Origin of the sequence: Mesorhizobium tamadayense (assembly GCF_003863365.1) — a bacterium.
Classification (GTDB): Bacteria; Pseudomonadota; Alphaproteobacteria; order Rhizobiales; family Rhizobiaceae; genus Mesorhizobium; species Mesorhizobium tamadayense.
The window spans coordinates 166,258-219,363 of record NZ_RQXT01000004.1 but is presented as its reverse complement, the minus strand read 5'-3'; the positions used below and the strand labels follow the sequence as shown (position 1 = coordinate 219,363).

The window sequence follows — 53,106 nt, the reverse complement described above, 5'->3', positions numbered from 1 at the left end:
GCGTAAGCCCAGCTTAAGGTCCAAACCCGGTGCGTCTGCTCAGTCAGGTCAACCTAAACTCGCTGAAAATTGTCGAAAGTGCCGCCAGGCACCGCAATTTCACGCGCGCCGGCGAGGAGCAGTTCATCACTGCATCCGCCGTCAGCCAGCGGGTGAAGAGCCTGGAGGACCAGCTGCGCTTCAAGATCTTCCAGCGCGGCGGCAATGCGGTGTCGTTGACGCCGGAAGGCGAAACCTATGTGGCGCGCGTGCGCGAGGCTCTGGAGCGGATCGTGGCGGCCAGCATGGAGGCCACCGGGCAATCCCAGGCGCATGTGCTCAAGATCTGCGTGCTGCCGACCTTCGCGGCGCGCTGGCTGTTTCCGCGCCTTGCCACTTTCCAGCGGCAGTATCGGGACATCGAGATGCGGGTCTCGACCTCCTATGCCACGCATGAATTCTCGGCCTCCGAATACGATCTCGAGATCCGCTATGGCGACGGCGACTTCCCCGGCCTCAATTGCGAGCTGTTGTTCAAGGAGGACCTGACGCCGGTGTGCAGCCGCAAGCTGTTCCACGAGGTGCTGGGCGACAAGCCGATGTCCAAGGTGACGCCCGAGGACCTCAAGCACTTCACCCTGCTCCACTCCGACACCTGCACCCAGAACTGGCAGTCGTGGCTGGGCTTTGCCGGCGCCAGCTTCGTGCTGGGCGAAACCAGGAGCATCTATCTCGATTCCTGCATGATGTCCTACGAGGCGGCCAACGCCGGCATGGGCTTTGCCGTCGCCAACCGCGCCTATATGGCGAGCGACATCCGCGCCGAGCGGCTGGTGGCGCCCTTCGCCGTGCACCACCCCAACACCGCCGGCTGGTATTTCGTCAGCCCCATCAAGGCGCTCGGCGCGCGCAAGGTGGAGTTGTTCAAGCAGTGGATCATGGCCGAGGCGGCGCTGACGCAACGCCAGTTGGACCTGGAGATCGAGGGCATACCGGTGAAGCGGGCGGCGATGGCCTAGCGCAATCCGTGAGCCTTTTCCGTGAAATCAGCGCAAGCGCGGGCTGAAGCCTCTCCAACTCGTCATCCTAGGGCGAAGCAGGAGCGAAGCTCCGTCGCGGAGACCCTGGGATCCTGTGACCTTGATCGAAGGGTGCAGCGGGGCGAATTCTGCATCGCAGAGACGCTCCGAAATCACGGCATGGATCCTTGGGTCTACGCGGTACGCTTCGCTTCCCGCTCCGCCCAAGGAACGATCGCGATGGGGTTTCGGCCAATCGCCAAGGCATGCGACCTGCCAACGCAAGCATAGCCGACCGGTCAAAATTTCTGTGCTAGGATCAATCAACCTCTTGAACAACAGTCTGTGGATGATCAAACGACTGTACTCATTCGAACAATGACGCAACGCAAAGACTCAGCTATCGTTTGTTGTGCGGCGGGCCTGATTTCCCGCTTGGCCGGCGCTTTCAGCTTCCTCCCAAGCAGCGCCGGCCTTCTTCTGTAGCGGCGCCGCTTCATTTCCCAATCCCGCCTGTTTCCGGGCCGAGCATCCTGCCCGCTTCGGCGCCGTCACTGCGCCGGCGGTGTGCCCTGCTGGTCGCCGCCGGTGGTCGATTTCGGCACCGGGTTCTTGTCGACCTGCGGGTTCTGGTCGGCAGGCGCCTTGGTGGGCGGCACGCTGTTGTCGCAGGCGGCGAGCGCGAGCCCTGCCGCGAGAGCCAGCAGCACAGGAAGCTTCTTCATGACGACCTCCTCTCGATTTCCCCTTCCATGGCGCCCCTTTCTTCGGGCAAACGAGGCGGCGGCGGTTTGGTTGCGTGGGCGGGCGGGAACCAACCGGCCTCTTGTCCGGTTGAAATCGATCGAACCGCACGAGGAGATGGTCATGATCCGTCTGCTGCTTGTCGGCCTGTTCGCCTACACGGCCTATCGCGTCACGATGAGGATCATCGAGGAAATACCCGGCGATGTCGCCCCGCTGGACATGCCCGGAGATGAAAGGCGCGCGCTCCGGCGCCAGTCGGCGGCGATGGGGGTGGAGCCGAAAAGGTAGCTACAGTCGATCTCCCCCTCGAAGGAGATGGCTGGCCAAGCCAGAGGGGGCGCTGTCCCGCCGGCGCTTCAACACCTGGTTCTCCGCCTCCGCCGGCGCTTCGTCCTCGGGCTGTGACCCCGAGGATCCTGTGTGACGCTTGCCGAAGAATGCGACAGATCAGGAGATCTGCACCGTTGCGGCGCTCGAAAGTAACGATATGGATCCTAGGTGTCTGCGCGCGTCGCTTCGCTCCTTGCTCCGCTCTAGGACGAAGGCGATCCTTCGCGCCCCTCTGCCCTGCTGGGCATCTCCCCACACGGGGAGATTGGCTGCGCCCCCGTTGCGAACAAAGCGGAAACGATGCTTGATGGGCGATGAACATCGCCGCTCGTGATTCGTCCTTCGAAGCTCCCGCCTATCTTGCCCGGCTAAATGACGAGCAGCGGCTGGCGGTGGTGCATGGCGACGGCAAGGTGGCAGCACCTCTGCTGGTGATCGCCGGCGCCGGCTCCGGCAAGACCAACACGCTGGCGCATCGCGTCGCGCACCTCATCGTCAAGGGCGCCGACCCGCGCCGCATCCTGCTGATGACCTTTTCGCGCCGCGCGGCGTCAGAAATGGCCAAGCGCGTCGAGCGCATCGCCGGCGAGGTGCTGGGCCGCGATGCCGCAATCATCGCCGACGCACTCGCCTGGGCCGGCACCTTCCACGGCATTGGCGCCAGACTCTTGCGCGACTATGCCGAGCAGATCGGCCTCGATCCCGCCTTCACCATCCATGACCGCGAGGATTCGGCCGACCTGATGAACCTCGCCCGCCACGAGCTCGGGTTTTCCAAGACCGAAAGCCGCTTTCCGACCAAAGGCACCTGCCTGCAGATCTATTCGCGGGCGGTGAATGCGCAGGCGCCGCTTGGCGAGGTGCTTGGCGCGGCATTTCCCTGGTGCTCAGGATGGGCAGAACAGCTCAAGGAGCTGTTCGCGGCTTACGTCGAGGCCAAGCAGGCACAGAACGTGCTCGATTACGACGACCTGCTGCTCTACTGGGCGCAGATGGCGGCCGAGCCGGAGATCGCCGCTCACCTCGGTTCCCGCTTCGACCATGTGCTGGTCGACGAATACCAGGACACCAACCGGCTGCAGGCCTCGATCCTCACCGCGCTGAAGCCGGACGGCGCCGGCCTTACCGTGGTCGGCGACGACGCGCAGTCGATCTATTCGTTCCGCGCCGCGGAAGTGCGCAACATCCTCGATTTCCCAAAACAGTTCGCGCAAGGCGCCGAGATCGTCATGCTGGAGCGCAACTACCGCTCGACCGAGACGATCCTTGCGGCCGCCAACCAGGTGATCGGCGAGGCAAGCGAGCGCTTCACCAAGAACCTGTGGACAGAGCGCAGGTCGTCGCACAAGCCGCAACTGGTCAGCGTGCGCGACGAGGGCGAGCAGGCCAATTATGTCTGCCAGGCGATCCTTGCCGAACGCGAGGCCGGCACGGCGCTGAAGGCGCAAGCCGTGCTCTTCCGCGCCTCGCACCACAGCGGGCCGCTGGAGGTGGAGCTCACGCGCCGCAACATCCCCTTCGTGAAATTCGGCGGGCTGAAATTCCTCGACGCCGCCCATGTCAAGGACCTGCTGGCGATGCTGCGCTTTGCCGAGAACCCGCGCGACCGCGTCGCCGGTTTTCGCGTGCTGCAGCTTATGCCGGGGATCGGGCCTTCGGCCGCCTCGCAAATCGTCGAGGCGATGGCGACGTCTCTGGACGAGACGCTGGGCCTAGCCCGCTTCCGGCCGCCGCAGCGTGCGGCTGAAGACTGGCCGGTCTTCCTCGACATCTACACCGGGCTGCGCACCGGCCCGAAATGGCCGGCCGACCTCGAACGGGTCAGGCTCTGGTACGAGCCGCATCTCGAACGCATCCATGAGGATGCGATCACGCGCCGGGCCGACCTTCTGCAACTCGAGCAGATCGCGTCGGGCTATCCGTCGCGCGAGCGTTTCCTGACTGAACTGACGCTCGATCCGCCCGACGCCACCAGCGACCAGGCCGGGCCGCCGCATCGCGACGAGGATTACCTCATCCTGTCGACCATCCATTCGGCCAAGGGCCAGGAATGGAAGAACGTCTTCGTGCTAAATACCGTCGACGGCTGCATCCCGGCCGACCTCGGCGTCGGCACCAAGGAGGACATCGAGGAGGAGCGCCGGCTGCTCTATGTGGCGATGACGCGGGCCAAAGACAGCCTGCATCTGGTGGTGCCGCAGCGCTTCTACCCGCACAACCAGCCGACGCGCGGCGACCGCCATGTCTATGCCTCGCGCACCCGCTTCATCCCGGCTTCGATGCTGTCGGCCTTTGAGCAGAAGTCGTGGGCAAGCGCGGCCATCAAGGACGACCCGCGCCAAAGGCCGGGCGTCAAGGTCGATCTCGGCGCGCGCATGCGCGGCATGTGGAAATAGGCCGCATCCGCGCTCGCGGCCGGGTCCGGAAATCGACGGCGGGGCGGGTCCGTCGGGCTTCGCCTGTGTGGCCGGTGGGAACTTTCTACCGCGAAACGGGTTTTCTTTAGCAAATCCTGATGAAAAGGAGGCGGAGATGAGAAATCTGATCCTCGCCGCTATGCTTGGTGTGTCCACTCTGACACCGATGGCGGTTCCGGCGCAGGCGGTAAGCCTGACGATCACCACCGATAACGGCCGGTACGACGACGACTACTACTGGCGCCGTCACCGGTATGACGATGATTACTCCTGGCGCCGTCATCACTATGGCATGCGCGACTACGGCGAGCATCGGCGCTATTGGCGTCATCACGATCGCGACCGCTGCTATGTCAGGGTGCACAGACGCTGGCACCATCACCACTGGGTCGTGAAGAGAGTCTGGAGCTGCGGCTGGCATAGAGGCTGGTGAGGCTGGCTGACGGCCCGCGCCGGCTCGGAACGGCCGCCTTCGGGCAGGCCGGCGCAATAAGGTTCCCGAACATGGAACCTCGCACCGCAAGGCGCGTTGTGAGGCGTCCTACCCCAGTCCTACCCCAAGACTGAAGGATGGCTGCTCCGCGATCCTTCACCCCAGCTCGAGAGGTCTAAATGCACGACAGGATGCTTTTCACCCCCGTCGCGGTCAGCGTCGGCGGCGGCCACAAGCGCATGATCGCCTCGTTGTCCGACATGCATGAGTTCCTGACCGAATTCCCGCCGTCGCGCCGACGGGTAAGCTACGGGGCGGCAGTGAAGGCCTGCGAGGCCGCGCGGGCCGGAGAAATCTCCGCCGAAGCAGCGCGCGACACGCTGATCGCCTTCGCGGTGACGGCTGGCATCGTATGGCCGCAGGATCAGCCGACCGTCTCGGTGAAACCGGTCGCGCGCGGCCAGAGCGGCTTCGCCGCCTGAGATCAGCCGGCCCCGGCGCGGTCGACAGAGGCCTGGACAAACCCGGCTGAGAGAGGTCTCGGGCGGGTTTTTTCGTACCACCTAGCCTTCCGACTGCCTGCCGCCGCCTCGGCCGGACTGCGCGAAACTTTCCCGGAGCTGCGTGAGACATCGCATAGAACAGGCCGCCGCGTGAAACGTCGCACAGAAACAGCCCGTTGCGTGAAACACCGCACAGAACACTCGCCTTCCCTATGCAGGTTTGCGGACAGGCAGCAGGGGGCCGATGTTTCTCGATCGCGACAAGTTCAAGCCGGCGGCGGAAATGAGGCTTGCCCGTGACAAGTCCTCGATCCGTGTCATGATAACCGACCAGAAGGTGTGCGAGCTCGGCGATGCCGTCTATGCCTGGATCACCGCCAATGGCAAGCCGGTCAGGATCGGCACCTGCGGCTCATCGGCGGGAAAGCACCTGCTCTCCTATCCCGGATACATCAACCGGAGCCTGGCCGGACGCGGCGGCGCGACGCCGAAATGGGAAGCGTTGAAGTGGCTGGGCCTGCTCACCGCGCATGGCACGCTGACGGCGGTTGTCCATCAGCCTGAGCCGACATTGACGGCGGCGGGCCCGATCAGGCCCTGTCTCGACGTCGAGCGCCAGCTGATCCGCCAGCATCGGCCGCTGCTCAACCGCAGCCACCGGTGAGAGCGTTCAGCCTTAATGGAACGTGTTGGCGGCCTCGCCGGATAGCGCGCTGCGCGGGCTTTCGAAGCTCACCTGGTCGCGTCCGTTCGACTTCGCCTTGTAGAGATGCCTGTCGGCGACCTGGAACATGTCGTGATAGGTGGTGGGTCCGTTGAAGGCGATGCCGCCGATGCTGACCGAGAGCGGGCATGGCTGTCCGCCCGGCGTGAACTCGGCCTCGCGGATGCGCAGCCGGATTGACTCGGCGACCAGGAAGGAGCGCGTCGCGTCGGCGCCCGGAAGGAAAACCGCGAATTCCTCGCCTCCGATGCGTCCGACGATGTCGGCGCGGTGGAGCTGGCCCTGGATCGTCCTGGCGATCAACTTCAGCGCCTGGTCGCCGCAATCGTGGCCGAGACGGTCGTTGATCGACTTGAAATGATCGGCATCGACGATCAGCAGCGCGCCGGCATCGGCGGCGGCGCGGCTGCGGGCCTGGTCGAGATAGGCCTCGACCAGCATCGAGAAGGCGCCCCGATTAAAGACTGCCGTCAGACTGTCGGTCGCGGCGACGATGCTGAGCTCCTTCTGGGCGACGGCCAGCTGGCGCATTTTCCACATCAGGAAGAGCAGGAAGGAGCCGCCAAGGACAAGCGGCAGGAACAGGTCCGTGAGCTTGGCCCAGAGCAACGCGTCAGGCGACAGCGAGGGAAAGTTGAAGGAATCGACGAAGAAGGCCGCGGCAATGAAGAATGCCGTGCCGGCGACGGTGACCAGCACGACCCTGCCCCAACTGGTGGGGGACAAATCAATGCGCATGGCACTGCTCCACTGCAACAGCCTTATTGTGCAGCGCGTGCGCAAACGAAGTCCTAATACATTAGCTTCAATGCAAGTTTGGTTAACCGGCAGCCAAGCGCCAGAAGATGCGGCACGGTTCAAGAAGCCCGTCGCCCGGGGGCGGCGGGCTTCTCGCCCCGGGCCGTCTGGCTCGGACTCATGCCAGAGCATTTCCGTTCAAGATCGCCGAATCTGCTCTAACTGTCTGTTTTTCGCGCGATTCCGGAAGGAAAGCCGCGCTTTCCTGAAATTGCTTTTTAGGGGACGGTCGTGCCGCCTGAGCCGCCCAAGGCGCCGCCACCGCTGAGGCCACCGGCCCCGCCGAACATGCCAGAACCAGTGGTGGTACCCATGGAGCCGCCAACCGAGCCGCCGGTGCCGGCGTTGAAGCCGCCAGAGCCGCCCACGGTGCCAGTGCCGCTGACGCCGCCCGTTGCGCCGAACGAGCTTCCGGTGCCGGTGGTTGTGCCTGTGGTGCCGCCGATCGAGATGCCCGTGCCGGTGTTCAAGCCACCAGAGCCGCCCACGTTGCCGGTGCCACCGACGCCGCCCGTTGCGCCGAACGAGGTGCCTGTGCCGGTGATTATGCCTGTGGCGCCGCCAATCAAGCCACCAGTGCCTGCGTTGAAGCCGCCCGTGCTACCCACGCCGACGCCGCCGTTATCGATGCCAAAGCCGATGTCGAGACCAGCAGCATTCGCCGGCACGGCGAGAATGGCGATGCCGCCGACCAATGCGCTGGCGATTTTTTCTGCGATACCATTCATGGCGTACTCCTTCGTTGCCACATTTTCCGCACCGCATTGCCGGAGCAATCTGTCCGTGCGCATGCTTGTGCGAGAGGGAACGAGGGGAATACGAACGGAGTCCGTCAGGGTTCCCATTTTTTCAGGGAAAAGTTCGTTGTTTCAAAATGATATACGAGTTTTTCTTAATGTTCGATCTTGATCAACACTGGAAAACCGTAGACCCATGCTGCGCCTCAGGCGTATGCGCGGCCTTCCTCGGAGCGCTGGAACAGCATCAGGTCGAGCGGCACCGAGGGCCTGCCGAGCACGGTGAGGCACATATGCGCCTGGCCGCGGTGGTGGGTCTGGTGGTTGAAAAGATGGCTGAGCGCCGGCGCCAGCCGCTGCGAGACGGTGCGCATGTCGGTCGTCATATAGGAAAAACGTCCGGTGAAAGCCTTGTCGGTCATGCCGCTCACCCAGTCGACGATCCTCCGGTCCTCCGCCTCGCGTGCCAAGCGCAAGCCTGGGAACGCGCGATAGAGGATCGTCGCAAGGTTTGAGGGCGCGTCGCCCTCGCCCGTGAATCGCTTCATCCAGACGCGGTCGGTGACGAGCAGATGATTGAGCGTGCCCAGCAGCGAGCCGAAGAAGGCGCCGACATCGCGGCCGAACTCTTCCTCGTCGAGACCGGCAGCGGCATCGTAGATGCGCGCGTTGGCCCATTGATTGTAGGCCGCAAACATCATGAAATGCTGTTTCATTCTTTCATCCGGCTCAGAGCGAATCCCGGCTCTTCGTAACCCGCAGGAACCTCAATGACCATTCTGTTCTATGATCTCGTCGGCCACGACACCCAACGTCCGTTCAGTCCGCATTGCTGGAAGACGAAGATGGCGCTGGCCCATAAGGGGCTCGACGCCACCAAGGTGCCGACCCGCTTCCTGGAAGTGCCCAAGGTGGAGGGCGGCGTGTCGAAGACGGTGCCGGTGATCCGCGACGGCGACCGCGTGGTGGCCGATTCCTTCGCCATCGCGCTCTATCTCGACGAGACCTATCCGGAGCGGCCGACGCTGTTTGCCGGCGAAGGCGGCAAGGCGACGGCCCGCTTCATCGAGCGCTGGTCGCAGCTCACCATCCATCCGTACCTCACGACGGTCCTGCTCGCCGACCTGCATGGCATGCAGGACGAGGCGAACCGCGCCTATTTCCGCCAGAGCCGCGAGCAGCGGCTCGGCAAGCGGCTGGAAGAGGTGGTGGCCGGCCGCGACGCGGGGCTCGCCGGCTTCCGCGCCTCGCTGGAACCGCTGCGCTCGATGCTCGGCTACCAGCCCTTCATCGGCGGGACATCGCCGCTGTTTGCCGACTACATCGTGTTCGGCGCGCTGCAATGGGCCCGCGTCGCCTCGCCCTACCGGTTGCTCGAGGCCGGCGACAGCGTCGCCCAGTGGTTCGAGCGCTGCCTCGACCTGCATGGCGGGACCGGCCGGCAGGTTGCAGCGGCGGCGTGACGGAATGACTTCGCGAGGCCGCCAGCGGCAGGATCGCCATGTTGCGCTATGAGATGCAGGCCGAGATCTGGGTCTATCCCGGCAAGGGCGGCTGGCATTTCGTGACGCTGCCGGCCGAATTCGCGGCGCGGATCAGCGCGGCGATGGCGGGGCTGACGCGGCCCTGGGGCTCGCTCGGCGTGACGGCTGTCATCGGCAGGACAAGATGGAGCACGTCGCTTTTCCCCGACAAGGCGTCCGGCAGCCTGCTTCTGCCGCTCAAGGCCTCGGTGCGGCAGCGCGAAGGGCTGAAGGCCGGCGACATGCCGGCATTGACCATAGAGGTCGAGCTATAACCCTATTTGGCTTCGCCCTTCTCGACCAGCCTGACGCAGATCGGATCGCCCTTCTCCATGCGGGCGCATTGCCATTCCGGGCCGAAGCCGAAATTCTGCTGCCCGCGCTGTGGAAAGAACAGCAGCACGAAGACGAGCACGGCAAGAACCACGGCCATCAAGATAATGCCGGCGAGATCGCCGCGTCTGAGGTAAGGCCAGTTCATCGCCTTAGGCTCCGCTGCGGCGACGCCCGAAGCGCGCTCGCAGCCGTCCAATTATCCCGCAAACAGCTGGCCTTGACCAGAAGCCGCCTCCCCTTGGCAAGCCGCCGGGCGGCTTGTATAGAGCCCGCCACTCCAATTTCCATTCCCAGAACAAGGACGACCCAATGGCGATCGAACGCACCTTCTCCATGATCAAGCCGGACGCGACCAGGCGCAATCTGACCGGCGCCATCACCAAGATGCTGGAAGACGCCGGCCTGCGCGTCATCGCGTCGCGCCGCGTGTGGATGAGCCGCCGCGAGGCCGAAGGGTTCTACGCCGTCCATAAGGATCGCCCGTTCTTCGGCGAGCTTGTCGAGTCCATGTCGTCGGGCCCGACAGTCGTGCAGGTGCTAGAGGGCGAGAACGCCATTGCCAATAACCGCGAAGTGATGGGCGCCACCAACCCGGCCAATGCCGCCGACGGCACTATTCGCAAGGTGCATGCGCTGTCGATCGGAGAGAATTCGGTGCACGGCTCCGACGCGCCGGAAACCGCCGAGCAGGAGATCCGCTACTGGTTCTCCGACACCGAGATCGTCGGCTGAGCCGGAATTTCGCCCAAGCAATGAAGGCGGCCTCGGTCGCCTTTTTTTGTCGCAGCGAGGTGGGCAGGCCGGCCGAATGCCCTAGATCGGCGTCAATACCAACAAATGACAAGGGTGTTTTGGCGGCTGTGAGCGACCCATCGCCCTTCCGCACGAAGACAGGGAGGGAAGCATGATCGACAACCATGTTTCCAAGAGTGGCGTTGCATATCCGGACGATCTCGTCCTGTTGAAGCGTATCTATGACCAGGTTTGCGAAGAGCGGGGCATCGTCCCCGGCAGCTCGGAGGCATCGGAGCTGGCGATCCAGGCCATGCAGCTGTTTTCGGCCGGCATTTTCGACGAAGACACGATAGGCCGCAGTCTTCGCCACCGCTGATCGAGCCGTCCAGGTTCAATCCTTGTCGCCGTAACGGATGACCTTGACCTTCTCCCTGGTGATCAGGCAGCTGTTGGTCAGCGCCTTGATCCGAGGGATCAGCGCGTCGATCTTTTCCGGCGCGTCGACGATCTCGACGACGATAGGCAGGTCCTGCGACAGCCGCAGAATCTTGGCGGTGTGGAGCACGCTCGATCGGCCGAAGCCGAGCGGTCCCCTGAGCACGGTCGCGCCCGCCATGCCGGTCTCGCGCGCCTTGATGACGATCGCCTCATGCAGCGGCATGCCGTCGGCAGCCCTGTCGTCTTCGCCGAAGAAGATCCTTAGCAGCACGCATTGGCTGGGAAGTTCCATGTTCTCCTCCCTGATTATCGACTGATCCTGATCGCCACTGCATAGCCAAGCCAGGCGGACGCCAGCGACAACACGACCACGCTGACAAGATAGGTCGTGGCCAGCCCGAGGTCGCCTCCTAAAAGCAGGATGAAGGTGTCGAGGCTCATGGCCGAGAAGGTGGTGAGGCCGCCGCAGAAGCCGCCGGTCACGAGCTGGCGGCCGGCCGGGCCGACCATGAGGCGTCCATCCGGCCGGGTCATCGTGGCGAAGAACATGATGACCCAGGAGCCGACGACATTGACGAAAGCCGTTGCAAGAAGCGCGCTCAAGCCCAGCAGCGAGACGATTACATAGCCGCACAGGAAGCGTGCCAGCGAGCCGACGGCCGCGCCGCAGCCGACCGCGAGATAGAGCCGCAAGGCCGTCTGTCTGTCGTTTGCGGACATCATCCCTACCCTGCCACCCGCACGACCGCCAAAAAGCCGAGCGCGACGGCAAGCACGCAGAGCGCAGCCGAGGCGACGATGTTGAAAGCGGCGAGCCGCCGTTCGCCATCGAGCGCAAGGTTCAGCGTCTGCAGGCAGAAGGACGACACCGTGGTGTAGCCGCCGAACAGGCCGACCACGATCAGGTCGCGCACCAGCTCGGCGGAAAAGACGCCACCGACCGACCGGGCCGCGCCGGCGAAGGCGCCGATGGCCAGCGCGCCGGAGACATTGACTGCCAGCGTGCCCCAGGGAAAAGTCTCGCCGACGCTGCGGCCGACAAGGCCCGAGAGGAAGAAGCGGGAAATGCCGCCGAGGAAGCCGCCGATCAGGACCAGGGCGCAAGCCGCAAAGGTCATCGCTTCATTGCCTCTCCAAATGCGACCCGTTGTGGGAATCGCGCCACCAAGACAGGCATGAAGCGAGCGGAAAAACAAATCCTGCCGCGCGAAAGCACGCCTGGCAGGAGTCATCAGCCCAGATACGAAAAAGCTTGGGCGGTTTCGGGGGAACCCATCCCCATTTTTGGCTGAGCCTAGGGGTTGGCGGCGGCGCGGTCAATCGAGGTGGTGGTGGTGGTGGTGGTGAATAAGTGAATGGTGAGCGCCGTGAAACCCGCCGCCCCCCGCGGCGGGCTTTACGTCACTTCGCTTGGCGCTCTTTCACATTCGCATGATCGTTCGCCGCTGCCGTGTCGGTCGCCGGCGTCTTGGTCTCCTCGCCGGTGAACGGACTGCCCTGCCCAGGCGCGAGGTCGCCGCTATGGCCGGCCTTGTTGGTCTGGAAAGGCTGGCTGTCGGGGCTGAGGCCATGCTGGGTGGCATTGAACAGATGGTCGTCCGCCCTGGCGAGGCCGGCGAAGGCAATCAACGATACGCCTACGGCGGCGATGATGAGCGCGTGTTTTTTCATATCTGGTCTCCTTTGAGTGGCCAGATCGATCCGCGCATTCGGTCCGGCGGTTTCAGTGAAGGGACTTCTCTCCCTTTTGCCTGCCCGCCATATGAAGGGTTAACGCTCCCGCCGGGTGGATTATTCCCGGTGTTTGCAGCTGAATCAGACGACCGAAAAGTCGTGATCCTGCCCACCCCCCTCTGGCCTGCCGGCCATCTCCCCCGCAAGGGGGGAGATCGGATGTCACAGCTGCTTTCGCCAATCTCTGACGTTGCAGGATAGAGCAGGCGACCGGGGTTATTCGCCCGACGTCTTCCAGCGGCCGGCCGCCTCGTCGTCGGCTTCCTTGGCTTCCACCCAGCCGCCTTCAGAACCGTCGGCGCGATGCTCCTTCTTCCAGAAGGGCGCGCGCGACTTCAGATAGTCCATGAGGAAATTCGCGGCCTCGAAGGCCGCCTGCCGGTGCGCGGAGGCCGCCACCACCAGCACGATGTTCTCGCCCGGCGTGATCTTGCCGTGGCGGTGGATGACGGTGAGCCCCTGCAGCGGCCAGCGCTCAGCGGCTTCAGTGGCGATGCGGCCGATCTCGGCCTCGGCCATGCCGGGATAGTGCTCGAGCTCGAGCGCCGCGAGCGCGCCCTCTTCGTCGCGGCAGAGGCCGGAGAAGGTGACTACGGCGCCGATGTCGGCGCGGCCCTTCGTCAGGGCGGCGATCTCGTGGGCGACGTCGAAGTCTTCGCGCTGGACGCGGATGGCCGGCACGACGGCGCTCGCCATCTCAGCCCCCGGTCATCGGCGGAAACAGCGCGATCTCGCGCGCGCCCGCGATCTTCTCGCGGTGGCCGACATGTTCCTGGTTGATGGCGACGCGGATGACATCCGGATATTGCAGCGCGTTTTCGTATTCCTCGCCGCGCGACTTCAGCCAGCGCAAAAGATCGGCGACGGTCTCGATGCCGGCCGGCAGCTCGATATCCTCTTCCGGCTTGCCGATCCGCTCGCGCACCCAGGCGAAATAAATGAGCTTCGTCGACATTTCACTCGTCCATAATGTGCTTGAGGCCGGCGCGGAAATAGTCGTAGCCGGTGTAGAGCGTGACAAGCGCCGCGATCCACAGCAGCACCAGGCCGATCTGGGTGGTCGGCGGGAAGATCTTGTCGCCGGCCGGGCCGACGAGCAGGAAGGCGATGGCGACCATCTGGATGGTGGTCTTCCATTTGGCGAGTTGCGTCACCGGCACCGACACTTTCAGCGCCGCCAGATATTCGCGCAGGCCCGAAACCAGGATCTCGCGGCACAGGATGATGATCGCCGCCCATAGCGACCAGCCGGCGATGCCGGCATGCCGGTCGGTGTCGGCGGCTAAAAGCAGCAGGCAGGTGGCGACCAAGAGCTTGTCGGCGATCGGGTCTAGCATCTTGCCGATGTTGGAGGTCTGCTGCCAGGCGCGCGCGAAGTAACCGTCGAAATAGTCGGTGACGGAAGCGAGCAGGAAGATGACCAGCGCCGACCAGCGGGCGAAGTCGGAGGACTTTAGATGGCCTTCGAGGAAAAAGCACAGCACCACCAACGGCACCGCGACGATGCGGGCGTAGGTGAGGATGTTAGGCAGGTTGAAAGCGCGCTGGGCCATGTCTGATCGGGAACTCTCGCCTCACCTACTCAAATCAGAAGCCAATGTGGGGGGTCAACAGGCGAGATTCGATTGGCCAGGTAAAAATAGCGCTGGGTGTGTCGAGATTGGGGTGATGCCGACGTTATCTGAAGTCCGAAATAACCCCTCGTTCCACTTAGCGGAGGCTTCCCGACCTCGTCATCCTTGGGCGGAGCAAGAGCGAAGCTCCGTCGCGAAGACCCGAGGATCCATACCGTGACCTTGCGCGAGGAGTGCGGCGGAGCAGAATTCTGGACCGTAGTGACGCTTCAAAGTCACGGCATGGTAACTGTGTTCATGCGAATGCGGTTTTATCCCTGATGATGGCATTGAGGACGACCAGGAGCTTCCTTGCGACAGCGATGATGGCCAGTTTCTTGGAGCCTGAGCGGGCTGCGAGTTCGGTGTAGAATTTTTTAAATCGGTCACAGGTTCGAATGGCACTGAGCGCCGCCATGTAGAGGGCGCGGCGCACGCGTGATCGCCCGCCCTGGATCTGGCTCCTGCGGTTGAGCTTGCCGCTCTTGTTATCGAATGGGGCAAGGCCGGCGAGCGCCGCGATCGACTTGGGCGAACGCTGGCCGAGCTCGGGCAGGTGCGCCAGCAGCGACAGCGCGCTGACCTTGGAGACACCAGGCACGGAGACCATCAGCGCGTGGTCGCGAGCGGTGTCCTCGGCTTGACGAATGACTTTGGCAATCAGGCTCTCGAGCGCTTTGATGCGGGTGTCGAAGCCGGCGATCGTGTCTTCCAGATCGGCAACGACAGCCTCGTCGAGGGCCTCACCGAGGAGCTTCTTCAGCGTTGCCCGCATATCGACCAGTTGGTCGCGGTGGCGGGCAAACGATTGAAGCCGCTCATTTTCTTCGCGCGGCGCCGGCTCGGCCGCAGGCTGATAGCGGCGGCCATAGTCGCTCAGCATCCTGGCGTCGAGACGATCGGTCTTGGCGCGCCGTCTTGTCGACTTCGCATAGTGGTGGGTGTGCGCGGGGTTGTGCCGCGAGAACGCAACCCCTGCCTTGGCCAGCGCGTGGCGCAGCAGCCGGTCATGGACCCCTGTCGCCTCCATGACGACGAAGTCCCGACCGGGTTGAAGGCCCGCCACATAGGCGGCGATCGCATCGGCCTGGTTGTCGATGCGCCGGTAATGGCCGCTTGCCTCATCAAAAAAATCGAGCCACTGCTTGGAGATGTCGCAGCCGACGTAATTCTGCACTATCATGTCCATGCCTCTTCCTGTGGTTCGGGGTCTGCTTGGAACAGCCCCGTGCAACTGTTCAGGTTGATGGGTCACCGGTGGGAAGGGACCGAGCCATGCCACGGCCTGTCCGAAAGGACGACCAGGATCCCCTCGGCCTCCTTCCCACTTCAACCATACACCGGAACCAACACACAGGATCCTATGGTCTGCGCCGCGTCGCTTCGCTCCTTGCTTCGCCCGTGGATGACGACGCGATGGGCCTCTCGGCAAATCTCCAAGTACAGCACCCCTCGACATGTGGCACCGACGTCAAAGGACCCGCCATCAACTCTCATGGAAATGGTTGTAGACCAGCTTCGCGACATGCTCGGAAATGCCGTCGACCTTGACCAGGTCCTCGACCGCGGCGCGGCTTACCGCCTTGGCGGTGCCGAAGTGGTGGAGCAGCGCCCGCTTGCGGCCGGGGCCGATGCCGACGATCTCGTCGAGCGGACTTTTCACCATCTCCTTCTTGCGGCGGGCGCGGTGCGAGCCGATGGCGAAGCGGTGCACCTCGTCGCGCAGGCGCTGGACGAAGTAGAGCACCGGGTCACGCACCGGCAGCATGAAGCTTTCCCTGCCCTTGACGAAGAAGCGCTCGCGCCCGGCGTCGCGGTCCTGGCCCTTGGCGATGCCGATGGCCACGACCCGATCCTCGATGCCGAGATCGGACAGGATCTTGCGCACCGCCGTCATCTGGCCCTGGCCGCCGTCGATCAGGATTACGTCCGGCCAGGCCGGGAAACTGCCGTTCCCCTCAACAAGGTCCTCGGCCGCATCGTCCTCGGCTGCCGCGCCCGCGCCACGCGAAGGCTGGGCGTCGCCGTGTTCCCGGAGCAGCCGCGAGAAACGCCGCTCCATCACCTCGCGCATCATGCCGAAATCGTCGCCGGGCGTGATCTCGGTCGAGCGGATGTTGAATTTCCGGTACTGGTTCTTCACAAAACCTTCCGGCCCGGCGACGACCATGGCGCCGACCGCATTGGTGCCCATGATGTGCGAGTTGTCGTAGACCTCGATGCGCACCGGCGGCTTTGCCAGGCCGAAGGTCTCGGCGAAACCCTGCAGCAGCCTCGCCTGGGTCGAGGTTTCGGCCAGTCTGCGGCCGAGCGCCTCACGGGCGTTCTGCAGCGCGTTGTCGGTCAGGTCCTTCTTCTCGCCGCGCTGCGGCACCGAGATCGCCACCTTGCGGCCGGCGCGGGTGGAAAGCGCCTCCGCCAGGAGATCCTGGTCCTCGACAGCGTGCGAGAGCAGGATGGCGCGGGGCGTCGGCTTGTCGTCATAGAACTGCGCCAGGAACGAGCCCAGCACTTCCGATCCTTCCAGCGTCGGATCGGCCTTGGGGAAATAGGCGCGGTTGCCCCAGTTCTGGCCGGTGCGGAAGAAGAACACCTGGATGCAGGTCTGGCCGCCTTCCTGGTGGATGGCGAAGACGTCGGCCTCCTCGACCGTCTGTGGGTTGATGCCCTGATGCGCCTGCACATGCGACAGCGCCGCGAGGCGGTCGCGATAAATCGCGGCGCGCTCGAAGTCGAGTTCCGCGGAAGCCTGCTGCATGGCGGCCGAAATCTCGGTCTTCACCTTCTGGCTGCGGCCCGAGAGAAAATCCTTCGCCTCGGCGACCAGGTGGGCATAGTCCTGGTGCGAGATCTCGCCGGTGCAAGGGCCGGCGCAGCGCTTGATCTGGTAGAGCAGGCAGGGCCGAGTGCGGTTCTCGTAGAAGGAGTCCGTGCAGCTTCGAAGAAGGAAGGCTCGCTGCAGCGAATTGATGGTGCGCCCGACCGCGCCGGCCGAGGCGAAGGGGCCGAAATAGTCGCCCTTGCGCGAGCGCGCGCCGCGATGCTTGTAGATGCCGGGCGAGACATGGTCGCCGGTGAGCAGAATGTAGGGGAACGACTTGTCATCCCGCATCAGCACGTTGAAGCGGGGCCTCAGCCGCTTGATGAGGTTCGCCTCAAGCAGCAGCGCCTCGATCTCGGTGCGGGTGACGACGAACTCCATCGTCGCGGTCTCGCGCACCATGCGGCCGATGCGGGCGGTGTGGAAGCGCCCTTGCGCATAGTTGGTGACGCGTTTCTTCAGGCTGCGCGCCTTGCCGACATAGAGCACGTCGCCGGCGGCGTTCATCATGCGGTAGACGCCCGGCTGATTGGGCAGCCGCTTGACCAAAGTCTGGATCACCTCGGCGCCGACCATGCCATCGGCGTCCCCGGCATGCGGCGTCCAGTCGATCGCGGTGAAGGCGACGTCCGGTCCGGCTGCGGCAATCGGCTCGACGATCTCTTCCACCGCCTCGTCCTCGAGGTCGATCTCGGGAGGCAGGTCGTCGGCGGCTATGCCGTTTCGTCTGTCTTTTTGGTCTGTGGGACTCATTCCACCATGCCTGTCACATCGGGCGTCTGCCATGCAAGATGCTGGCCGCCGTCGAGCGCGATCATCTGGCCGGTGACGGAGCGCGCTTCCCATAGGTAGCGGATGGTGGCGCCGAATTCCGGCAATTGCGGGCCGCGCTTCAGGATCAGGCCCTCGACCTGCTTGCCGAAATCATCGTCGTCCTGGCGCTTGTTCTTGAGCGTCGGGCCGGGGCCGATGGCGTTGACGCGAATGCGCGGCCCCAGCGCCTGCGCCAGCATCTGGGTCTGCGTCCACAGGGCCGATTTCGACAGCGCATAGGAGAAATAGCGCGGCGTCGGCCGCCAGACGCGCTGGTCGATGATGTTGACGATCAACCCTTCCTCGCCTTCCGGCAAGGCGCGAGCGAAGTTCTGCGCCAGGAGCGCAGGGGTCTTCACATGGATGGCGAAGTGGCGGTCCCAGGCCTGCCAGTCGAAATCCTCGATACGGTCGTCGACGAAGAGCGAAGCGTTGTTGACGAGCAGCGTGACCGGGCCGAGGGCGGCCTCGGAGCGGCCGACAAGATCGCCGACGGCGTCCATATCGGTAAGGTCGGCAACGACCACGGCAGCGCGGCCGCCCTTGTCCCTGATAGGGCCGGCCAAAGCCTCGGCCTCGGCTCCGGAACGGTTGGCATGGATGGCGACGGCAAAACCATGCGCGGCCAGGTCCTCCACGATCACCTTGCCGATCCTTCTCGCACCCCCCGTCACCAGCGCCACGCCAGCGGCTTGTCTCATGTTGTCAATCCTCAATCGGCTTCACGATTCCGGGAAGCCGGCACAATATGACAGGCCAAGCGTTAAATGCCATTTCCACCTGGGGCAGGAATGTGGCGAAGCGGCCCGTACGCGCCCTTGCCGGCCGGATTCGGGGGCGTTCTCATAGCGTAATATATGCCGCCGGACCCCTTGAACCAAGCGGTGTGCAGTGCAACATGATTAGCGTGCTGACATTCGCTGTTGCGAAGATGCAACGTCACCTTTCAGCCTCATTCGTGCCGGGGAATGACCCAAGTTCAGGTTCGCTTCAGCCGTATTTCAGCACGACATTTGGAACCGTTGAGCGCCAGGCCCGTTTATCCCCCCGGACGGGCCGGGGCATTCGTGAACATAAAAAGCCTAGTGTCTTGTGGCTTAAGGAGTAAACAACAATGCAAGCTAATCTCAAGTTTGCGCGGCCGTTGGCGGTTGCGCTCGGGCTCTTCGCCCTCGGCGGTAGCGCCTATGCCGCAGACGTCGTTTCGGAAGAGCCGCCGGCACCCGCCCCGGTCGCTGAGCTCCCCGTCGCCTCCTGGGCCGGCCCCTATGCCGGTATCAGCCTCGGCTACGGCTTCAGCGGCCATGCCGATGCCCGCGACGCTGGCGTCAATGTGAAGACCAAGGGCTTCATCGGCGGCGTCTTCGGCGGCTATCAGTGGCAGCAGGAGAACTTCGTCTACGGCGCTGAAGCCGATATCGGCTACAATGGCGTCAAAGGCGACAGCGCCGGCATCGAGGCCAAGGGCGGCCTCGAAGGCTCGCTGCGCGCCCGTCTCGGCTATTCCGTGACGCCTGAAATCCTGCTCTATGGTACCGGCGGTCTCGCCGCCAAGAACCAGAAGATCACGGATAGCTTCACCTCTACCGACGAAAGCAAGGCGATGCTCGGCTGGACGGCCGGTGTCGGCACCGACATCAAGATCACCGACAACGTGTTCGGCCGCGTCGAATACCGCTACACCGACTACGGCGACAAGGATTTTGGCGCTCTTGGCAACGTCAAGTCCAAGGACAACCGCGTCACCTTCGGCGTCGGTATGAAGTTCTAAGTCGTCCAAGCCACGACACGGAAAAGCCGGGCCTCGCGCCCGGCTTTTTTTGTGGCTGGCGTCTGGACGACTACTGTTGGCGACCAGCCGGAGCCTCTCAACAGAGGGTTAGTCCGCCGGATCCCGCTGGAAACCTTCATGGACCGGGATCGACTGCAACTGGTCGAGCCATTTCGCCCGGGAGCGCATGACGACCTGCGCGTGCGGCTGGTATTCGCCCGGGTCGGTCAACGTGGCCGCATGAACATGGACCTCGTCGAGCCATTTGTTCGAGCGGAAATAGAGCCGCGTGCCGCAGGACGGGCAGAATCCGCGAAACGTATTCGGGCTGCTTTCATAGTGCCTGATGTCGCCCGTCCATCCCAGTTGCTCAGGCCTCATGCCCAGGAAGGCCGTGAAGGGAGCGGATGTCGCCCGCTGACAGTCGGCGCAGTGACAGACCAGGTTGCGTGTGACATCGCCCGAATAGGTCCAGGTCACGGCCCCGCACATGCAATGTCCATCGAGCGCCATTGCTTCCTCCCCTATCCTTGCGTTCGCCAAAGCCAGCTCGACGAATACTGGCACATCACAGTCCAGAAGGTGGCGGGCCAGCGGCTTACGCGCGCTTCTTTGCGACCTTGGCGGATTTGACCTTCGGCGGCAGTGTTTCGACGAAGGCGAGCGCACGGTCGAGCCAGCCGGCGAGATCGGCTTCGCTCGCCGTGCCTTCCGGCGCGACGTGGAAATAGCCTTCCATTGAGCGCCCGCCCATTTCCATCGGCCGCGCATGGGGACGAGCGGCGGCGGCCGCATGCGCGTCCTTGCCGACACGCACCAGCAAGCCTCGCTTCGAGGTGCCGATCAGCATATTGCCATTGATCATGAAGCAGGTGCCCCCGAACATCTTCTGCTCGGTGAAGGCGCGCTGCCCAAGGGCGGCGCGCAGGCGCTCGACCATGGGATCTGGCGCGCCGGTGGCGACTGACTTTGCCATGCTCAGCCCTCCGCGATTTGCCCTCCCTTCTCCCCTTGTGGGAGAAGGTGGCCGAGCGAAGCTCGGTCGGATGAGGGGTGTTGGACGGATCGCTGCCTTGACGGGGTGGCGATCAAAACCCTTCCACCTTTTAACACGCCTCATTGCTTCCAGCACCACTCATCCGTCTCGGCGCTATCGCGCCGATCCACCTTCTCCCACAAGGGGAGAAGGAAAGAGGCGCCTCACCCCGGCACGCATCCCTTCAGCTCCGGAAACTTCTCGTCGAAGCGCGCGGCCCAGCGGACCAGCCGACTGCGGCCCTTTTCCCACTGGCCGCCGAAGCGCAACGCCAGATAGCCGAGGGTGGCGCGCAGCGCCATCTGGCCGGCGGTGATCTTCTTGGGCAGCTTCGGCGGGTTGGAGTTGATGAGGTCGAGCGCGGCGGTGATCTTCGTCCACTGCCGGTCGAGCCAGGGCTGATAGACCATCGCCTCAGGCCGCGTGCGCCGCTCATAGACCATCGACAGCGCGCAGTCGCAGATGCCGTCGGCCAGCGCCTCCAGCACTTCGGCCTCCAGCCGCTTGTCGGGATTGCGCGGGAACAGCGCGTTCTTCGACAGCCGGTTGAGATGCTGGGTGATCGCCCGGCTGTCATGGATCGCGCGGCCGTCCTCCAGCACCAGCACCGGGATCTTGCCCAGCGGATTGGCCGAGATCAACTCCGCCGGCTTGTCCTCCGTCCTGACCGGCACGAGGTCGACGGCGATGCCGGCATAGGCGGCCGCCATGCGGACCTTCGAGCTGTAGGGAGAGGTGGAGGCATAGAGCAGCTTCGGCATGATCGGGTTCCTGATTGTCCGCGCGCACTGTTGACCGAATGTTTTTGCCAGAGCAACGGCCAGGGGCCCGAAACCGCACAGCCAATGCCCCGGCAACAACGCGCTGGGGAGCCAGACATGAAAAGCCCTCGGAACTCTTGCCGCTGGCAAAGTTCCGAGGGCTTTAGGGGGAGCGTTTGCTCCAGCTTCGCTGGCCGCGAAGCCGAACTGGCGAGAGGGGCGCCTCCACGGCACCCGCCCTCACCTGTCTTGTTCCGGCAAGCGAAGCTACACGATTACTTCTTGCCGGCCGGCTTCTTTGCAGGCGCTGCCTTCTTCACCGCTGCCGTCGACTTGGCGGCAGCTGCTTTCATCGGAGCCTTGGCCGCGGGCTTGGCCGCTGCCTTCGCTGCCGGCTTCTTGGCGGCGGGCTTGGCTGCCGCCTTTGCGGCGGGCTTTGCTGCTGCCTTGACGGCGGGCTTGGCTACTGCCTTCGCTGCCGGCTTCTTGGCGGCGGGCTTCGCCGCTGCCTTGGCCGGAGCCTTGGCGGCAGCCTTCGGCGCTGCCTTCTTCACTGCTGCCTTCTTGACTGCTGCGGGTTTCGCGGCAGCCTTCGGTGCCGCTTTCTTTGCCGGCGCTTTCGCCGCCGGCGCCTTGGTTGTTGTCTTTGCCATGCGATGCCCCTTGCGTTTTGCCCAAGGTCGTGAGTGACCCGGCGTGCTCATGCATATCTGACTCGCGACTATCTAGCCAGCGAAGCAACACAATGATTTTCAGTTATTGAATTTTGGTTACACCAGACGCGCTGACAAGGGCATCGACGCAAAAATCGACATCGAATCTTTGCCTGTCGAAGTGAAATTGCCCCGTCGAGAGTTCCCGATGCTCTCTATCGCAAGTTCATCCAGACATCTTGGCGCCGCGTAGAGCGTAGAATGTGAGCACATTGCTCATAATAGGAAATACACACCAAACCGCCCGCTTCATCTTGTCCAGTGGAAAGATCTACAGGTCAAGGCGGAGCAGAGCCGAACCGGAGAAAGCAGCGACAGCTTGCCTTCTCAAAAGCGAGCTTTTCGCTCGCATTCAACCACTTGAGGCACCAAGCAGCTCAGGCTAGCGCTGCAGGCGGCGCGAAGGTTCCGCCCGGTGCAGATGAACGGCATAGGTGTCCCAGGGCGGCGCGACCGCGATCCCGGCCAGCATGCGGCCGATCTCGCCGCGGTGATAGCTGCCGTGCAGGACGACATGGGTCAGCATCTCCTGCCTGGTCATGCAGCCCTTGTCGCCATCGGTGAAGGTGAAGGCCACCGGCTCCGAAAGCTGTCGCTCCAAAACGGTTTCGAGATAGTCGAGATACCAGCGGTCGCCCTCCACCATGGCGGCGCGCAGTTCCGCGGGCTCCGGCGTCTCCTCGGTGTTGTCGCTGGCATAGCCGTGTGCAACGCCGGTGAGATGCGCGGCAAAGATCCGCGACACGACATGGATGTGGTTCATCAATCTGAGCGCGGCATGGCGTTCCTTCGCGTTGCGGCGCGGGTCGAGACAGCCGAGCTTTTCCAGCAGTTCGTCATTGGCCCAGGCCTGGTAGGCAAGCAGGCTCTTCAGCAACGTCCTGGCACTCATCTGTCCGAGCTCCATTTGCGTTGGAGTTAAATGTGAGTATCTTGTTTATATTCTCGGGAGACCCGGTCCGGATGTCTACTCGCATTGCAAAGCCAGCTCCGCGCATGCGCAAGGAGCCGCGCCAGGCGCGCTCGGTCGCGACCGTCGAGGCGATCATTGAGGCAGGTGCTCGCGTTCTGAGCGAGATCGGCTGGGCAGGCTTCAGCACCAACAAGGTGGCCGAGGCTGCGGGTGTGAGCATCGGCTCGCTCTATCAGTATTTCCCCGACAAGCTCGCCCTTGTCGATGCAATCCGGCGCCGCCACTTCGACCATGTGCTGTCGGTCATCCGCGAAGCCGCGGCCGAGGAGAAGCCGGTCCGGCAATTCGCGCGCGAGCTGGTGCGCGGCATGATCGCCGCGCATAGCATCCACCCGACGCTGCATCAGGTGCTGCTCGACGAGGCGCCGGGCGACCGCGGCTCGCGCGCCGCACATGCCTCGTTCCAGGCCCGCTACCTCGAGCATTATGCGGCGGCCGTCGCCCAATACCGCCGGCGCCTGAAGGATACCGAGACCGTGGCGCGCGTGCTCTCCTCCGCCGTCGAGGGCGTGATCCACAATGCGGCGCGGCGCAACATGCTCGATGCGCCGGAGCTGCACAAGCAGCTCGGCGAGCTGATCTGCGCTTACCTGTCCGGTCAGGGCGGCGCGCGAGTGTGATGATAGCCAGCGGCCGACGCCGTCAGGGCCGATAGCCGAGGCAGATCGCTCCGAGCGCGACGACGGCGCAGGCACCGACCCGGCGCGGCGTCAGCGCCTCGCCGAGGAAGAGCCGGCCAATGAAGGCCGCGAAGACGACGCTGGTTTCACGCAAGGCGGTGATCGGCCCGGCCGGCCCCAGCGCGAAGGCAGCGACGACCGCGCCATAGGCGAGAAGCGCGAACACGCCGCCGCCCAACGCCTTCCACGTTGCCAACGAACGCAGGTCGACGGCGAGCCTGCCGCGCAGAGCGACAAAGGTCGCCGACAGCAAGATGCTGTAGATCAGCAGCACCCAGGCGGTGTAGGCGGCGCTGTCGCCGGTCGCCCGCACGCCGATGGCGTCGACGGTCGCATAAGCGGCAATGATCGCGCCGGTGGCCAGTGCATAGAGGATCGATGTCGCCGATGCCCTGCCCCGCCCGAGCGACAGACCCATGATGCCGCAGGCGACAAGCACGACGCCGATGAGCTCCGGCGCGGCAAGTCGCTGGCCGGCCAGCAGGAAACCGCCGAGCGTGACCAGCAACGGCACGCTGCCGCGCACGATCGGGTAGACCTGCCCCAGTTCGCCATGCCGGTAAGCGGCGACCAGGAACACGCTGTAGCCGACCTGAAGAGCGGCCGAGAGCACGATATAGAACCAGGCGGCCGGCAATGGCAGCGGATGGAAAACCACGAAAGGAATGGCGGCCGCCGCGCTTGAAAAGCTCATCACGGTAATCGTCCATAGCCTGTCGGCCCCGGTCCGCAGGAAGGCGTTCCAGCCGGCGTGCAGGATGGCCGCGAACAGCGCGAGCCCGACGACCGTCGCGCTCATCGCGGTAACCGCGCGCCGGCGATGATGGCGGAGGCCGCCTTGCGGGCGTTGTCGACCGCCGCATCGACATCGCCCATCTGGGCCATCAGTGTGGCGCCCTCGATCAGCATCAGCAGCGCCGCCGCGGCGGCCTCGGCCCGCTCCGGCGGCATCTCAGCTTCCAGGAAGGAGCACATGCGCGCCCGCAAGCCGTTCTTCTGGCGGACGGCGGCCTTGAACACCGGGTGATCGGGATCGCCGAACTCGGCGAGCGCATGCGCGAACAGGCAGCCGTGAAAATCCGGATCGCGAAACCAGCGCTCATGCCAGTCCAGGATGGTCGCGATCTTCGCCTCCGCGGTGTCCGCCGTCGCCCTCAGCCGGTCAAGCTGGCGTTCGAAACGCGCCGCGCGGTGCTCCAGCACGGCGACGATCAGCTCGTCCTTCGCCGGGAAGTGGCGGTACATCGTCATCTTGGCAATGTCGGCCTCGGCGATTATGCGGTCGATGCCGGTGGCATGAAAGCCGTCGCGCCTGAACAACGCATAGGCGGTATCGACGACGTGCTGGCGCTTGGCGGAAGGTGATGAGGACGTCATGCTGCCGCCTTGTGGTGAGACAGGTCTGTCTATATCTAAGGAGTAGCAGAGTGTTTTGTCAATCGGCTTAAATTTTCGCGCCAGCGTCGATTCCGCCGACCTTCGTTCGTCATATGCTAGCCGGCCGTCACCGACGGCCCCTTCGCGGAGATCGCACGGCTGTCCGGGGAAGGTTATTCATATATGAAGGCCATCTGATTGGGAGAGGCTCGGTCTCTTGGCCGGCTTGGATTGACCGGTGGCGGCTTGTCGATGGTGTGCATTTTGCGCCGCCCGAACAAGTATTGAGCGACCAGTTCTGTGAACCTCAAGATCGGAATAGGGACACGGCGGGTGCGCGCGACAATGCGCAGCAGCGCATAGGCGATTTAGGTGCAAAGCGCATGCCCCGTTCCTTTTCTGAGTCTCGACAACCAGAGAGAAGACGGACAAAGCCCGCTTTACGGGGCATGCACATGCGGCATTTCGATTCACTCAAAACTTTCCCCGGACAGCCCTGCGGAGATCGAGGAAGTGCTAGGCGGCTACTGGGTGATCGATGTGCGCTCGCGCGAGGAGGCCATCGAATGGGCGAGGCGCTGCCCGGCCGGGGAAAATGACGTCATCGAGGTCCGCCGCGTCCTGGAGATGAGCGATCTCCCCGAGCACGTCCAGAAGGTGGTTGAAGGCTTCAGCGAGCTGAAAGATTGACCGCAACCGCGACAACCTCAAACCACCTAACCGCCCAGCAAAAACTACCGCAGCACCCGGCAGCGGCCGTTATAGACCATCCAGCGGTCGAAGCCCGAGACGCAGAACTCGACATTGTCGCCGATCGAGGCGAAGCCCTGGCCTTCCTCGATCAGGTAGAAGATCGAGCGGTCGCGGCCGTCCGACAGGCTGACGGTGGCGCGGCAATAGTGACGGCCGATCGGCCATTCGTCGCTCGACGGCTGGTAGCGATGCTGGCGGATGTTATGGAAATCGGTGATCGCCACATCTGGCAGATGCGGCACGTTATGGACCTGATAGTTGAAGCGGTCGGTGATCTTGCTCAGCACCCAGCTTTCGCCGCAGACGCTGCCGTCATCCTCGGTGTAAACGGCTAGATCGGCGGCGTGCGCGGCCTGGGTGAAGCCAAGCGACGTGCCAGCGGGCGTCAGAAGCGAAATCAGCGCGGCAAGAGCGGAGCGGGCGAAACGAGTCATGACAGCCTCTCAAGGTCGATTGCGCGCACTGTGCGGATTCGCTTGACGGCGGTCAAGCGGTTGCGAAGACAATGGTTTCCCAAATGATGGTTGCAGGCGCAGTCCGGTTGTCAGACCGTTCCCGCCACCAGCAGTCCGCCGACGACGGCGACGTTGATCAGGAAGGCATTGCGCAGTACCTGCCGCTCCGGCTCCTCGCAGGCCCAGAAGCGCAGCAGCATGACGTTCGTCGCCAGCGTGAACAAAACCAGCGCGCCGGCGGCGAAAGGCACTGCGAAGCCGAGCGCCAGCATCAGGCCGGCGACGATCTCGAGCGCCGAGCCGGCGGCCAGCATGAGCGCGGGAGCCGGGAATTCCCGGCTCGCCAGATAGTCGCTCATCGCCTTGAATTTCAGGAAGTGCTCGATGCCGGCGAAAACGAACACGCCACCGATGAGAAGCGCGCCTATCGCCTGAACGGTATCAATGGGCATGTCGGCCTCCCGCGGGCTTTCTCGCAGCTCAGTCTTTGGGAATGAATGCGGGGTTGTAGACGACCTCCCAGAGATGATCGTCGGGATCCTGGAAATAGCCGGCATAGCCGCCCCAGAAGGTTTTTTGCGCCGGCTTGACCACGCGCGCGCCGGCCTTGACGGCCTCGGCCATCGCGGCGTCGACCTCGGCCTCGCTCGCCACATTATGGCCGATGGTGAACTCGGTCGGGCTGCGGCCGCTCTGCGGAACCGTGGCATCATGGGCGATGTTCGAGCGCTCGAAGATCGCGAACTTCAGACCGCCGGCGAGTTCGAAGAAGGCGACCGCGCCGTGCTCGAACTCGCGGCCGATGATGCCTTCGGTCGGTAGCCCAAGCCCGTCGCGGTAGAATTTGAGCGATGCTTCCAGATCGTCGACGCCAAGCGTGAGGACGGTGATGCGAGCTTTCATTTCTCTCACTCCTTTCTATATTCGTGACCACATCCGAAACCGGATGCGGCGCGGTGGAGGCGCTGGGCGCGCCAGCAGGCTGTATCTGTTTTGCCACGGCCGAAGCCACCGGCATTGAAGATTTCGGCCAAAATGGCCGACGGGTCGATCCGCCAGAGAGTGCCAGAGCAGATCGGAAAAAACATGGAAGCGGTACTGGCTCAGTCCACCGGCTTCTTCAAGGAAAGGCCCGTAGCCGCGGGCCTTGCCGGCGCTTTTTCCGCGGTCTGGGTCCATCGCATGGGGGAACGCGATGCTCCGCCGATCGTCATCACGCCGGACGCGACCATCGACCTGCAGTGGATCGACGGGCGGTTCCGTATCGCCGGCCCGGACAAGGAGCCGCAGATCGAGAAGCCGCCTGCCGGGACGGTGATCATTGGCTTCCGCTTCCGATCGGGAGCCGCCGCCGGCTGGCTCGGCGTGCCGGCTGGCGAGATCGTCGGCGGGCGTCTCGACCTCGGCGAGCTCCGGGGCACGCGCGCACGAGAGCTGTTGGGCCGCATCAAGGCCGCGCCCGACCTCGCCGGCATGGTTCGGCAGCTGGAAAATGTTGTCGGCATGCATACGGAGGGGCGCGATGCGCTCGATCCGCTGATGGGCAGGGCCTTCCACGTCATAGATCAGGGCCTGCCTCCGGAAACGCCGCTGATACCCTTCCTGCTTCGCCGCCTCAACATGAGCGAGCGGACGCTGAGACGGCGCTTCGAGGATGCCTTCGGCTACGGCCCAAAGACGCTCGACCGCATCCTGCGCTTCCACCGCTTCCGGCGCCTGCAGCAAAAAGCCCGCGATGCCTCAACCGCCGTGCTTGCCATCGAGGCCGGCTATGCCGACCAGGCGCATCTGATCCGCGAGAGCCGGCGGCTGACCGGCGTGACGCCATCGGCGCTGGCGTAAGATAACGCGAACGTCCTACTCGCCAGCCAGCCAATCAATCGTCCAACGTGACCGCTGATCCACCGCGAGCAGCCGGTGCAGAGCCGGCAGCATGACCCGCAATTCGCCCTCCAGCGTGAAAGGCGGGTTGACCACCACAAGACCGCTGCCGTCGAGGCTGGGTTCGCTCGAGGCCGGCCGGATCTCGAAGCCGATGTCGAGCAACCTTGGAATACCCGTCTGCTTCAGCGCGGTGCGAAAGGCGGCGACCGCCTTGCGGTCCTTGATCGGATACCAGAGCGCATAGATGCCGCCCGGCCAGCGCCGGTGCGCGCGGCGCAGGTTCTCGACGAGACGTGCGAACTCGCCCTCCTCCTCGAAGGGCGGATCGACAAGGACCAGGCCGCGCTTCTCCTTCGGCGGCAGCTGCGCGCCGAGCGCCAGCCAGCCGTCGAGCTCGATCACCCTTACCTGGAAGTCGCCGGCGAAGACGGCTTTGAGCCGCGCCGCATCCTGGGGATGCAATTCGATCGCCGTCAGCCGGTCCTGCTTGCGCAGGAGATGGCGCACGATCAGTGGCGAGCCGGGATAGCGGCGGACGCCGCCATCGGGATTCTCCGCGCGCACCGCTTCCAGATAGGGCCGAAGGAGGGCTGCCGCCTGAGATTCGAACGCGGCCTCGAGCAGCCGGCCGATGCCGCCCTGCCATTCGCCCGTCTTGCCGGCTTCGGCCGAGGCGAGATCGTAGCGGCCGATGCCGGCATGGGTGTCGATGACGCGGAAGGCCTTGTCCTTCTGCTTGAGATAGTTGACCAGCCGGCTGAGCACGGCATGCTTGACGACATCGGCGAAATTGCCGGCGTGATAGGCGTGGCGATAGTTCATGCCGGCCTCACCGCGGCGAACCGTTGCGGCCCCAGCGCGGCGGTGGCGGCTGCGAGTTTGGGTTCTGCGGACGACCTCCGCCGCGGCCGAAGACCAGCGAGAGCACCAGCCCGGCAAGTCCGACGCCCATCAGCGCATAGGCGGCCGGCCGCGCCCTCTCGTCGATCGTACCGGTGCCGGCGCGCAAGATCAGATCGACGGCGCGCATGTCGATGCCGTCGGCATCGCCCGGACCGACGGTGAAGACGTAAGGTCCGGGCGTGACCTTCCCGATCACGCCGGCCTCGTCGCGAAAGATCTTGTCGGGCAGTTGCGGGCTCACCTGGCGCGGATTGTCGGTGTGGTTGAAGGACAGCGTCGAAGCGAGCGTCGTGCTGCCGCCGCTTGCCGCGGTCAGCGTGAGCACCGTGCGCTGCTGCGAAGCGACGCGTTCGGCCCGCGCGGTGAGGTCGACCAGCACACGGACAGGCGCATCGCTTGCGGTGAGTTGAACGGTGACCGGCCGGAAGCGGCCATCCTCGTAGACACGCCAGGTGCCGATCGCGTGGCCGGAGAAATTGCTCATCGCCCAGGGATAGAAGATGCCGATGGCGGCACCGGCGATGAGAACGAGAACCGAGAGGAAGCGCATCGCAAGTCCTGGTTATTTCTTCGTCTGACCGCGATCGCCGCCACCTTGCGCGGTTTCGCTTCCGGCAGCTTCGCGGAGCCGCTCCATCTCGTCCAGAAACATCTCCAGGCCAAGCTCGAAAGTCTTGTCGAAGCCGGCGGCGCCGAAATAGGCGCCGGCGGCCGCGACACTGGGATAGTCGCGCGCCAGGTCTTCGTCGCTGACCGTGGTGACCGCCGAAGGCCCCTTGGCGTAGCCGGCAGTCTCGTCGAGGATCGCGCCCATCAGGTAGTAGCTGGCGGCGCGGAACATACGAGCGCTGAGCTCGGGCCCGAAGTCGCCGTCCTCGAACAGGCCAATGATGGCGTTCAGCTTGGCAAGGCAGGGCGGCGAGTTCATGCGGTAAACGACGATGAACGGCGCGAAGGCCGGATGCTCGGTCGCCACACGCCGGAATTCCTGCAGGCCGATGCGGGCCCGCTCGCGCCAGGGCAGGCTGTCATCGGGGATCACGAGCCCGCTCATCTGGCGATCGACCAGCGCCTCGTAGAGATGCGCCTGCGAGGGGAAGTGATGGTAGATGCTCATCGCCTCGCAGCCGAGCCTGGCGGCGAGCTTGCGCATCGAAAAGCCGGAGAGGCCTTCGCTTTCGATCACCTCGAAGGCGGCGTCCTCGATCATCTCGCGGGACAGTTTTCCGCGTGCTCGCTTTTTCGTGATCGGTTTGTCCATGGCGCTGCTTGACCACTTACACTGTAAGGTTCAATTTTTCCAGATACCTTACATCGTAAGGCTAACAAAGACCAGAGGAGAAAAACCATGTCAGTCATTCGCATCGTCCGCAGCGCGCATTCCTGCCTTCGTTCCGCCTCGCTGCTCGCCGCCGTCGCCACGTTTGCGGCCATGTTGACCTCGGCGCCTGCCCGCACCGACGACTACGACGCCGCCATCAAGGACATCCAATCGACCATGGGCGGCGTGCCGAGCTTCGTCAAACAGTTCCCGAAAGCCGGTCTGCCCGGCGCGTGGGCCTGCCGCCGAAGGTGAAGTCGCTGATCTCGCTGGCGGTCGCGGCGCAGATCCCCTGCAGCTATTGCATCTGGTCGGACACGCAGGACGCCAAGCGCGCCGGCGCCACCGACGAGGAGATCCAGGAGGCTGTCGCCATGGCGGCGCTCACGCGCCACTGGAGCACCGTCTTCAACGGCATGCAGGTCGATTTCGAGACGTTCAAGAAGGAGATGGGTGGGAGTAGAACCCCGCGGCAAAGGCCCGGAGGAGACGGCATGGCCCGCGGATTTGCGGGCCATGTTTTTTTGCCGTGAACATGACGATCGTCGGCGCTGGCTGCCTCCCGGAATCTGCAACCGGCGGGTGATAGCGCCGCCGCCCGGCAGCGGCCGGACTTGCCCCGTAAGATTAACCAATCGTAAACGCGCTAGGTTAAGAGAATGCTAATTTTGTTGACTAATCAGTTCCTAGGTATATCTTTGTATGTGTTGGGTGTGCAATTTGGGCGAGCAGTCCGCGGTGGTGGCAACCATATTCGTGGATCGCGACTTAGGGGCAAAGGGACGCTGAGCGGCAGCAAATAAGCCGTACGGCAACGACCCCGCGAACTCATAAAAAACACATCGGTTGTGGCGATTCCGCGCATGCGGAGGGATCGCCGTGATTTTCACCTGGTCGGGCAACGCGGTTGCCCCGGCCCGGAAGGGTGATGTGTGTGTGCGGGTATGAGGGCGGCATGGGTAGGGTCATCAAGGTTCTGAAGCTGGGCACCAACCCGGGGCGGAGGCGTGCCGATCGTGGGCGCGCTCTGGTCGCCGGCGGAGCGGGATTTTTAGGCTCTCATCTGTGCCAAAGACTCGTATCCGATGGATATGAGGTCATCGCGCTGGACAATTTCCACACCGGCAAAAAATACAATCTTGCCGCCATAGCGCGCGACGCCTCCTTCACCTGCATCAAGCACGACATCGTCGACGAACTGCCGGCGGACTTCGCCGTGGATGAGATCTACAACCTCGCCTGCCCCGCCTCTCCGCCTCACTACCAGGCCGATCCGATCCACACCTTCAAGACCAGCGTGCTGGGCTCGATCAACCTTTTGGAGCTCGCCCGGCGCCATAACGCCAAGATCTTCCAGGCCTCGACCTCCGAAGTCTACGGCGATCCGCTGGTGCATCCGCAGCCGGAAGGCTACTTCGGCAACGTCAACACGCACGGCCCGCGCTCCTGCTACGATGAGGGCAAGCGCTCGGCCGAGACGCTGTTCTTCGATTACTCGCGGACATACGGCATCGATGTCCGCGTCGCGCGCATCTTCAATACCTATGGCCCGCGCATGCAGCCCGACGACGGCCGCGTGGTGTCGAACTTCATCGTCCAGGCGCTGCGCGGCGACGACATCACCGTCTATGGCAGCGGCGCGCAGACGCGCTCCTTTTGCTTCGTCAACGACCTGATCGAAGGCTTCGTGCGCCTGATGAACGCCGCGGCGGCACCCCAGCACCCGGTCAATCTCGGCAATCCCGTCGAGTTCACCATCATGGAATTGGCCGAGCTGGTCATCGACTATACGAATTCACCCTCGCGCATCGTGCACAGGCCGTTGCCGGTCGACGACCCCAGGCAGCGCAAGCCCGATATCTCCTTTGCCAGGCAGCATCTCGGCTGGGAGCCGAAGGTGGCGCTGAGCGAAGGGCTCGCCAATACCACGGCCTATTTCGACGCCCTCCTGGGCGGCCGCCGGTTTGTCGTTCCGCGCAGCGTCCACGCATCCGTCAGGGAGGCAACGGCATGACGACCCGCCGCCCCGTTCTGGTGACGGGTGGCGCCGGCTTCATCGGCAGCCATGCTTGCAAGCTGCTGTCGGCTGCAGGCTACCTGCCGGTGGTCTACGACAATTTGAGCCGCGGCAACGAGAAAGCCGTCGCCTGGGGGCCGCTGGTCGTCGGCGACATCCGCGACCGTGAAGCATTGCAGCGGGCGATCGACACCTACAGACCGCAGGCGATCGTCCACTTCGCCGCCCTTGCCTATGTCGGCGAGTCGGTCAGCGAGCCGGCGGATTATTACTCGACCAATGTCGGCGGCACGATCGCCGTGCTTGATGCGGCGCGGGCAAACGGCATCGATAAGGTGATCTTCTCCTCGAGCTGCGCGACCTACGGCGTGCCGGAAGCACTGCCGGTGAGCGAGGCCTGCCCGCAGAAGCCGATCAGCCCCTATGGCCGCAGCAAGCTGATGGGCGAAGAGATCATCAGGGACTATGCCTCGGCCTATGGGATGAATTACGCGATCCTTCGCTACTTCAACGCCTGCGGCGCCGATCCCGAAGGCGAGCTCGGCGAGTGGCATACGCCCGAAACCCACCTCATCCCCCGCGTGCTGATGGCGGCGTCCGGGATGATCGAGACGATCGAGGTCTTCGGCGCCGACTACGAGACGGCGGACGGCACCTGCGTGCGCGACTACATCCATGTCAGCGATCTCGCCCGCGCGCATGTCAAGGCGCTGATGCATCTGGAAGCGGGGGGCGAGAGCCTCGCGGTCAATCTCGGCACCGGCCGGGGCGTTTCGATCAAGGAGATCCTCGAGGCTGTCGGGCGCATCACGTCGCGGTCCGTTCCGGTCACGTACAAGCCGCGCCGGCCCGGCGACCCGGCCGGGCTTTTTGCCGATCCCGGCCTGGCGCGCGAGACGCTGGGCTTCGTGGCGGAAAATTCCGACATCGACACCATCGTCAGGACGGCAGCGCCATTCTTCGGGCTTGCTGCGGCCTCGACGCCAATGTCTTTCAACGCGCCCGCCACCGCTTCGCGCGCAAAGCGCGCGCCGCGCGGCGCGGACGCCGCGAAAAAACGTCAGCCGGCAAGGCTGGCAGTCGTCCCTGTGAGTAATGTGTCGGGGCGCGGGCTCGCTGGGTTGGGATGAGGGCTCTCCTCAGCGAGCCTCTAAAGCAGGTCGCGTGAATGCTTTTTCACGCGACATGCTTTAGGTCTTTGATTTTAAGCATGTCTTTGTCCCGAAACCGCTGCACACTTTCGGGAGACATGCTTTAGCTCTTGGAATCGACCAATTTCTGGGCCTTTTCGAAATCGGCGCTCCTGGTATCGCCCGCCTGAATTTTCTTGAGTTCGTCCGCCGGCTTCTCCGAAGGGTGCCTGAAGCTGTACCACCGGCCATCCGGATCCTTACGCTGCTCGACTTTCCCATCCCGGACGCGATGGCTGAAACAGGTGCGAATGGGTTTCGCGGCATAGGCCGAGGACCGCCAGACGAGCTCCATGCACATCTTGCCGTCATTGCTGAGATGCCATGTGCCTTCGGCGACGGAAATTGAATCAGGCTTGGACGTCCAGGCCCGCATGCGCCTGTCCTGCGCGAAATAGGCGGCTCCGTCCTCCCAGTTCCAGGTGCGGTCGGCATAGAACAACTGCAGTTCAAACGCCGTCGGCGTGGTGACCGCCTGTGCCGCCGCGGGGGACTGAGCGCCGGCTGCGTGAGCGATGCCGGTCGGCGTCACGCCGCCGCAGAGGAGGAGCAGCATCAGGCCGGCGCGCCGCGCAGACCGGTGGCGCCTCACGCCCCTTGCTGGTTTGGATGGCGATATTTTTAGAGCTGCAGGCATGATGAGCGATAACATGTCGGATGTCGCCTTTCGATCTGGCGTCACCACTCAGGTTGGGCCTTCGATCCCAACATGCAGTTACCGCCCCCGCGTGATATTAACTGCGGCTCGAGGAACGCTGTCAACCTTGCCGTCGCGGCGAGGCAGGATCGCCTGCGGACGGGGATCGCGGCCGCGCCAAGCTTGTGGATTTGAGCAAGCCGCTGGTCTATAGGATCGGCCGCTTATGATGGAGCAGAAACGTTGAACGGGCCGCAGGCCAGGCAAGGCTCAGAATTTTGGCGCCCCCGCAAAGCTGTTGGAACCCGGCAATAGAACCGGCGACGTAGAGCGATCCCCGGCCGCGCGGCGGATTTCGAAATCGAAGCAATTACCCGGAATGCGGCGGTCGATACGCCATTCGGAGACTTGGTTGAAGCGAGCATTCTCGATAATCATCACCCTGGCGCTGCTGGCATGGCTTGCCGGCGACTCGCGCTGGAAGATGGTGGGCGACGCCTTCGCCAGCATCACGCCCGGCGCGTTCGCGGCGGTGACGGTGGCGCTGTTCGTCACCTATGTGCTGCGCGCGCTGCGGGTCTGCGATGAGTTCCGCGACGAGGTGAACGGCCGCTTCGGCGCCTGCCTGCGCGTCATCCTGATCCACAACGCCATGATCAACGTGGTGCCGTTCCGCGGCGGCGAGACCGCCTTCCCGCTGCTTTTGCGGAAGGTGTTCGGCATCTCGATCGTACGCGCCGGCGCCTCGCTCTTGTGGTTCAGGTTGCAGGACGCCTTCGTCGTCGGCGTGCTCGCCTGCCTGGTCTGGCCGAGCCTCCATCCGGCGCTACGGGCAGCCGGCATCGCGGCGCTGGTTGCCGTCGCCTGGTATCTGCCGCGCTGGGCGCGCGCGCCGCACGACTGGGCCGGGCGCGGCAGCATCGTCTCGAAGCTCGGCAAGCTGCGCGACATCTTCACCGAGGCCACGGGACGCTCCCGCTACGGCTGGTGGTGGACGGTGGCCAACTGGACGTTGAAGCTTGCCGTGCAGGGATGGTTGCTCGCCATGCTGCTCGGCACCTCCTTCCAGAGCGCCTTTCCCGGCGCCGTCGGGGCCGAGGCCGCCGCCATCCTGCCGGTGCAGGGCGTCGCCGGCTTCGGCACTTACGAGGCGGGTGCGGCGGCGGCGCTGCTCTATTCCGGCATCGCCATGAAGGACGGCCTGCAGGCGGCGCTGGCGCTGCATCTCTTCATCCTCTGCTCGGCCGTCGCCACCGGCGCGATCGCCTGGCTGTTTCCCTCCAAATCAACGGCGCCGGAGGACCCGGCCACGAGACCCGCAAGGAAATGACCACCATGGACATGCTTCCCATTCCTCAATCGGGACTGCCCGCCGGCGCGGTCATGCCCGAGCACAAGCTTTCCATCGTCGTTCCGATGTACAACGAGGCCGACAATGTCGAGCCGTTGCTCGTGCGCATCCACCAGGCGATGGAGAATTACAGCCAGCCCTGGGAAGTGGTGCTGGTGGACGACGGCAGCACCGACGCCACGTCGAACGAGATCCGCCGGCTCGCGGCGCAATACGGCCCGCATGTGCATGCCGTCGAGCTGGTCCGCAACTACAAGCAGACCGCCGCCATGCAGGCCGGCCTCGACATCGCCCGCGGCGACGTCATCGCAACGCTCGACGGCGACCTGCAGAACGACCCGTTCGACATACCGCGCATGGTCTATCGCCTGCTGACCGAGGATCTCGACCTCGTTGCCGGCTGGCGCAAGGATCGCCAGGAAGGTTTCTGGATGCGCCGGCTGCCGTCACGCATCGCCAACTCGCTGATCGCGCGTGTCACCGGCGTGCGGCTGAAGGACTATGGCTGCAGCCTGAAGGTCTTCCGCGGCAGCGTCATCCGCAGCGTCAGGCTCTACGGCGAAATGCACCGCTTCATCCCGGCCTGGCTGGCGACGGTGACGACGCCGCGCCGCATCGCCCAGGAAGTGGTGACGCATCACGCCCGCATCCACGGCCAGTCGAAATATGGCATCTCGCGCACCTTCCGCGTGGTGCTCGACCTCGTCTTCATGTTCTTCTTCATGCGCTACCGCACTAGGCCCGGCCATTTCTTCGGCGGCATCGGCATCGTGCTCGGCGTGCTCGGTTCGCTGATCTTGGCCTATCTATTTGCCCTGAAGGTGTTTTTCGGACAGGATATCGGAACGCGTCCGATGCTGTTCACCGGCTTCTTCCTGGTTATCGCCGGGCTGCAGGCGGTGACGTCGGGGGTGCTCGCCGAGATGCTGTCGCGCGTCTATTTCGAATCGAACGGCGCGCTGGCCTATGTGGCGCGCCCGCAGCCCGCGCATGGCGAAGGCGATGGCTGGCGCCGGCCGAGCCCGCCCGCGGAAGCCAAGAAAGGCCCGCGACGGAAATGATCCCGCCCCTGCCCTCACCCGAGGTCCGCGCATGACCATCCTCGTGACCGGAGCCGCCGGGTTCATCGGCAGCCATGTCTGCCAGCGCCTGCTCGCGCGCGGCGACGCCGTTGTCGGCGTCGACAGCATGAACGCCTATTACGATCCGGCGTTGAAGGCGGCGCGGCTGGCCAGACTTTCCGGCCAAAAGGGGTTTTCATTCCATCAACTCGACATCGCCGAGCCGAGCGCGCTGGCGGCGAAGCTCAAGGGAACGCCGGTGAGCGGCATCGTTCATCTCGGCGCCCAAGCGGGCGTGCGCTATTCGCTCGAAAATCCGCGTGCCTATATCCACGCCAACATCGCCGGCCATCTGGAGGTGCTGGAACTCTGCCGCGCATCGCCCGAAATCAAGCATCTGGTCTATGCCTCTTCGAGCTCGGTCTATGGCGGCAACACCAAGGTGCCGTTCGCTGAAACCGACCGCGTCGACAATCCGGTGTCGATCTACGCGGCGACCAAGAAGGCCGACGAACTGATCAGCTCGACCTATTCGCATCTCTTTGGCCTGCCGCAGACCGGACTGCGCTTCTTCACCGTCTACGGACCCTGGGGGCGCCCGGACATGGCCGCCTGGATCTTCACCGAGGCGATGCTGGCCGGCCAGCCGATCCGCGTCTTCAACCATGGCGAGATGTGGCGCGACTTCACCTATGTCGACGACATCGTCGACGGCATCATCGCGGTTCTCGACAAGCCGCCGGCGGCCGGCGGCGAACGCCACAGGATCTACAACATCGGCAACAGCCAGCCGGTGCATCTCGGCCGCTTTATCGAGACGCTGGAACGGCTGCTCGGCGTCAAGGCGATCCGCGAAAACCTGCCCATGCAGCCCGGCGAGGTCGAGAAGACCTATGCCGACACTAGCGCGCTGGAGCGCGACTTCGGCTTCAAGCCGAAAGTGCCGATCGAGGAAGGACTGGCGAAGTTCGTCGACTGGTACCGGCAGGAATGGCGGCCGGAGGGGAAGCAGTAAAGCGAAGCGCTGCCGCCGATGCCTGCCCTACATGCATCCTTCGATAAACGGTCCGCTGACCCAAAGAGAGCCGTTGGTGTACATGGCGGTCCCGCTGTCGTCGGTGTAGCCGTGGGATTGCTCGTCGACGTGCAGCTTGCCGTTGGGCACCAACTGCCCGTTCACCTTGATGCTCTTGATGAACAGGTTGCGATCGCCGGGTAAGCCGTCTCCGGCCCACTGGTCGTTGACATAGCGCACTTCGATCGATTTCGGGTTGGGCACGCCGCTGAGGTCGATGCGGAACGGCTGCGCGCCGATGGCCGCCTCCGTCAGTTCCGCCACGCGGGCTTCGGCCGTCGACGCTGCGCTGTGCTTGCCCTGGACGGCGATTTCGGCAAGACGTTTGCCGTCCGCGAAAACCTCGAAGTGAGGCGCCCCCTGGTAATCGGTGCCGGCCGCGTCGATCTCCAAGCTTGTGGCGCTGCAGTGCCCTGCGTCCTGGGCAGCGTTGCCGACAAGGGTGGCTACGCGCCGCTTTTGCGACTGCACCCATCCGGAGATCGGCTGCAGCAGGGTCGTTCGATCGCTCGAGCTCTCATTGAAAAGGTTCGTCCTTTCGCCGGGGTCGGCCTTGAGGTCGTATTCCTCGACCTTGCCGGTGGTGGCATTGAAAATCACCTTTCGATCATTCTCGCGATAGCCGAGCAAGGAGCCGGCCCAGGGATTGAAGAAGAAGGTCTTGTCTGGCCGTTGCTCGCTGAACAGGCTGCGTCCTTGCCACTGCTGCGGCAACGGCAATCCCAGTATATCCATGATCGTCGGAGCGACATCGATGATGCCGCCAACCGGATGCGCGACCTCGCCATGAAAAAGGTGCTTGTTGATCATGATCAGCGGGATGTGGACGTTCTCGTCGTAGATCGCGGTGGCATGGATGTAGTCGCCATGCTCGCCGAACGCCTCGCCATGATCGCCAAGGACGACGACCAGCGTCGAATCGAGCTTGCCGGACTGTTTCAGCGATTCAAGGATTTCACCGAACGCGGCATCGCCGACCTTCAAGGCGTTGAGATAGGCATTGAACTTTTCGTCATCGACGTAGCGCACCGGCCCAATGTCCTTGGCGGAAGGCACCATCTTCGAGAACATCGGGCTGCCGGTGATGTACGGATAATGGGTCATCGCCGTGAACATTATGCCGAAGAACGGCTTCTGCGAATCCTTGTTCATCCACTCGATGATCGACTGTGCGGTGCACAGATCGCTGTTGTAGTCCATGTTCTTCCACTGCTCGGAGCTGAGCTTGAAGGTCGGGGTGGCGCATTTCTGCCCCCGATAATCCTGGATGACGTCCAGTCCCTTGTTGAGCAGAAACTCGTCCACCCGCTGGAAACGGGAATCCGCGCTCCAGAAGAAGCCGGTGCGAAAATTGTGCCTGGACAGCGTGTTGGAGATCGTGTCCAGCGGCAGATACGGATATTTGGCGGTCATCCCATAGAATGAGATGTCGTTGTACATCGAGGTCAGCAACGAGAAGATCGAGTAGTGCGTGGAAGGCGCATGCGCATAGATCTTGTCGAACCGAATGGAACCGGCCGCATAGCTCTTTATGTTCGGCGTGACCGGATACTGGCCGCCAAAGGTCTCGACGTATTTCGACGGCACCGACTCCATCATGAAGATCAGCACGTTCTTGACCGGATTTGGTGCCGGCGCCTTAAAACTTGACGTTTCCGCCGGACGCTCCCCGACGCTGGCGACATCGGGATCATTGCTGGCGGCGCTCATCGCAAACGTCACCGGCGTCGAGCTGAACCACGCCGACTGAACGAAATACACGATCGGATTGTCGATCTTGGACGCCGGCAGCGCCTGGGCGCGCACATGATAGCCGCTGCCGGCCAGGCCTGCGCCAACGCCCAGAACCAACGCGACGAGAAACGCTTTGCGACCCGCGGAACTCAGCCGCTGGCACAACCTGCCTGCAGCGTAACCGAGGACCAGCACCAGAATGATGGACCCGAAAAGGATCGCTGCATCCCTAACGTTGAGGGCGTCGCCCATCGCGCTTTTGGCGTCGGCATTCTGCAAAAAGTCACCATAGACCAGCCACTGGAAGGTAAACGGCTCGCCCAGCATCTTGACAAGGTTGATATTGGCAAAGCCCCAGGCCAGCGACACGGCGACGACGAGATAGAAAAGCAAGACGATCGCCGCGGATGCGAGCCGGCTTGGCTTTGCGAGGAAGAGCAGGACCAGCGTTGCCGCCGTCAGCGATGCGATAAGGATCAGGTCGTAATAGCTCGCCGCCAATCCCGCAGGGATGGACGCCAGAACACCCTGAAATGCCGGTTGCGGATCGACGATGACGCCGCGGTAGATCCCTAGCAGCAACCACGACACCAGGCTCGTGCAAACAATGCGCGGGGATAGGCGTCGGAAGCGCAGGTCCCGCGCCGATGCCGGCTTCGTCCTCGATCTCGTGTGGCCGCCTTCAGATCGGCTCGCCGATCCCGTACTGCCGCCGATACTCATGCAATTGCCCGCCGCCAGCTTGCGCTCCGGCCGGAAACCACAGCCGACAGCTTTCAAACCCCCGCCGCAGAATCAGCCTGGGCTAAAAAAGAGTCAACAAAATCAAATGTGCGTTAACCATGTCTCTTCAGAACTGGTTAACCGAACCTATTGAACGACAATGGGTTTGCCGATTGGCGGCGGGTGAAACGTCAGCCGAACGCATACAGGTCGTCCGTCGAGGCGGCCCTGAAATAGGTCACGAATTCCCAGTAATTCTCGATGCGGTCGACGAAGGGCCGCTGCGGCGGTTTCAGGATCTCGGTCCGGAAATGGTCCAGGCGCTGGGAGCCGCCGAGATAGGCAATGATCGCATTGCCAACCAGCGGATCGGCGATGTCGCTGTAGTGGATCGGGAAATACGGCTGCCGGGTCTCGAACAGCACGGATCTGATCTTTGCGCGAAACAGGTTGAGCTCGCGCAGAAACCCGTTGAACCGGTCTATGTCGAAATACACCTTCTTCCTGGGGCTGTCGGCTGGGGCCGGATCGGCGGCGTGGACCATCCATATTCCGGATGCTTCCGCTTCGAGCAGCGAGACGAAGGACGCGATCGGGTTCCTGACGAGCCAAAGCTTCTTGACGCTTTCGTCTTCCAGCACGGGCAGCATGGCCGGGCGCGTCTGGTCGGGAAATATGTGAAATCCGACAAAGCGGGCCGACGGATCGTCGAAAATCCGCGCGATGAACCGCTCCGGCTCGGCATCTCGCAGATCGACCCGCTCGCGCGGCAGATCGATCTTCTCGTGGTAGTCAGGGCGCAAACCGACAAAGTTCGGATTGAAAACTTCGCCGTGCATGACCATCCCGTCATACTGGTTGAGATGGCGATTGAGCGCTTGAGAGCCGGTTCTTGGCGAAGCGATCAGCACGAACTTTTGGCAAGACTGCATTCGCCCACGCCCAACAGGATGAAGACACGCCCGAAGATACACAAATGAGCTTTTGGTTCAAATGCGAGCGGCCGTGTGAATCGATGACGGCGGGCGCATGGCACCCGCCGTCATCGCTACCAGAGCACCAGCTTCGAGTATCAGCCGCCGCGCAGGCGCGTCGGGCTCAGGCTCGCAATGGTCAAACGCTGCGCGGACGGACAAGTCGGGAGGAAGCGGCTCGCATCCGCGTATGTCATGGTCGCTATGGAGTTCTTCAGCCCACCGCGCTTGGCGATCCATCCGCGGACCCAGCCGGGATAGTTCTTCATCATGAAGTTCGCGGCGACCTGATTGCCGCGCGCTCCGGCGCCATAGGGCAAATGGAAGCCGAACGATGCGTTGCGCGTGACGCACATCTTGCTCCTGGGCATCGACAGATAGAGCGTGCAGGCCGAGTCGCACGCGCCATTGAACCGCACGAAACCGCCACTGCGCTGCAGCTTCAAGGCACGGATGGCATAGTCGATCACATAGCCGCCGCGATCGCCGCTGATCGTCTTGACGTTGGCGGTGCCGAGATTGACGCGCGGACGCAGCAACTCCCCTGCCGAGCCCGCCGAAACCATCGCGCCCATCAAACCGAGCGCAGCGATAAACTTCACCGTCGTTTTCATTTGCGCCTCCTGATATGCCGTGAACGATTAGCCGGGAGGCGTAAAGATTGGTTATGCCGCGTCGATAAACTTGTAACAGTCGGTTGATTGCACAGCCTTTTTAGGAACTGCTTGATTGCCTTGGTTTACCAATGGCGCAGAAGGATGATCACTGAAAAGTAAATCCGGCGCGGCGAGAAGGCAGGGAGCGCGCAAAAAATTGTTAGCGGAGTTGGGTTAAGGGAAGCTGCAATGGCGGTCGAGAGCAAGCTGAACAAGCCGTTGGGACCGGATGGCGGGCGTCGCCGCATCTGCGTGGTGACGCAAGCTATCCGGCGCGACGCCGACATCGACGACACCACGGCGCCCGGCGAGCTTGCCAGGCTCTTCGCCGAAAACGGAGACGACGTGACCCTGTTGTGGGTCGCCGGCCGGGACGCGCCATCCACGGACGAGGCGGCGGCGCATCGGGCTGAGTTCGAGGCCGCCTCGGTCAAGCTGGAGGTTCTCGACAGGTCCGATCAGCTGCTTCCCTCGCTGACGACGCCCGAGAGCCGCTCCGCGGCGCTGCTGCATTATCTCGAACGGTCCAATCACGATCTGGTCTATGCGCCCCTCGAGGGCGGATTGGCTTATTACACGCTGCTGGCGGCCGAAACCGCGGCCTTTGCACCTCCGCCGATCATTGTCTTCGCCCACGCCCCGGAAGAGTGGGTGCACGAAGCCGACAAGGCCTTGATGGAAAGCATCGAGGCGATCGCCATCGCCTATATGGAAAGATATTGCGCCGAGATGGCCGACAGGACGATCTGTGCCTCCGCCACGCTGCGCAGGTGGATGCTGTCGAAAGGCTGGAAGGTCCGCAAGGCGGCAGTGATGCCGATGTTGCCGCTGTCAGCCGGCATCGGCCGGGCCGGCGCGCAGCCGGCGCCCAGACGCGAGAACGCTCGGGAACTCGCCGTCTTCTCCGGAGCGCGGTTTCGCGATGGCCTGACGCTGCTTTGCGATGCGCTGGACCTGCTCGCGCCGTCGGCGCCCGCAGGACTGACCGTTACGGCATTCGCTCCGTTCGGAAAGATCATGGGCGAGCACAGCGGCGGACTGCTTGTGCGCCGCGCCGAGAAATGGCCGTTCAAGCTCAAGCTTTTGCCCGCCGCGGATCTCAATGCAAAGCTCGACTATGTCGAGCGCCACGGCGCCCTGGCGGTCATACCCTCGCTCGCCGCGTCGACCGGCGCCGCCGTCGCCGCATGCATCGCCGCAGGGCTGCCATTCCTGGCTACCAATGTCGGCGCCAATGCCGAGACATGGGACGCAGAGACGAGGCAACCTCAATTGGCCGAGCCCGAAGCCGGCCAGTTGGCCCGGTCGGTCCTTGCCGCTCTCGACGAGCCGCCACGGCCGCGACGGATCGACATGCTTGGCCGGTGCCGGCAGGCCTGGCTGGACACGCGCGATGCGTCGCCGCCGGCGCGGAAAAAACGCCGGCAGGCCCCGACATCGCCGCTGGTGTCGATCGTCATGGCCCATCGCAATCGGCCGCTCTTTCTGAAACAGGCGATCGCGGCGATCGAGGCGCAAACCTACGACAGGCTCGAGCTGGTGTTGGTCGATGACGGCAGCGACCAGGATGAAGCAAGGCGATTGCTGGATGCGCTGGCGCCGACGTTCCGCCAGCGCGGCTGGCGCATCTTGCGCCGGCCACACAAGCATCTTGGCGCCGCGCGAAATGCAGGCGTGCGCGCCGCGCGCGGCGAACTCATCCTGTTCGTGGATGACGACAACGCGCTTTTTCCGGAGGCCGTCGACCATTTCGTCCGCGCCATGGCGGCATCGGGTGCCGACATCTGCACCGCGTTCCAACTGATCTTCTATGAGGATTTCGTTCCCGCGGACCGGGCCGACGGGCTGATCCAGTATCTGCCGCTCGGCGGTCCCGACGCACTTGGCCTGATCCACAATGTCTACGGCGACGCCAATGCGATGATGCGCCGGGGGGTCTTCTCCCAGATCGGGTTTCTGACCGAAGAGCCTGGTTATGCGATGCACGACTGGGAATTCTTTGCGCGAGCTTCGCTTGCCGGGCTGAAGATCAGGCCAATTCCAAAGCCGCTTTACTGGTACCGCTCGAAACCGGACGGAATGTTCCGCACCTCGAACTGGTACGACAACCGCCGCCCGGTCATCGAGACGTTCGGGTCGCACCGGTTCGACGATGCTCGCTCGCTCTATCAATTGGCCATCGCCCAGAACACGGCGCGGTCCGAAATCGACAGCGCACGCGAGAACCTGAGATACATTCCCGCCTACCGAAAGTATCTCGAGCTCTGCGATCTCGAACCGAACAGCGATGCAGCCGTCGAGAGACTTGCTGCTATCGCCTCCTCGACCGGTCGCCCCGATACAGCGGCGATCTTGCTTGAACGGGCCCCCGCCAAAACAGGTGAAGATGCCGCCGAAGAGGTTGAATGGGCCGGCGGTTCGCGCAGTCTCGCCTATCAAGCGCTAAAGAGCGCCAGGCTGCTCACATCGCGCGTCTCGGATCTTCCGCTGCTTCTCGTGGCGCGAGATGGCGGGGGGATATTCCTGCGCCCGCATGCGGAAGGCTCAGTCGCCGCATCGCTCGATCATCAATTTCCGCCGTTCTTCCGCAGGCTGGAGGCAACAGTCGAAGTCGCGCATGCCGACGCGCCGGCAATCGACTTCGGCCTGGCTCTCGCCCGCCCCGACCAGATCATAGACTGGCAGCGCGATACCGCGGCGCAGACGATCGTCTTTTCGGGCTGGACGACCGTGCGGGACAAGTTCGCGCGCCACACCTTGACGGTGGCGCTGCGCGCGCGCCGCAAGATGCCGCTTTCGATCGTTGTCGCGGTTCGCTTCGCCGGAATGCCCAATGGTTTTCCGACCAATGCCTTCTTCAGAAAACTGATGCTTTTCAGCGACTAAGCGCGGCCCCCAACGGGCGGACGCGGCCGTGGTTTAGGTTAACCGCGGCGGGCTCCCAACAAGCCTCTCGGCGTCATAGAGCGTTATGCCGTTATGGTTGACAAATTGCTAACAAACTAATATTATCAAGAAGCTATGGGGTGTATAGAGGACGGGGGTTTGTTATGCGTAAGGTCCAATCGCTACTTTTGGGTGGGCTTAGCCTGCTTGGGTTGAGTGTCGCGTTTTCCAACGTGGCTCAGGCGCAGATTGAGGTTGCTCCGGTCAAGGAAGCAGAGCTCGCCTGCGAGCAGGCTCTCAAGATCGGCACAATCGAGGCGCTCGAGGATTATCTGCACCGATATCCGAATGCGCCGACGGCTTGCAAAGCGCTGGCCCTCAACAGCCTGTCGCAGTTTGCGGCGGACGGCGGCGACGGCCCTGGTGGAGATGGCGGCGGTCGCTACGGCGGATAACGCCGGCCGCACCTTCCGGCACAGTAAATCGTCAGATCAGGTGGCCGCGGTTTCGTGTAACCGCGGCTTAGCCGTTTTTGCGACGTATTGGGCGTAGCGGTGCGAGGATTTCATCCAGCCGAGTTCCACGAGTTGCCCGCTCTCGCCACGGTAGCGGACAGACCGATCATTGCGCAGCGACAATTTCGGATTGCGCTCCAGGGCCTCCACATAGGCGGCGCGCTCCTCGAGCGTCTTTTCCTTGAGCTGCGCGTTCTCGCCCAAAGAGGACGCCGATTTCTGCTGGAAGCCCCAGACAAATTTGAAGTGCAACAGAGCGACGCGGAGCTCGCTGAACCGCACCTTGCTGAGAGTGTGCTGCGCCGCATGGTAGTGTGTGCCCCTGCTCCACCGCACGATCGGCACCTTGGTCAGGCACGGCGGAAAGGTCTGCTTGAAGCGGCCATGCCAGAAGGCGCGCTCCCGCACCCCGCCGAACATCTGCTCGGGAGGATAAAGGCCGTCCCGCGCGCGCAACCATCCCGGCTCCGGGTCGAAATAGGGGGAAGCATCGACGAGTGGGATCCTGCCGTCGTAGCTGCATTCTGCCAACGGGCCGTCGGCATACATGTCGATCATGGATCCGATCACCGCTTCGGCGCCGGTCGAATCGAAATAACCGAAAAGCCGGCGCAGGTTCACGCGCTCGAAATCGGGATAGACGAGAAGTTCGTCGGCATCGACGGACAGGCACCAGTGGCCGGAACCGAACACGCGCATCAACGTGTTGATCCATCGCGGCGGGGTGATGTTCTCGGCGAAATGCGACCCTTCGGTATGGAAGCAATGGCTGTCCGGCTGCTCCAGGATCAGCTCTCTCGTCCCGTCCGTCGAGCCGTTGTCAAGAAAGAAGAACCGGTCGACCCCGAGCCCGCGATAGTGCTCGAGAAGATGCGGCAGCAACGTCGCCTCGTTGCGCAGCGCGACAAAGCACAGGATCTCGTCCTTGCTCACGTCGATCGGCCGATCGTCCAGCCGTTCAAGGTGTTTTGGAGATCGATGGACAAGCATTTGAACGTCATCAATCCGGTTTGCGCGAGGAGCCTGGGCAGTCTTGCGATGATTATCCCGGTTAGACAATTATCAAAGTGTTATCCACCTGTTGGCAAGACTGCCCGCTGCGGCTGATGATCGAGGGGGACTGATTGAACGTTGGTTCGAAGACAGGCGCGATCTCTGCGGCCAAGCGGCAGTCAGGCCACAAACCCCGCAGGGTGTGTGTCGTTTCCGAAGTCGAGTTCGGCTCGACGGTGACCGCCGATCCAGGGTCGGCGACCTATGCGCTGGCGCAGCATCTGGCGAAAATCGGTGACACGGTCACACTGTTGTGGGTGCCGAGCCCGCTCGGCAGCCAGCCCGACGTGCAGGAAATCGACAGGCTCGCCAAATGGAGCTTCGACAATTTCCTCGTGCGGCTCGAACTGCTTCCGCCGTCACCCGAATTGCTGCGTGGCCTGGATTCCAGCGACAAGAATTCGGTGGCCGTCTACCACTACCTCAAGCAGAACCCGTTCGATGTCGTCTATTTTGCGCTTGAAGGCGGACTGGCGCATTTCCCCACAGTCGCCAAGCGCACGGGCGTCTTTGCCGATCCTCCCATCCTCGTGGTGCTCGCGCATGAGCCGCTCATGTGGGATCTGGAGGCCAATGCCAGGGCGATCGAACGCAAGGAGCAGATGACCGTCGCCCATATGGAAAGGACCTCCGCCGAGACCTGCGACCATCTTGTCGTTACGGGCCAGTCCCTGCTCGACTGGATGACGAAGGCGGGATGGAGAGTGCCGGCCAGCTACCACATCGCGACGCCGCTGGAGCCCGAGGAGTGGCGTTCGAACTTCGCCGTCGATCACGACCGGCCCCGGGAGAGGCCGGCAGGCGAAGTGGTTCATTTCTCGGGCACGGAGACGCGAAGCGGATTGACGCTGTTCTGCGACGCGCTGGATCGCCTGACCGAGAGTGGCGTGACGGACGTGGCCGTGACGATTATCGGCGCTTTTGGCCATGTGCTCGGCGAGCATTCGGGCGGCATGATCGTACGGCGCGCCCGGCAATGGCCGTTCAAGCTGAAGCTACTGCCCATCCGGGACGAGCCCGAGATATTCCGTTATCTGCGGCAGAGCCATGCGCTGGTGGCAATCACGCACTCGGCCGCGCAGCTCCCGCTGGATGTGGTGACGTGCCTTGACGAGGAGATCCCCTTCATCGCGACGGACGTCGGCAGCATACGCGGGCTCCTTCAGCCGAAATCCGCCGAGACGGTCATGATGCAGGCGTCCCCCTCCGCGATTGCGGCCAAGATCGCGTCCGTGCTGGAGGGTCCCTCATTCGGTCCGGCAAAGCCCTTGCATGACCGGGAAGCGCGCGAGAAGGTCTGGAGCAAGCTGCACGTCAAGCTCTGTCGGCACCCCGCCAAGGCCGCCGGCCCAAGCCGGAGCCGCAGCCGGCCGCCGCTCGTTTCGATCATCACGGCGCACTACAATCGGGCGCGGCTGTTGCCGCAGGCGATTGCATCGGTCCGGCGCCAGGACTACCCCAATATCGAATTGATCGTCGTCGACGACGGCAGCACGGATCCGGACGCAATTCGCCTGCTCAATGAAATCGAGCCCGAGTTCGAACAGCGCGGCTGGCGGATCATCCGGCAGAAGAACGGCTTCCTCGGCAAGGCGCGCAACAACGGAATTCGTAACGCGAAGGGGTCGTTGATCCTGTTCCTGGACGACGACAACGCGCTGTTCCCCAACGCAGTCAGCACGCTCGTTGCCGGCATGCAAAAGTCCGGCGCTGATATTTGCACGACGTTTGCCAAGTGGCTCAACGAGCCCTTCGTGCCGCCGGACACCAAGAGCGGCTATATGCTCTACTTCCCGGTCGGCGGCCCGCCGGACATCGCGCTGATCACCAACCCGTATGGCGATGCCAACGCAATGTTCCGGCGCGAAGTGTTCGACAAGATAGGCTACCTCAACGAGGAGCGCGGCTTTTCGGCGAGCGATTGGGAGTTCTTCCTGCGCGCCGATCTGGCGGGCCTGGAGATCGTCACTGTCCCGGAGCCGCTGTACTGGTACCGGTCTTCGCCGACGGGCATGAACCGCAATGCCGAGTGGCTGAGGAATCGCCGGCCGATCATCAATGTGTTCCGAAAGCACAAGTTCGCGCACACCGACATGTTCGTGCAGCTCGGTATCAGCTCGAACACTGCCGATCACGAGAAGGACCTCAACCTCTGGAACCTTGAACTGCGCGTCAAGGACGAACGGTATCTGCGGCTGAGCGCCGCTTCCCCTAACTCCGCAGACGCAATGCAGTTGCTGGCCGAGATCGCGGCGCGAGAAGGCAGGGCCGACACGGCAATTTCGCTTCTCGCCCATGCGGGACGGTCCGACTTCACGCTCGGCGTCGTCGAAATGCTCAACGCCGCCACTGAGGAAACAGTGCCGGAACTCCATTCTTCGTTCTACAGCGAGCGCTACCTCCCGGTTGAAGTCCTGCGCCGCGCTCATGTCGGCTCGCATCCGGATGCCGATGCGGATCTGCTGAGCTATGTCGAGCAATCGCCGGACCAGCTGTTTGTCCAGGCCGCCGGCAGCACCGTCTCGATGGCGCTGCTGAAGGGCGTCTGTCCGGCCGGGACAATCAGCGCGAGCTGCTGGGTCTATCTCGATGAGGCACTGACGGGACCCGCGCAGTTTCAGATCGCGATCGTGGACGCGGAAAACCAGACCTTCGAAAAGCTCGCTCGACTCCTCGAGGATGACGGAGGGAACGGCTGGGCCGATGTCAGCCGCCCGCACGAACCACGCGAAATCGCAACGGGCCTCAAATCGCCTGTTCCCGGCAGACGCGACCTGCTGCTCGCGGTCAGATGCGGCGGCAATCGGCCGGACGCACGGGTGCTCGGGGGCTTTTCTAGCATTCAGGTCCGAAATGTCGTTTCGACCGGCGGGAAGCACCCGCGCCTCAACGCGCCTCAAGAACGTCAACGCATGCGGCGGCTAACCGGCGAGGAGATGAAGCGGGCAGCGCTTGTGACGATCTATCCGTCCGAGTTGCCGGCACTGCTCGTCGCCGGGGACAATGGCGGCATCTTTTTGCGGCCGAGCGCCCATGGTCCAGTGGTCGCTTCCCTCAATTCCACATTTCCGGCCTTTGCCAGAAGCGTCGTCGCAACGGTGGAAATTGCGCACGAAGAGGCTTCCCCCTTCGAGTTCGCCATGGCGCTGGGCCGACCGGAAGACAGCCTGACATGGAAAAAAGATTCCCCGGTCGGCGCCCTGGCGTTCTCTGGGTGGACGCGGGTCTCGAAACCATTCGAGTTGCACGATTTGAAAGTTTCCGTCCGGGAGGTCGATCGCAAATGGCTGACCATCTATCTGGCCATCAAACTGCCGCGCGGTTCGAAACCGATGCCGTCCAACGCCTTCTGGCGCAAATTGCTGCTTGTGTGGGACTGATGTGCGGGAGCCGCCAATCGCGCGAACGTTACCTTTTTCAGGGGCGCGAAGTGCGGTAAAAACAGATCGAGCCAGCGCGGAATGGTGCCAATGAAAAGCATTGTCGGTCTTGTCCTGGGTCTTTTCGTCGTTGCCGTCAGCGGGGCATTCTTCACTGCGGCCGCCGCCCAGGAACGCGACGTCGGACCGAAATGCACCCAGTGGAACTCGTACCGCGTCCTGTTCAAAAAAGGCGACGGCAAGATTTCCGACGAGACAGCGAAAGGACTGGCGGCGTTCGTCAAGGATGCCGGACGGGATTGCGGCTACCGGCTCTACGCGACGGCCAGCAAGGAAGGCGCTTACGACAAAGCGGACAGCATTGCCGGCCGCAGGCTGAACGCAACAAGCGATTTTCTCAAAGCGCAGGGCGTCAAGCCCGAAATGGTGCTGGCGCTTTCTCATTGGGTCGACGATAGGGCCACCGACAAGAACCAGGCGCGGAGCGCCATCCTGTACACCTTGCCGAAGCAAGGGATCTCCTGCCGGCGGTATGAGAAGCGGAGCCCTGTCCAGGTCGCCCTCTTCTTCGACAGCAAATCCTCGGTGATTTCACAGCGGGTCAAAAGCGAACTCGAAAAATTCGCCGCCGGCATCAAAGATTCGCGTTGCAACGTGGAACTGACGGCAACGGCCGCCAAGGAAATCACGGGCGCCAAACCCGACAAGACGAACAAGGATCTCGCCAAGCAGCGGATCAAGGCAATCATGGACATTCTAACCGCAGCCGGTATCGACAGCGACCGGCTCATCGACACCAATGTCGAATATGTTGGCGACAGGAAGCCGAACACCGCCAAAAGTCGCCTGGCCACCGCGTCGCTGATGTAGCGCGCCTGCCGCTGGTTCCGGCCGGCACAACGTGCCGCGCGACAAATCTCACGCCGCGGCGCGCCATGCGCCGGGGGAAAGTCCCTTGATCGCCTTGAATACCCTGGTGAGATGGCTCTGGTCGGCGAAGCCCGTGGCCGCGGCGATCTCTGCCAGCGGCATGCCGGTCTTCATCAGTGCCGAGGCGGCGCGGACGCGGCGGTCGCGCAGATATTGGCCCGGCGTCATGCCGGCGGCGCGGTGGAAATCGCGGATGACCTGGAAGCGGGTGACGCCGGCCGCCGCCGCCAGATGCGCGAGGTCGAAACCGGCTGAAAGATCGGCGGCGATCAGCTCGCCATAAAGGCGGAAGCGCCGCGCCGTCTCCCCGCCGTCCGACGCGCGGTCGCGGTGCCTGCCGTCGCCGAAGCGCCTCACCAGATCGCGCAGCACCGCCAGCATCGCCGCTTCCTGTTCCAGTGCCTGTCCTGCCAGGCGATGCGCCCGCACGAAGGCCCGTGCTAGCTCAGGCACTTCCACGATCCCGCCGCTGAACATCGGCAATCCCGGCAGCTCCAGATCTTCGGCGATCTCGGCCATCAGGGCGGCGTCCGGATAGCATGTGCGGTAAGCCCAGCCGGCGGGAGCGCCCTTCTCGCCATCATGCGGCTCTTCCGGATTGACGATGATAATCGAGCCCGCCGGCGCGAAATGACTACGACTGCCGATGCGCAGCTTCTCGACGCCGGCCACCACGACGCCGAACACCCAGGTCGGGTGTGTGTGCAGCGCATAGGCGTGATCGCGGTAGCGGGCGGCCAGCATTTCGAGGCCGCCCAGGCCTTCATGCCGTGTCAGCTTTGCTGCTTCGCGTTCCCTTTGCTCGCCGGCATCGCTCATCTTTGAAGCCTCTCGAAAACCGCCCTGCCCGTCAATCCCGTTCAAGACTGGAGCCGATGACGCCGGCTAGATCGCCGCATTCGAAGGCGGAGACAGGACGATGCGGAAGAACGACAGGATAGCGGCGATCGTGCCGGAGGTGATCGGCTGGCGGCAGGCAATCCACGCCAATCCGGAGCTCGGTTTCGCCGAGCATGAAACGGCGACTTTCGTCGCGGCGAAGCTCGGAGAGTTCGGCCTGACCGTCCATACCGATGTCAGCGCCACCGCGGTGGTGGCGACGCTGACGAAAGGCGCGAGCGGCAAGGCGATCGCGCTGCGCGCAGAGCTCGACGCGCTGCCGATCAGGGAAGCAACAGACCTGGCCTATGCCTCGCGCAACGATGGCGTCATGCATGCATGCGGCCATGACGGCCATACCGCCATGCTGCTCGGCGCGGCGAAGCTGCTCGCCGAAAGCGAGGGCTTCGACGGCACGGTGGTGTTCGTCTTCCAGCCGGCCGAGGAGGTGCTGGGTGGCGGCAAGAAGATGATTGAGGACGGGCTGCTGAAGCGCTTTCCGGTCGACCAGGTTTTCGCCATCCACAACTGGCCGGGTTTCCCGGAGGGCCATATCGGCGTGCGCGCCGGGCCGCAGATGGCGGCGGTCGACGATTTCGAGATCGTCTTTCGCGGCGCAGGCTGCCATGCGGCCATGCCGCATCTGGGCGACGATCCGCTGCTGGCTGCGGCAAGCTTCGTCACCGCGATCCAGCGGCTGGTCTCCCGCAGCATCGATCCGTTGTCGCCGGCCGTGCTGTCGGTGACCCAGATCCATGGCGGCCGCTTCAACAATTTCGTGCCGGGCGAGGTGAAGGTCGAGGGCACCTGCCGCTTCTATGACCGCGCGCTGTCCGATCACTGCGCGGCCGAGATCGAGCGTGTGGCGCAGGCCACCGCCGCCGCGCACGGCGCCAGCGCCGAACTCACCTACAAGCGCGGCTATCCGCCGGTGGTGAACCCGGCAAATGGCGCGGCGCTCGCCGCCCTGGCCGGCGCGGACACAATAGGTGAGGAACGCATCTCAACTGAGTTCCAACCCAGCATGGGCTGCGAGGATTTTGCCTTCCTGCTGCAGGGCGTCGGCGACGGCGCCTATGTCTGGATCGGCGCCGGCGATGTCGGCCCGGGCGCCGGGCTGCATGGCGACCGCTTCGTCTTCAACGACGCGATCGTCCCGATCGGCATCCGCTTCTTCCTCAACGTCGTCCAGCGCGCGCTGCCGGTCGGCGTAAAGTAGTGGAATTGCCGAGCACAGGGAGCGACATTTCGGTTTCGGCCATCTGTATAGACGCTGTTTGACTTCGCGAAGCAGTCGCAAGATTGTCAATCATCGGCGTCGGATAGCCGAGTCGGCGGTGATCGCCCGTGAGCTTCTTACCATGTCGAAAATTTCCGCTGTAGCGCCGAGCCTGATCGTATTGCTTTTCGCGACGTGCGGCAGCTCGGCGTCCCTCGCCGATAGCGATTTCCTCAGAGTTTCCATCAAGTGTCCGGACCAACCCGGCAACGGCGCCCTAGAAACGATCAATGAGAACGCCGAAGGCAATCAGTCGAGAGTGTCGTACTTCTATAGCAACGGTCGTATGGAAAGGGTGGTCGTCGCGCATTCGGAAGACGGAACAGTTTTTTTCAAGGAACTGTTCGCGCTCGATCGAGCGACAAGCGAGACAACGAACAAAGCTCCGGCCTTTCACGGCTACGAAAACAGTGGCAAAGCGCTGTTTCGTTTCTACTGC

The 53,106-nt window shown here is 63.6% G+C and carries 59 protein-coding genes, 1 pseudogene and 1 riboswitch (1 of these 61 only partly in view); of the genes and pseudogenes, 26 read left to right on the top strand and 34 right to left on the bottom strand.

The window, feature by feature from the left end; translation table 11 throughout:
• The first annotated feature begins 29 nt into the window (after positions 1-29).
• Complete coding sequence (locus tag EH240_RS05630; RefSeq protein ID WP_124996418.1) at positions 30-998, top strand: LysR substrate-binding domain-containing protein; 969 nt, start codon at positions 30-32, stop codon at positions 996-998.
• 551 nt (positions 999-1,549) lie between these two features.
• Here the strand turns inward: EH240_RS05630 and EH240_RS37825 are convergent.
• Positions 1,550-1,723 carry a hypothetical protein gene (locus tag EH240_RS37825; RefSeq protein ID WP_167483929.1) on the bottom strand — a complete coding sequence of 58 codons (174 nt, stop codon included), beginning with the start codon at positions 1,721-1,723 and terminating at the stop codon, positions 1,550-1,552.
• 142 nt (positions 1,724-1,865) lie between these two features.
• Between EH240_RS37825 and EH240_RS37820 the strand changes: the two genes are divergently transcribed.
• The 5 genes from EH240_RS37820 to EH240_RS05610 all read left to right on the top strand — a co-directional run bounded on the left by EH240_RS37820 (position 1,866) and on the right by EH240_RS05610 (position 6,092).
• Positions 1,866-2,033, top strand: a complete 168-nt coding sequence (locus tag EH240_RS37820) for a hypothetical protein (RefSeq protein WP_167483928.1) — start codon at positions 1,866-1,868, stop codon at positions 2,031-2,033.
• Positions 2,034-2,389: 356 nt separating this feature from the next.
• Positions 2,390-4,471, top strand: coding sequence for an ATP-dependent helicase (locus EH240_RS05625; RefSeq protein WP_124996417.1), 2,082 nt, complete (start codon positions 2,390-2,392; stop codon positions 4,469-4,471).
• Positions 4,472-4,607: 136 nt separating this feature from the next.
• Complete coding sequence (locus EH240_RS05620; protein ID WP_124996416.1) at positions 4,608-4,925, top strand: hypothetical protein; 318 nt, start codon at positions 4,608-4,610, stop codon at positions 4,923-4,925.
• Between the two features lie 179 nt (positions 4,926-5,104).
• The gene (locus EH240_RS05615; RefSeq protein WP_124996415.1) at positions 5,105-5,407 is read left to right on the top strand and encodes a DUF982 domain-containing protein; all 303 of its coding nucleotides are present in this window, start codon (positions 5,105-5,107) and stop codon (positions 5,405-5,407) included.
• Between the two features lie 265 nt (positions 5,408-5,672).
• Entirely contained in the window at positions 5,673-6,092 is a 420-nt protein-coding gene (locus EH240_RS05610) for a hypothetical protein (RefSeq protein ID WP_124996414.1), read from the top strand.
• Positions 6,093-6,104: 12 nt separating this feature from the next.
• On the opposite strand, the gene EH240_RS05605 is transcribed toward EH240_RS05610, so the two are convergent.
• The 3 genes from EH240_RS05605 to EH240_RS05595 form a co-directional block, all read right to left on the bottom strand.
• Positions 6,105-6,890, bottom strand: a complete 786-nt coding sequence (locus tag EH240_RS05605; RefSeq protein ID WP_124996413.1) for a GGDEF domain-containing protein — start codon at positions 6,888-6,890, stop codon at positions 6,105-6,107.
• Positions 6,891-7,168: 278 nt separating this feature from the next.
• Positions 7,169-7,678 carry a hypothetical protein gene (locus EH240_RS05600; protein ID WP_124996412.1) on the bottom strand — a complete coding sequence of 170 codons (510 nt, stop codon included), beginning with the start codon at positions 7,676-7,678 and terminating at the stop codon, positions 7,169-7,171.
• A gap of 215 nt (positions 7,679-7,893) precedes the next feature.
• Positions 7,894-8,403 carry a DinB family protein gene (locus EH240_RS05595; RefSeq protein WP_124996411.1) on the bottom strand — a complete coding sequence of 170 codons (510 nt, stop codon included), beginning with the start codon at positions 8,401-8,403 and terminating at the stop codon, positions 7,894-7,896.
• Between the two features lie 54 nt (positions 8,404-8,457).
• Here EH240_RS05595 and EH240_RS05590 point away from each other — a divergent pair, with 54 nt between their 5' ends.
• Together EH240_RS05590 and EH240_RS05585 are read left to right on the top strand one after the other, a co-directional pair.
• Complete coding sequence (locus EH240_RS05590) at positions 8,458-9,150, top strand: glutathione S-transferase family protein (protein WP_124996410.1); 693 nt, start codon at positions 8,458-8,460, stop codon at positions 9,148-9,150.
• Between the two features lie 38 nt (positions 9,151-9,188).
• Positions 9,189-9,485: a DUF1905 domain-containing protein gene (locus EH240_RS05585; RefSeq protein WP_124996409.1), complete on the top strand. Its 297-nt coding sequence runs from the start codon at positions 9,189-9,191 to the stop codon at positions 9,483-9,485.
• Between the two features lie 2 nt (positions 9,486-9,487).
• On the opposite strand, the gene EH240_RS05580 is transcribed toward EH240_RS05585, so the two are convergent.
• Entirely contained in the window at positions 9,488-9,691 is a 204-nt protein-coding gene (locus tag EH240_RS05580) for a hypothetical protein (RefSeq protein ID WP_124996408.1), read from the bottom strand.
• Between the two features lie 164 nt (positions 9,692-9,855).
• On the opposite strand from EH240_RS05580, the gene ndk reads away from it, so the two are divergent.
• Positions 9,856-10,278 carry a nucleoside-diphosphate kinase gene (gene ndk / locus EH240_RS05575; protein WP_124996407.1) on the top strand — a complete coding sequence of 141 codons (423 nt, stop codon included), beginning with the start codon at positions 9,856-9,858 and terminating at the stop codon, positions 10,276-10,278.
• Between the two features lie 172 nt (positions 10,279-10,450).
• Positions 10,451-10,657, top strand: a complete 207-nt coding sequence (locus EH240_RS05570) for a hypothetical protein (protein WP_124996406.1) — start codon at positions 10,451-10,453, stop codon at positions 10,655-10,657.
• Positions 10,658-10,672: 15 nt separating this feature from the next.
• Here the strand turns inward: EH240_RS05570 and EH240_RS05565 are convergent, their stop codons facing one another.
• The 10 genes from EH240_RS05565 to EH240_RS05520 all read right to left on the bottom strand — a co-directional run bounded on the left by EH240_RS05565 (position 10,673) and on the right by EH240_RS05520 (position 18,401).
• Entirely contained in the window at positions 10,673-11,011 is a 339-nt protein-coding gene (locus EH240_RS05565; protein ID WP_124996405.1) for a DUF190 domain-containing protein, read from the bottom strand.
• Between the two features lie 14 nt (positions 11,012-11,025).
• Positions 11,026-11,439, bottom strand: a complete 414-nt coding sequence (gene crcB, locus EH240_RS05560; RefSeq protein ID WP_124996404.1) for a fluoride efflux transporter CrcB — start codon at positions 11,437-11,439, stop codon at positions 11,026-11,028.
• Positions 11,440-11,444: 5 nt separating this feature from the next.
• Positions 11,445-11,837, bottom strand: coding sequence for a fluoride efflux transporter CrcB (crcB, locus tag EH240_RS05555; RefSeq protein ID WP_124996403.1), 393 nt, complete (start codon positions 11,835-11,837; stop codon positions 11,445-11,447).
• Positions 11,838-11,934: 97 nt separating this feature from the next.
• A riboswitch (Fluoride riboswitch) is annotated at positions 11,935-12,008 on the bottom strand.
• Positions 12,009-12,120: 112 nt separating this feature from the next.
• Entirely contained in the window at positions 12,121-12,390 is a 270-nt protein-coding gene (locus EH240_RS05550; RefSeq protein ID WP_124996402.1) for a hypothetical protein, read from the bottom strand.
• Between the two features lie 279 nt (positions 12,391-12,669).
• Complete coding sequence (locus EH240_RS05545) at positions 12,670-13,149, bottom strand: molybdenum cofactor biosynthesis protein MoaE (protein ID WP_124996401.1); 480 nt, start codon at positions 13,147-13,149, stop codon at positions 12,670-12,672.
• A 1-nt stretch (position 13,150) separates the two neighbouring features.
• Positions 13,151-13,408 carry a molybdopterin converting factor subunit 1 gene (gene moaD, locus EH240_RS05540; RefSeq protein ID WP_124996400.1) on the bottom strand — a complete coding sequence of 86 codons (258 nt, stop codon included), beginning with the start codon at positions 13,406-13,408 and terminating at the stop codon, positions 13,151-13,153.
• A gap of 1 nt (position 13,409) precedes the next feature.
• The gene (gene pgsA / locus EH240_RS05535) at positions 13,410-14,006 is read right to left on the bottom strand and encodes a CDP-diacylglycerol--glycerol-3-phosphate 3-phosphatidyltransferase (RefSeq protein ID WP_124996399.1); all 597 of its coding nucleotides are present in this window, start codon (positions 14,004-14,006) and stop codon (positions 13,410-13,412) included.
• Positions 14,007-14,322: 316 nt separating this feature from the next.
• Complete coding sequence (locus EH240_RS05530; RefSeq protein WP_167483927.1) at positions 14,323-15,255, bottom strand: IS110 family RNA-guided transposase; 933 nt, start codon at positions 15,253-15,255, stop codon at positions 14,323-14,325.
• A 297-nt stretch (positions 15,256-15,552) separates the two neighbouring features.
• Positions 15,553-17,640 carry an excinuclease ABC subunit UvrC gene (uvrC, locus tag EH240_RS05525; RefSeq protein ID WP_124996397.1) on the bottom strand — a complete coding sequence of 696 codons (2,088 nt, stop codon included), beginning with the start codon at positions 17,638-17,640 and terminating at the stop codon, positions 15,553-15,555.
• Positions 17,637-18,401 carry an SDR family oxidoreductase gene (locus tag EH240_RS05520; RefSeq protein ID WP_124996396.1) on the bottom strand — a complete coding sequence of 255 codons (765 nt, stop codon included), beginning with the start codon at positions 18,399-18,401 and terminating at the stop codon, positions 17,637-17,639. Before EH240_RS05520 ends, uvrC begins: the two co-directional genes overlap by 4 nt.
• A gap of 413 nt (positions 18,402-18,814) precedes the next feature.
• Between EH240_RS05520 and EH240_RS05515 the strand changes: the two genes are divergently transcribed.
• Positions 18,815-19,471, top strand: coding sequence for an outer membrane protein (locus EH240_RS05515; RefSeq protein WP_124996395.1), 657 nt, complete (start codon positions 18,815-18,817; stop codon positions 19,469-19,471).
• A gap of 108 nt (positions 19,472-19,579) precedes the next feature.
• Here the strand turns inward: EH240_RS05515 and EH240_RS05510 are convergent, their stop codons facing one another.
• The 5 genes from EH240_RS05510 to EH240_RS05490 form a co-directional block, all read right to left on the bottom strand.
• Positions 19,580-19,984, bottom strand: a complete 405-nt coding sequence (locus EH240_RS05510) for a GFA family protein (protein WP_124996394.1) — start codon at positions 19,982-19,984, stop codon at positions 19,580-19,582.
• An 85-nt stretch (positions 19,985-20,069) separates the two neighbouring features.
• Positions 20,070-20,447 carry a TfoX/Sxy family protein gene (locus EH240_RS05505; protein WP_124996393.1) on the bottom strand — a complete coding sequence of 126 codons (378 nt, stop codon included), beginning with the start codon at positions 20,445-20,447 and terminating at the stop codon, positions 20,070-20,072.
• Positions 20,448-20,671: 224 nt separating this feature from the next.
• Positions 20,672-21,268, bottom strand: a complete 597-nt coding sequence (locus EH240_RS05500; RefSeq protein WP_124996392.1) for a glutathione S-transferase — start codon at positions 21,266-21,268, stop codon at positions 20,672-20,674.
• Between the two features lie 275 nt (positions 21,269-21,543).
• A complete protein-coding gene (locus EH240_RS05495) occupies positions 21,544-21,921 on the bottom strand; it encodes a histone (RefSeq protein ID WP_124996391.1) in 378 nt (125 codons plus the stop codon).
• A gap of 442 nt (positions 21,922-22,363) precedes the next feature.
• Positions 22,364-22,873, bottom strand: a complete 510-nt coding sequence (locus tag EH240_RS05490; protein WP_124996390.1) for a DinB family protein — start codon at positions 22,871-22,873, stop codon at positions 22,364-22,366.
• 71 nt (positions 22,874-22,944) lie between these two features.
• Between EH240_RS05490 and EH240_RS05485 the strand changes: the two genes are divergently transcribed.
• Positions 22,945-23,574: a TetR/AcrR family transcriptional regulator gene (locus EH240_RS05485; RefSeq protein ID WP_425374770.1), complete on the top strand. Its 630-nt coding sequence runs from the start codon at positions 22,945-22,947 to the stop codon at positions 23,572-23,574.
• A 22-nt stretch (positions 23,575-23,596) separates the two neighbouring features.
• Here the strand turns inward: EH240_RS05485 and EH240_RS05480 are convergent, their stop codons facing one another.
• Together EH240_RS05480 and EH240_RS05475 are read right to left on the bottom strand one after the other, a co-directional pair.
• Positions 23,597-24,433 (bottom strand): EamA family transporter, encoded by an 837-nt coding sequence (locus EH240_RS05480; protein WP_124996389.1) that lies wholly within the window; start codon positions 24,431-24,433, stop codon positions 23,597-23,599.
• Complete coding sequence (locus EH240_RS05475) at positions 24,430-25,011, bottom strand: TetR/AcrR family transcriptional regulator (RefSeq protein WP_124996388.1); 582 nt, start codon at positions 25,009-25,011, stop codon at positions 24,430-24,432. Before EH240_RS05475 ends, EH240_RS05480 begins: the two co-directional genes overlap by 4 nt.
• Positions 25,012-25,383: 372 nt before the next feature.
• On the opposite strand from EH240_RS05475, the gene EH240_RS40000 reads away from it, so the two are divergent.
• Positions 25,384-25,701: a YciI family protein gene (locus tag EH240_RS40000; RefSeq protein WP_425374769.1), complete on the top strand. Its 318-nt coding sequence runs from the start codon at positions 25,384-25,386 to the stop codon at positions 25,699-25,701.
• Between the two features lie 44 nt (positions 25,702-25,745).
• Here EH240_RS40000 and EH240_RS05465 read toward each other — a convergent pair whose 3' ends face one another.
• From EH240_RS05465 to EH240_RS05455, 3 genes are all read right to left on the bottom strand, one after another.
• Complete coding sequence (locus EH240_RS05465; protein WP_124996387.1) at positions 25,746-26,198, bottom strand: hypothetical protein; 453 nt, start codon at positions 26,196-26,198, stop codon at positions 25,746-25,748.
• 110 nt (positions 26,199-26,308) lie between these two features.
• Positions 26,309-26,671 (bottom strand): DoxX family protein, encoded by a 363-nt coding sequence (locus tag EH240_RS05460; RefSeq protein WP_124996386.1) that lies wholly within the window; start codon positions 26,669-26,671, stop codon positions 26,309-26,311.
• A 28-nt stretch (positions 26,672-26,699) separates the two neighbouring features.
• Positions 26,700-27,122 (bottom strand): VOC family protein, encoded by a 423-nt coding sequence (locus tag EH240_RS05455; protein ID WP_124996385.1) that lies wholly within the window; start codon positions 27,120-27,122, stop codon positions 26,700-26,702.
• Positions 27,123-27,305: 183 nt separating this feature from the next.
• Between EH240_RS05455 and EH240_RS05450 the strand changes: the two genes are divergently transcribed.
• Positions 27,306-28,061: a helix-turn-helix domain-containing protein gene (locus EH240_RS05450; RefSeq protein ID WP_124996384.1), complete on the top strand. Its 756-nt coding sequence runs from the start codon at positions 27,306-27,308 to the stop codon at positions 28,059-28,061.
• Between the two features lie 15 nt (positions 28,062-28,076).
• On the opposite strand, the gene EH240_RS05445 is transcribed toward EH240_RS05450, so the two are convergent.
• From EH240_RS05445 to EH240_RS05435, 3 genes are read right to left on the bottom strand one after another with little or no spacing between them, the layout of a single operon-like run.
• Positions 28,077-28,925 (bottom strand): 23S rRNA (adenine(2030)-N(6))-methyltransferase RlmJ, encoded by an 849-nt coding sequence (locus EH240_RS05445; RefSeq protein WP_124996383.1) that lies wholly within the window; start codon positions 28,923-28,925, stop codon positions 28,077-28,079.
• Positions 28,926-28,932: 7 nt separating this feature from the next.
• Complete coding sequence (locus EH240_RS05440; protein ID WP_124996382.1) at positions 28,933-29,556, bottom strand: hypothetical protein; 624 nt, start codon at positions 29,554-29,556, stop codon at positions 28,933-28,935.
• Between the two features lie 12 nt (positions 29,557-29,568).
• The gene (locus EH240_RS05435; RefSeq protein WP_124996381.1) at positions 29,569-30,267 is read right to left on the bottom strand and encodes a TetR/AcrR family transcriptional regulator; all 699 of its coding nucleotides are present in this window, start codon (positions 30,265-30,267) and stop codon (positions 29,569-29,571) included.
• Between the two features lie 87 nt (positions 30,268-30,354).
• On the opposite strand from EH240_RS05435, the pseudogene EH240_RS05430 reads away from it, so the two are divergent.
• The 3 genes and pseudogenes from EH240_RS05430 to galE all read left to right on the top strand — a co-directional run bounded on the left by EH240_RS05430 (position 30,355) and on the right by galE (position 33,474).
• Positions 30,355-30,860: pseudogene (locus EH240_RS05430) on the top strand (carboxymuconolactone decarboxylase family protein).
• Between the two features lie 422 nt (positions 30,861-31,282).
• Positions 31,283-32,341, top strand: coding sequence for a UDP-glucuronic acid decarboxylase family protein (locus EH240_RS05425; RefSeq protein WP_124996380.1), 1,059 nt, complete (start codon positions 31,283-31,285; stop codon positions 32,339-32,341).
• A complete protein-coding gene (galE, locus tag EH240_RS05420) occupies positions 32,338-33,474 on the top strand; it encodes a UDP-glucose 4-epimerase GalE (RefSeq protein WP_124996379.1) in 1,137 nt (378 codons plus the stop codon). Before EH240_RS05425 ends, galE begins: the two co-directional genes overlap by 4 nt.
• A gap of 124 nt (positions 33,475-33,598) precedes the next feature.
• Here galE and EH240_RS05415 read toward each other — a convergent pair whose 3' ends face one another.
• On the bottom strand, positions 33,599-34,090 hold the full coding sequence (locus EH240_RS05415) for a DUF995 domain-containing protein (protein ID WP_245435836.1): 492 nt from the start codon (positions 34,088-34,090) through the stop codon (positions 33,599-33,601).
• A 493-nt stretch (positions 34,091-34,583) separates the two neighbouring features.
• Between EH240_RS05415 and EH240_RS05410 the strand changes: the two genes are divergently transcribed.
• The 3 genes from EH240_RS05410 to EH240_RS05400 are packed head-to-tail and all read left to right on the top strand — an operon-like array spanning position 34,584 to position 37,598.
• The gene (locus EH240_RS05410; protein ID WP_124996378.1) at positions 34,584-35,501 is read left to right on the top strand and encodes a lysylphosphatidylglycerol synthase transmembrane domain-containing protein; all 918 of its coding nucleotides are present in this window, start codon (positions 34,584-34,586) and stop codon (positions 35,499-35,501) included.
• A gap of 5 nt (positions 35,502-35,506) precedes the next feature.
• On the top strand, positions 35,507-36,583 hold the full coding sequence (locus tag EH240_RS05405) for a glycosyltransferase family 2 protein (RefSeq protein ID WP_124996377.1): 1,077 nt from the start codon (positions 35,507-35,509) through the stop codon (positions 36,581-36,583).
• A 31-nt stretch (positions 36,584-36,614) separates the two neighbouring features.
• Positions 36,615-37,598, top strand: a complete 984-nt coding sequence (locus EH240_RS05400) for an NAD-dependent epimerase/dehydratase family protein (protein WP_124996376.1) — start codon at positions 36,615-36,617, stop codon at positions 37,596-37,598.
• Between the two features lie 27 nt (positions 37,599-37,625).
• Here EH240_RS05400 and EH240_RS05395 read toward each other — a convergent pair whose 3' ends face one another.
• From EH240_RS05395 to EH240_RS05385, 3 genes are all read right to left on the bottom strand, one after another.
• Complete coding sequence (locus EH240_RS05395) at positions 37,626-39,974, bottom strand: sulfatase-like hydrolase/transferase (RefSeq protein ID WP_167483926.1); 2,349 nt, start codon at positions 39,972-39,974, stop codon at positions 37,626-37,628.
• Positions 39,975-40,306: 332 nt separating this feature from the next.
• Entirely contained in the window at positions 40,307-41,047 is a 741-nt protein-coding gene (locus tag EH240_RS05390; protein WP_124996374.1) for a hypothetical protein, read from the bottom strand.
• A 140-nt stretch (positions 41,048-41,187) separates the two neighbouring features.
• A complete protein-coding gene (locus EH240_RS05385; protein WP_245435835.1) occupies positions 41,188-41,703 on the bottom strand; it encodes a hypothetical protein in 516 nt (171 codons plus the stop codon).
• Between the two features lie 231 nt (positions 41,704-41,934).
• On the opposite strand from EH240_RS05385, the gene EH240_RS05380 reads away from it, so the two are divergent.
• Entirely contained in the window at positions 41,935-44,631 is a 2,697-nt protein-coding gene (locus tag EH240_RS05380) for a DUF6212 domain-containing protein (protein ID WP_124996373.1), read from the top strand.
• A 164-nt stretch (positions 44,632-44,795) separates the two neighbouring features.
• A complete protein-coding gene (locus tag EH240_RS05375) occupies positions 44,796-45,086 on the top strand; it encodes a hypothetical protein (protein ID WP_124996372.1) in 291 nt (96 codons plus the stop codon).
• Positions 45,087-45,122: 36 nt separating this feature from the next.
• On the opposite strand, the gene EH240_RS05370 is transcribed toward EH240_RS05375, so the two are convergent.
• Positions 45,123-46,136, bottom strand: a complete 1,014-nt coding sequence (locus EH240_RS05370) for a glycosyltransferase family 2 protein (protein WP_124996371.1) — start codon at positions 46,134-46,136, stop codon at positions 45,123-45,125.
• A gap of 134 nt (positions 46,137-46,270) precedes the next feature.
• Between EH240_RS05370 and EH240_RS05365 the strand changes: the two genes are divergently transcribed.
• Positions 46,271-49,579, top strand: a complete 3,309-nt coding sequence (locus EH240_RS05365; protein ID WP_124996370.1) for a DUF6212 domain-containing protein — start codon at positions 46,271-46,273, stop codon at positions 49,577-49,579.
• Positions 49,580-49,669: 90 nt separating this feature from the next.
• Complete coding sequence (locus tag EH240_RS05360) at positions 49,670-50,449, top strand: OmpA family protein (protein ID WP_167483925.1); 780 nt, start codon at positions 49,670-49,672, stop codon at positions 50,447-50,449.
• Between the two features lie 48 nt (positions 50,450-50,497).
• Here EH240_RS05360 and EH240_RS05355 read toward each other — a convergent pair whose 3' ends face one another.
• Positions 50,498-51,328 carry an AraC family transcriptional regulator gene (locus EH240_RS05355; protein ID WP_124996368.1) on the bottom strand — a complete coding sequence of 277 codons (831 nt, stop codon included), beginning with the start codon at positions 51,326-51,328 and terminating at the stop codon, positions 50,498-50,500.
• A 100-nt stretch (positions 51,329-51,428) separates the two neighbouring features.
• Between EH240_RS05355 and EH240_RS05350 the strand changes: the two genes are divergently transcribed.
• Both EH240_RS05350 and EH240_RS05345 read left to right on the top strand, forming a co-directional pair.
• Complete coding sequence (locus tag EH240_RS05350; RefSeq protein ID WP_124996367.1) at positions 51,429-52,607, top strand: amidohydrolase; 1,179 nt, start codon at positions 51,429-51,431, stop codon at positions 52,605-52,607.
• A gap of 118 nt (positions 52,608-52,725) precedes the next feature.
• Positions 52,726-53,106 carry the 5' portion of a hypothetical protein gene (locus tag EH240_RS05345; RefSeq protein ID WP_124996366.1) on the top strand. The gene runs 84 nt beyond the window's last position, so the window shows 381 of its 465 coding nt (coding positions 1-381); it begins with the start codon at positions 52,726-52,728; its stop codon lies beyond the right edge, outside the window.

What these genes read in the sequence shown, in the direction of transcription:
- EH240_RS37825 (WP_167483929.1), bottom strand. Translation starts at nt 1,723, where the DNA reads ATGAAGAAGCTTCCTGTGCTGCTGGCTCTCGCGGCAGGGCTCGCGCTC.
- EH240_RS37820 (WP_167483928.1), top strand. Translation starts at nt 1,866, where the DNA reads ATGATCCGTCTGCTGCTTGTCGGCCTGTTCGCCTACACGGCCTATCGC.
- EH240_RS05625 (WP_124996417.1), top strand. Translation starts at nt 2,390, where the DNA reads ATGAACATCGCCGCTCGTGATTCGTCCTTCGAAGCTCCCGCCTATCTT.
- EH240_RS05620 (WP_124996416.1), top strand. Translation starts at nt 4,608, where the DNA reads ATGAGAAATCTGATCCTCGCCGCTATGCTTGGTGTGTCCACTCTGACA.
- EH240_RS05615 (WP_124996415.1), top strand. Translation starts at nt 5,105, where the DNA reads ATGCACGACAGGATGCTTTTCACCCCCGTCGCGGTCAGCGTCGGCGGC.
- EH240_RS05610 (WP_124996414.1), top strand. Translation starts at nt 5,673, where the DNA reads ATGTTTCTCGATCGCGACAAGTTCAAGCCGGCGGCGGAAATGAGGCTT.
- EH240_RS05605 (WP_124996413.1), bottom strand. Translation starts at nt 6,890, where the DNA reads ATGCGCATTGATTTGTCCCCCACCAGTTGGGGCAGGGTCGTGCTGGTC.
- EH240_RS05600 (WP_124996412.1), bottom strand. Translation starts at nt 7,678, where the DNA reads ATGAATGGTATCGCAGAAAAAATCGCCAGCGCATTGGTCGGCGGCATC.
- EH240_RS05595 (WP_124996411.1), bottom strand. Translation starts at nt 8,403, where the DNA reads ATGAAACAGCATTTCATGATGTTTGCGGCCTACAATCAATGGGCCAAC.
- EH240_RS05590 (WP_124996410.1), top strand. Translation starts at nt 8,458, where the DNA reads ATGACCATTCTGTTCTATGATCTCGTCGGCCACGACACCCAACGTCCG.
- EH240_RS05585 (WP_124996409.1), top strand. Translation starts at nt 9,189, where the DNA reads ATGTTGCGCTATGAGATGCAGGCCGAGATCTGGGTCTATCCCGGCAAG.
- EH240_RS05580 (WP_124996408.1), bottom strand. Translation starts at nt 9,691, where the DNA reads ATGAACTGGCCTTACCTCAGACGCGGCGATCTCGCCGGCATTATCTTG.
- ndk (WP_124996407.1), top strand. Translation starts at nt 9,856, where the DNA reads ATGGCGATCGAACGCACCTTCTCCATGATCAAGCCGGACGCGACCAGG.
- EH240_RS05570 (WP_124996406.1), top strand. Translation starts at nt 10,451, where the DNA reads ATGATCGACAACCATGTTTCCAAGAGTGGCGTTGCATATCCGGACGAT.
- EH240_RS05565 (WP_124996405.1), bottom strand. Translation starts at nt 11,011, where the DNA reads ATGGAACTTCCCAGCCAATGCGTGCTGCTAAGGATCTTCTTCGGCGAA.
- crcB (WP_124996404.1), bottom strand. Translation starts at nt 11,439, where the DNA reads ATGTCCGCAAACGACAGACAGACGGCCTTGCGGCTCTATCTCGCGGTC.
- crcB (WP_124996403.1), bottom strand. Translation starts at nt 11,837, where the DNA reads ATGACCTTTGCGGCTTGCGCCCTGGTCCTGATCGGCGGCTTCCTCGGC.
- EH240_RS05550 (WP_124996402.1), bottom strand. Translation starts at nt 12,390, where the DNA reads ATGAAAAAACACGCGCTCATCATCGCCGCCGTAGGCGTATCGTTGATT.
- EH240_RS05545 (WP_124996401.1), bottom strand. Translation starts at nt 13,149, where the DNA reads ATGGCGAGCGCCGTCGTGCCGGCCATCCGCGTCCAGCGCGAAGACTTC.
- moaD (WP_124996400.1), bottom strand. Translation starts at nt 13,408, where the DNA reads ATGTCGACGAAGCTCATTTATTTCGCCTGGGTGCGCGAGCGGATCGGC.
- pgsA (WP_124996399.1), bottom strand. Translation starts at nt 14,006, where the DNA reads ATGGCCCAGCGCGCTTTCAACCTGCCTAACATCCTCACCTACGCCCGC.
- EH240_RS05530 (WP_167483927.1), bottom strand. Translation starts at nt 15,255, where the DNA reads ATGGACATGATAGTGCAGAATTACGTCGGCTGCGACATCTCCAAGCAG.
- uvrC (WP_124996397.1), bottom strand. Translation starts at nt 17,640, where the DNA reads ATGAGTCCCACAGACCAAAAAGACAGACGAAACGGCATAGCCGCCGAC.
- EH240_RS05520 (WP_124996396.1), bottom strand. Translation starts at nt 18,401, where the DNA reads ATGAGACAAGCCGCTGGCGTGGCGCTGGTGACGGGGGGTGCGAGAAGG.
- EH240_RS05515 (WP_124996395.1), top strand. Translation starts at nt 18,815, where the DNA reads ATGCAAGCTAATCTCAAGTTTGCGCGGCCGTTGGCGGTTGCGCTCGGG.
- EH240_RS05510 (WP_124996394.1), bottom strand. Translation starts at nt 19,984, where the DNA reads ATGGCGCTCGATGGACATTGCATGTGCGGGGCCGTGACCTGGACCTAT.
- EH240_RS05505 (WP_124996393.1), bottom strand. Translation starts at nt 20,447, where the DNA reads ATGGCAAAGTCAGTCGCCACCGGCGCGCCAGATCCCATGGTCGAGCGC.
- EH240_RS05500 (WP_124996392.1), bottom strand. Translation starts at nt 21,268, where the DNA reads ATGCCGAAGCTGCTCTATGCCTCCACCTCTCCCTACAGCTCGAAGGTC.
- EH240_RS05495 (WP_124996391.1), bottom strand. Translation starts at nt 21,921, where the DNA reads ATGGCAAAGACAACAACCAAGGCGCCGGCGGCGAAAGCGCCGGCAAAG.
- EH240_RS05490 (WP_124996390.1), bottom strand. Translation starts at nt 22,873, where the DNA reads ATGAGTGCCAGGACGTTGCTGAAGAGCCTGCTTGCCTACCAGGCCTGG.
- EH240_RS05485 (WP_425374770.1), top strand. Translation starts at nt 22,945, where the DNA reads ATGTCTACTCGCATTGCAAAGCCAGCTCCGCGCATGCGCAAGGAGCCG.
- EH240_RS05480 (WP_124996389.1), bottom strand. Translation starts at nt 24,433, where the DNA reads ATGAGCGCGACGGTCGTCGGGCTCGCGCTGTTCGCGGCCATCCTGCAC.
- EH240_RS05475 (WP_124996388.1), bottom strand. Translation starts at nt 25,011, where the DNA reads ATGACGTCCTCATCACCTTCCGCCAAGCGCCAGCACGTCGTCGATACC.
- EH240_RS05465 (WP_124996387.1), bottom strand. Translation starts at nt 26,198, where the DNA reads ATGACTCGTTTCGCCCGCTCCGCTCTTGCCGCGCTGATTTCGCTTCTG.
- EH240_RS05460 (WP_124996386.1), bottom strand. Translation starts at nt 26,671, where the DNA reads ATGCCCATTGATACCGTTCAGGCGATAGGCGCGCTTCTCATCGGTGGC.
- EH240_RS05455 (WP_124996385.1), bottom strand. Translation starts at nt 27,122, where the DNA reads ATGAAAGCTCGCATCACCGTCCTCACGCTTGGCGTCGACGATCTGGAA.
- EH240_RS05450 (WP_124996384.1), top strand. Translation starts at nt 27,306, where the DNA reads ATGGAAGCGGTACTGGCTCAGTCCACCGGCTTCTTCAAGGAAAGGCCC.
- EH240_RS05445 (WP_124996383.1), bottom strand. Translation starts at nt 28,925, where the DNA reads ATGAACTATCGCCACGCCTATCACGCCGGCAATTTCGCCGATGTCGTC.
- EH240_RS05440 (WP_124996382.1), bottom strand. Translation starts at nt 29,556, where the DNA reads ATGCGCTTCCTCTCGGTTCTCGTTCTCATCGCCGGTGCCGCCATCGGC.
- EH240_RS05435 (WP_124996381.1), bottom strand. Translation starts at nt 30,267, where the DNA reads ATGGACAAACCGATCACGAAAAAGCGAGCACGCGGAAAACTGTCCCGC.
- EH240_RS05425 (WP_124996380.1), top strand. Translation starts at nt 31,283, where the DNA reads ATGGGTAGGGTCATCAAGGTTCTGAAGCTGGGCACCAACCCGGGGCGG.
- galE (WP_124996379.1), top strand. Translation starts at nt 32,338, where the DNA reads ATGACGACCCGCCGCCCCGTTCTGGTGACGGGTGGCGCCGGCTTCATC.
- EH240_RS05415 (WP_245435836.1), bottom strand. Translation starts at nt 34,090, where the DNA reads ATGCTGCTCCTCCTCTGCGGCGGCGTGACGCCGACCGGCATCGCTCAC.
- EH240_RS05405 (WP_124996377.1), top strand. Translation starts at nt 35,507, where the DNA reads ATGGACATGCTTCCCATTCCTCAATCGGGACTGCCCGCCGGCGCGGTC.
- EH240_RS05400 (WP_124996376.1), top strand. Translation starts at nt 36,615, where the DNA reads ATGACCATCCTCGTGACCGGAGCCGCCGGGTTCATCGGCAGCCATGTC.
- EH240_RS05390 (WP_124996374.1), bottom strand. Translation starts at nt 41,047, where the DNA reads ATGCAGTCTTGCCAAAAGTTCGTGCTGATCGCTTCGCCAAGAACCGGC.
- EH240_RS05385 (WP_245435835.1), bottom strand. Translation starts at nt 41,703, where the DNA reads ATGAAAACGACGGTGAAGTTTATCGCTGCGCTCGGTTTGATGGGCGCG.
- EH240_RS05380 (WP_124996373.1), top strand. Translation starts at nt 41,935, where the DNA reads ATGGCGGTCGAGAGCAAGCTGAACAAGCCGTTGGGACCGGATGGCGGG.
- EH240_RS05375 (WP_124996372.1), top strand. Translation starts at nt 44,796, where the DNA reads ATGCGTAAGGTCCAATCGCTACTTTTGGGTGGGCTTAGCCTGCTTGGG.
- EH240_RS05370 (WP_124996371.1), bottom strand. Translation starts at nt 46,136, where the DNA reads ATGCTTGTCCATCGATCTCCAAAACACCTTGAACGGCTGGACGATCGG.
- EH240_RS05360 (WP_167483925.1), top strand. Translation starts at nt 49,670, where the DNA reads ATGAAAAGCATTGTCGGTCTTGTCCTGGGTCTTTTCGTCGTTGCCGTC.
- EH240_RS05355 (WP_124996368.1), bottom strand. Translation starts at nt 51,328, where the DNA reads ATGAGCGATGCCGGCGAGCAAAGGGAACGCGAAGCAGCAAAGCTGACA.
- EH240_RS05350 (WP_124996367.1), top strand. Translation starts at nt 51,429, where the DNA reads ATGCGGAAGAACGACAGGATAGCGGCGATCGTGCCGGAGGTGATCGGC.